Here is a 56,372-nt window from a genome sequence, read left to right as displayed (position 1 = left end):
CGGGGCCGTCAAGTAAATCGACCGAATGGAGTAAGTTCATGACCGCATCGCCATCCGCCCGAACCGCCCAGACGGGCACGTTGGAAAAGACCGGCAAGCCCAAACTCGCCTTCCGCCCGCTGCCGGTGCCGCAGGTCGACGTGCACGGCTTCTGGGGCGACCGCGCCGACGCGGTGGCCGCGCGTACCGCCGACATCCTCTACGACCGCTGCGTCGAGGCGCGCATGCTGGAGCAGATCGACCCGGACCGGCCTTCGCCCGGCCTCGTCATCCCGTTCCACTCGCCCTCTCCCGACGAAGCCGAACGCCAGGGCGCGGAATTCACCGGCTCGACGGTGACCACGCAGATGTTCTGGGATTCCGATCTCGGCAAGACGATAGAGACCGCTGCCTATTCGCTCTACCGGCGCAAGAACCCCGAACTGGAGAAGAAGATCGATGCCGTCATCGACATGTACGGCAGGCTGCAGCAGCCGGATGGCTATCTCTCGAGCTGGTACCAGCGCATCCAGCCCGGCCTGCGCTGGACCAATTTGCGCGACTGCCATGAGCTCTATTGCGCCGGCCATCTGATCGAGGGCGCTGTCGCCTACTACCAGGCGACCGGCAAGCGCAAATTCCTGGATATCATGTGCCGCTATGCCGACCACATCGCGTCGGTGCTGGGGCCCGAGCCCGGCAAGAAGAAGGGCTATTGCGGCCATGAGGAAATCGAGCTGGCGCTGGTCAAGCTGGCGCGCGTGACCGGTGAGCAGAAATACATGGAGCTGGCGAAATACTTCATCGACCAGCGCGGGGTCGAGCCGCACTATTTCGACGAGGAAGCGCGTGCCCGCGGCGCCGACCCGAAGGCCTATCATTTCAAGACCTACGAATACAATCAGTCGCACAAGCCGGTGCGCGAGCAGGACAAGGTCGTCGGCCATGCGGTGCGGGCAATGTACCTCTATTCGGGCATGGCCGACATCGCCACCGAATATGGCGACGACACTCTGCGGACAGCGCTCGACCGGCTGTGGGACGATCTCACCAGCAAGAGCCTCTACATCACCGGCGGATTGGGGCCTTCGGCGCACAATGAGGGCTTCACCAGCGACTACGACCTGCCCAACGAGAGCGCCTATGCCGAGACCTGCGCTGCGGTCGGGCTGGTGTTCTGGGCCAGCCGCATGCTCGGCATGGGGCCGAACGCCCGCTATGCCGACATGATGGAACGCGCCCTCTACAATGGCTCGATCTCGGGCCTGTCGCTCGACGGCTCGCTGTTCTTCTACGAGAACCCGTTGGAAAGCCGGGGCGCCCACAACCGCTGGAAATGGCACCGCTGCCCCTGCTGCCCACCCAATATCGGGCGCATGGTCGCCTCCATCGGCAGCTATTTCTACAGCCTGGCCGACGATGCCATTGCCGTGCATCTCTATGGCGACTCGACCGCCCGCTTCGACATATCGGGCGTGCCGGTGAGCCTGACGCAGGCGAGCCGCTATCCCTGGGACGGCGCCGTCGGGATCACGCTCGAGCCGCAGGCGCCGGTGGAATTCACCCTTCACCTGCGCATCCCGGCCTGGAGTGCCAGTGCCGGGTTGACGGTGAACGGCGACGCGGTCAGCCTGGCGGATGTCACCAGCGACGGCTATGCCGCGATCCGGCGGATATGGAAAAAGGGCGACCAGGTCCGGCTCGATCTCGAAATGCCGATCGAACGGCTCTATGCCAACCCGCAGGTGCGGCAGGATGCCGGCCGCGTCGCGCTGTCGCGCGGTCCGCTGATCTACTGCGTCGAGGCGACCGACAATGACAGCCAGCTGCATCGCCTGACGCTGCCGAGGACGGCAAGCGTCGAAGCGCAACAGCGGCCGGAGCTTCTCGGCGGCGTGGTGACGCTTTCGGCCGTCGCCCGATCGGACGCCGGCGACGGTTGGCAAAGCGGGCTCTACAGGCCCGAGCCGCCGGCCACTGCAGAAACGCGCCTGACCGCCATTCCCTATTTCGCCTGGGACAATCGCGAGCCCGGCGAAATGCTGGTGTGGCTCAGGGACGGGTGAGAGAGCCTGTAGAGTTTCCAAGCAGGCGCCCAGCGCTCAGCCGGTCCTGTAGACCAGGCTGAGCCGTCCGCCCGGCATCGGCTCGACCTTGGTGAGTTCCAGGTTCTTCGCGCCTTCAGCCGGCGTCGGCGCGGCCAATCTCCTCGGCCACCAGCGCTTGGAGTTGCCAGAGATTGCGATCGCGGATGCCGCAGGCTTCGAGATGGCGGATGGTCTCGAAGAGGTATTCCGCACCCGACCCCCAATGGCCGACGGCCGTCGCCAGCGTCGCCGCGATCGCCTGCTTGTCGAGCTTGCCGGCATAGCGCGGGTTGGCGGGATCGACGACGAAGCCAAGCGCGCGGCTCATGCCCCCTGCTTGTCCTGACCTGCAGCCAGCGCGGCACGTTGACGGCCGGCAGGATGGTCATCTCGCGGCGCAGCAGCGCTTCGAGATTGGTCGCCACCGGCTCGGCGATCTCGAACACCATGCCCTGGCACTGGCCGCCACGGTCGAGCGCCATCATCAGGCCGGGGTTCTCGACCGTGCCCCGGAAGCGCTTGACGGTAAAACAAAACGACCGGTGCCAGCCGCTCGCCACCGCTCGCTCGCCGCCCCTCACCTCGCCGGCCGGCTTCCACAGCAGCGAGCCATAGGCAAACAGTTTCAGCGGCCCGGCTGGCGCGCCGGCCAACACCTCGTCGCGGATACGCGCATAGTCGGCATCGGTCATATAGGCCATGCCCGGCGTCGGCCCGGCATCCTCGACCACGCGCATGGTGCGAGCGACGAGTTCCTCGGTCAGTGACATCGGCGCCTTGCGCGTCGATGTGGCAGAAATGGGCTTGTTCATTCTCGTGCCTCAAGCATAGCCGCCATGTTGCTGAAGGCATCGAGATTCTCAAGGGGCTGGCCGGCCCGGTGCGGACTCAAAATCTGAACCGCCGCGCCCAACCGCCTGAAAGGATTCGTAAGTATCGGCTATCCCTGCCCAGATCTACGACACCAGCGGGCACCCTTCGATCGAGCGTCGCGAAACAGCGCGATCGGGTGGCTGAGCCGTCATGCCGGCGGCCGGTGCGGCAGCCAGGCGCGCACCTGCGGCTTGCTGGCCGACTGGATCGGCGGATCTGAGTGAGCGACAGGGAACAATGTTGCCGGCAAACCGTTCTGGTCTTCGCCGGAGGAAGCCATGAACGACGCGTCGGCAAAGCCCGCGGGCCCCGTCCTTTCATCGACGGAGCGCGTGAATACGCTGTCGCATTTTCACCGCGCCGAGATCGCGCGCATGGCGGGATGGCGGGATCGGCTCGACAGGACGACGAACTGGGCGATCACGGTGGTGGCGGCGCTGCTTTCGGTGTCGCTGTCCACTCCCAGTGCGCATCACGGCGTGCTGCTGTTCGCCATGCTGCTGATCCTGCTGCTGCTGTGGATCGAGGCGCGCCGCTATCGGTTCTTCGACTTCTACCGGTCTCGCGTGCGCCAGTTCGAGCGTCATTATTTCGCGCAGATCTTTTCGCCGCAGCCCGACTTTGCCTCCGACTGGCTGCTCATCGTCGGCGAAGGCCTGCGCGCGCCGAAGTTTCTGCTGTCGCAGCGCGCTGCGCTGGCGCGCCGCCTGCGGCGAAATTACATCTACCTGTTCCTGATCCTGCTGCTGGCCTGGGTGGTCAAGATATCGACCCCCAGCCTTCAGACCGCGGGCGTCAGGACCGGGTTTGTCGGTTCGCTTCGCGATGCCGTCGACAGTGCCGCCCTTGGCCCCATTCCCGGTGTGGCGATCGTGATCGTCGTGGCGGCTTTCTATGCCGCGCTGTTCGCCTTCGCCTTTTTTGCGTCCGACGACGACGGCGAACTTTCCTTCGGTGATGTCCATGTCTGAAGTCGACGTCCGACAACAGGCGGCTGCAACGCAAATGACGACCCGCGGGGTCGTGCTTGCGGCTTGATTGCCCCTGCCGAGGACCGGTTTTCGGAGTCTAGATGCCGAAGAACTGCCTGCCGATCATGTAGCCCAGCGCCGCCACGACCAGCGGAAACAGCGCCGGCGCGACCTTGCCGAGAACGGAGACTTGCTGGACCTGCGCCGGCGTGTGGAGCGCATTGCCGAGATTCTTGGTCATTGCTTGCCTCAGGTTCGAATGATTCATTAGCAAATAGTGAATTAACAGCATGGCCGCATTAACGGCTTGTAAAGAAAATAGATCGAATAGCGGACCATTGCCTTGCCCGCTACGCGCTGCCCGACGCCTGGCCACCAGTGAAAATCGATGCGCGGCGGGAACCGAATGGCTCGTCCCGTGTTGTGGCGCTCGGGGGCGTAATTGTTGTTCAAGATCTCATCAAGCGCCGGCAGTCGGTCGGCGCGCTTGTGGCTCGAAGGTCATGCCTGCGCCGCGACAGCGCTGGTCGAGAGAGGTTCCCGGTCGTCCAGGGATTCTGACCTGTTAGCGGAAACCGATCCAACGTCGAACCAGCGCCGACCGATCCATGAGACGCCATGCCAGAATCCAGCACAAAGACCGTAGGCGATCGCAGGCATGCCTTCCTCGCTGGCGGCGGCCATCTCGGCTGCCTGATCGCGGCGTTCGACTGGGCGTCGACCTCGATCGGCTCGATTGAAAGCTGGCCGCAAAGCCTGAAGACGGCGGTGTCGCTGATCCTGCGCTCGAAGGTGCCGATCGTCATGCTGTGGGGCGAGGACGGCGTCATGATCTACAATGACGGCTATTCGGAATTCGCCGGCGGCCGCCACCCGCGTTTGCTCGGCTCCAAGGTGCGTGAGGGTTGGCCCGAAGTGGCCGACTTCAACGACAACATCATGAAGGTCTGCCTGGCCGGCGGCACGCTTGCCTATCGCGAGCAGATGCTGACGCTCGACCGCACGGGAAAACCCGAGCAGGTCTGGCTCGATCTCGACTATTCGCCGGTCCCAGACGAAAGCGGCGAGCCGGCCGGCGTCATCGCCATCGTCATCGAGACGACGCAGAAGGTCGCCGCCGAGCGCTGGCGGGCGAGTGAACGCGACCGGCAGCGGCAGATGTTCGAACAGGCACCGGGCTTCATGGCCATGCTGTCCGGGCCCCAGCATGTCGTCGACCTGACAAACGCGGCCTACATGCAGCTGGTCGGCCACCGCGACATCATCGGCATGCCGATCCGCGAGGCCTTGCCCGAGGTCGAAGGGCAAGGTTTTTTCGAGCTGCTTGACCAGGTTTTCACCTCCGGCGAGGCCTTCGTCGGCTACGCGCTGAAGGCCGAACTGCAGCGCACGCCTGGGGCCCAGACCGAAGAGCGCTTCATCGACCTCGTCTATCAGCCGGTGCGCAATCCGGCGGGCGAGGTCTTCGGCATCTTCGTGCAAGGTGTCGACGTCACCGACCGGCTGGTTGCCGAACAGGCGCTGCGCCAGAGCGAGATGCAGTTCCGCACCTTCGCCGAAGCGATGCCCAACCATGTCTGGACCGCCTCCCCCGAAGGCTTGCTCGACTGGTTCAATCCGCGCGTCTACGACTATTCCGGTGCTGCGGCCGGCGAACTCGACGGCCAGGCCTGGGCCGCGATCGTCCATCCCGACGATATCGGTTCGGCCGCGCAAAAATGGCAGCAAGCGCTGGCGGCGGGCGTCTTCTACGAGACCGAGTTCCGCCTGCGCCGGCGAGACGGTGCTTATCGCTGGTTCATTGCGCGCGCCGTTCCGATCCGCGATGCCGATGGCGTGATCCTGCGCTGGATCGGCACCAACACCGATATCGACGACCAGAAGCAGGCGGCGCAGGCCCTGCTGCAGAGCGAGCGCCGCCTGCAACTGTCGCAAAATGCCGCCGGTATCGCGGCGCTGGAGCTCGATATCGCCAGCGGAACCGTGGTCGGCTCCGAGGGCTTCTGGGGACTCTGGGGGCTATCGCCCCGCGATAGCGTTCATATCAGCGTGCTGGAAAACATCGTCATTCCGGAGGACAAGGACGTTCGCTCCAACCCGGAGACGCGCAGGCAGGGCACCGCGGTGCCAGCCGTCGAATACCGCATCCGGCGGCCCGACAATGGCGAATTGCGCTGGCTGTCGCGCCATATCGACTTCGTCCATGACGAGACCGGCAAGCCGGTCAAGATGTTCGGCGTCATGCAGGACGTCACCGACCGGCGCGAGGCGCAGGCGAGACAAGAGCTGCTGACCCATGAGCTGGAGCACCGCATCAAGAACATCCTGGCCATGGTCTCCGCCATCGCCTCGCAGACCTTGCGCAACACCGACATCGAGACCGCCAGCGCCACCTTCAACGAGAGGCTGCGGGCACTGGCCAACGCCCATGACATTCTCAACAAGACCCGTTGGACCAGCGCCTCCATCCGCGAGGTGGTCGACAACACCATCGCCGCCTTCCCGGTCGCCCGGATCTCGGTTTCAGGCCCGGCCCTGCCGATCAATCCGAAGATGGCGCTGACGCTCGCGCTCGCCGTCAACGAGCTCGCCACCAACGCGCTGAAATATGGCGCGCTGTCGACATCCGACGGCCAGGTGTCGATAGAATGGTCGCTGCAGCCGTCGTCCGAGACAGCCGAGGAAACGCGGCTGATCTGGCGCTGGCGCGAGCGCGGCGGGCCGCCGGTGACACCGCCCGCCCGGCGCGGCTTCGGCCGTTTCCTGATCGAGCGTGTGCTTGGCACCGATTTCGGCGGCGCCGTGCAGATCGACTACCACGTCGACGGAGTTGAATGTGTCTTGAATGCACCCGCGCCCCGGTTGCCGACAGCGCGCTACTGACTACATAGGGCGTATCATGACACTTCAGAACCCTGCCACCATCCTCATCGTCGAAGACGAAGCGTTCCTGCTGTTTGCCATCGCCGATGAATTGCGCGAGGCGGGGTTCGACGTGCTGGAGGCCACCAACGCCGACCAGGCGATCCGGCTTTTGGAGACACGGCAGGATATCGCCATCCTGTTCACCGATATCGACATGCCGGGTTCGATGGACGGCTTGCGCCTGTCGGCCGCCGTGCGCGACCGCTGGCCGCCGATCAAGATCATCATCACCTCGGGCAAGCGCCGGCCGGCGCAGGATGCGATGCCGAGCGGCGGCGTCTTCCTGCCCAAGCCCTATGCCCCGGAGACGGTCGCCGCCACCATCCAGGGGCTGCTGGCCTAGAACCTTGGGGCGCTATCCGCCGAGATAGAGCTGACCCACTACCCTCTGCGGAAACAACTTGAAGAAACGCTTCGCTGCCCATAGCATGCCTTCCCCTGGCGAAATCTGATCAGGAGGTCAGTGGGATCGGTCGGGTTTTTTAAGCCAGTGCAAAGTAGGGAGGATAATTATGGCTTCCGAAGTACAGGCAAACAATGGCGTTAACGTCGAGGCGCTGCTCGGCGCACGCGAAGCTCTTACCAACGCCCCGGAGGCTGCGCAGTTCAAGTGGCGCGCGGCCTGCGAATGGAAGGATGGCACCCACAGCCACTCGACGGTCGAGAGCTTTTACGGTCTCGGCCAGGACCAGCATCGCAAGACCACCTTCACATTCGATGCCGACCATCCGGAGGTCTTCGCTTCCTTGGATCAGGGCGCCACGCCTGTCGAATACGTGCTGGTCGGGCTCGCGAGTTGCCTGACCGCCGGCATCGCCGCGGTTGCCCAGAACCGGAACATCCAGTTGAAGTCGGTGAAGGCGACCATCGAAGGCGACATGGATATTGCGGGCATACTCGGCATCGACAGCGACGTCCGCAACGGCTTCAGCGGCATCACGGTGAAGTACAACATCGACGCCGACGCCAAGCGTGAGGACATCGAGGCTCTCGTCGCTCAGTCGCAGAAGCGGTCGGCGGTCTATGACATTGTCACCAATCCGACGAACGTCACGGTCGTAGTGAATTGAAAGGCGCTTCGAGCCGTAGACTCTCCCGATGAGAGGGCGCGATTAGTTCCGTCACCACAGTGATCGTCGGTGCAGGGCACGCGGGGCTCGCGATGAGCCGCTGCCTCGCGGAGCGATCGATCGACCATGTGCTGCTGGAGCGCGGCGAGATCGCTCATACCTGGCGCACCGAGCGATGGGATTCGCTGCGGTTGCTCACCCCGAACTGGCAGAGCCGGCTGCCGGGTTTCCGCTATGACGGCGACGACCCCGACGGCTACCGCACGATGCCCGAGGTGATCGATTTCCTCGGGAACTATGCCAAGGCGATCTCGGCTCCGGTCAGAACCCACACGACCGTCACCTCGGTTCGCAGCGACGGGGCGGGATATCTCGTGCGCACGGACCGCGGCGAGTGGCGGTGCCGGACGGTGGTGCTGGCGTCGGGCGCGTGCAACATCGCGCGCCTGCCCGATTTGGCCGCCCGCGTGCCGCCGTCGGTCTCCATGCTGACGGCACAGTCCTACCGCAATCCGGGTCAGGTCGCCGACGGTGGCGTGATGGTGGTGGGCGCGTCGTCGAGCGGCACCCAGATCGCACAGGAGCTGCAGCGTTCAGGGCGTCAAGTGACCCTGTCGGTGGGCGAGCACATCCGGGCGCCCCGCGTCTATCGCGGCAAGGACCTGGAATGGTGGATGGATGCCGCCGGCGTGCTCGACGAGCGTTACGACGAGGTGGACGACATCAGGCGGGCGCGACGGGTTCCTTCGCTGCAGCTTGCCGGCACGCCCGACCGCACCACCCTCGACCTCAATGCGCTCGACGACCTCGGCGTCCGGCTCATCGGCCGTCTCGCCGGCATCACCGAAGACGGCAAGGCCCAGTTTGCGGGGTCGTTGCGCAACATGTGTGCACTTTCCGATCTCAAGATGACCCGGCTGCTCGACCTCATCGACGAATGGGCGCGCGCCAACGGCCTGGGCGCTACGGTCGAGCCGCCGGATCGCCTGCCGCCGACCCGTGTCGAGGACAACCCGCCGCTCGGCCTCGACCTCGCCGGAGGCGCGATCAGGACGATCATCTGGGCCACCGGCTACCGGCCGGACTACTCCTGGCTGGAGCTGCCGGTCCTCGACCGCAAGGGCCACGTCCGTCACGACGGCGGTGTAGCGGAACATCCGGGCCTGTACCTGATGGGGACGCAGTTTCTGCGCCGCCGCAAGTCTGCGCTGATCGACGGCGCCGGCGACGACGCGCGTGATCTCAGCGATCATCTGGCATCGTATCTCGGGTAAAATTCAATCTGCTAGTGCATGTCCCCAAAAGTGGCCCCGGTTTTAGGGCAACGACATGCATAAAACAAAAAACTAAAGTGCGTCGCCTGAATCCGTTCAAACGCGACGCGCTTTAGCAGACTCAACGTCTGAGACCCCAGAGGGAACAGGTTGGTTGCCGCGACAACCCCGAATTCTGCGCCCCCGCAATCATATTCCCAAGTGCAGCTTCGGCTTCCAGAAGGGGCGGAACAACTCGATCTTGGGACAGCGGTTCATCACCACTTTCAAGCCGGCATCCTCCGCCAGCTGGGCGGCAGCGTCATCGCGCACCCCAATCTGACCCCACAGAACCTTGGCATTGATTGCGATGGCCTCCTGTGCAACTTCCAACAGATCTTCGGGGCGGCGAAAAACCTCGACCATATCCACCGGCCGGTCGATGGCCGCCAGTGACGCGTACACCTTGAGCCCTCGAATCTCATCCAGCCCGGGACTGGGGTTGACCGGGATCATGTCGTAGCCGATTTCGTGCAGCACCCTGAGTACACCATAGGAAAACTTGGTTTTGTCGGGGCTGGCCCCCACCATCGCGATGGTTTTGACCGATTTCAGAATGTCTTGCAGATAAGCCTCCGAATAGGGCTCATCATGATTCATATGGGTCATTTCTTTGCTTCCAACGGGGTCGCAATATCGGCTTTCAATTCATGAGCGGCCAGCGGGTCAAGAAAGGGGTTGCGATAGAGCTTGTCGTGGCTCTCGACGCCGACCTCCAGCGTGCAGTCGCTCATAGGTCGGGCGACGCAGAGGATTATATAGCCATTGTTGATCTGGCGGTTGTTCAGCGCCCGCTGCGCCTTTTGATCGACTTTGCCGCTGATTATTTTGGCCGCACAGCTTATGCAGCCGCCATACTTGCACCCATACGGCAGATCCACGCCCTGCTCGCGCAAGCTTTGCAAGAGGGGCTTGCGGTGATCGACGTCAAAGGCCGCACCGCCTTGATTGGCGAGAGTGATGGTGAAGCTGGTCATACCCAGATGTCACTCGTGCAATCACCGCCGGGATAACGGGTTTCGTGGCAGCGGCTTGGTCCGTTTGGTTCCTTACCAAAATCAACGACGAATAGCGGATCGATTTCCATGCCGCCGTTTTCCGTATCGCAATTGACCATCAGCATGCATCCGCCATTGGTGCGGATTTCCGGATAGAACTGATTATCCCAGGTCGAGAACAGTGAAGTCGTCACATAAAGGCGCTTGCCGTCGAGGCTGAGCTGTATCATCTGCGGCCCGCCCGTCACTTTCACGCCATTGACCTCAGGCGCACGGCCGAGAAGTCCGCCCATCCACACTTGTCCCGTAAGCTTGGCATTGTGAGGGTCCGAGATGTCGTACTGACGGATGTCGCCATGCAACCAGTTGCACAGATAGAGGTATCTATCGTCCATACTGAGCAGAATGACTGAGATCACGCCCGGTATCGGGATCGGCCATTCGGGGTGCGGCTCATTGTCGACATCGACAATTTTTTCCCATTGCCAATCGCCCGCCGCATCCTTCCACCAATGGATGATATTTGCCGAAAGGGCCGCGCCGACGAAGCCGTGACTGCTGTCGGGATTATGATGGAATCGCACTTCCAGTGGGATCAAGCCATCTTCACCGAGATAGAATGTCTGCTTTGGCTCCTTCTTTTCAAAATCCCAGAAATGGATCTCCCGGCCATATTTCAGATGGCCAACCTCTTCCAGGTCAAAACCAGGCATGAAGGTATTGGGCGCGGCCCACTCCGAGCTGACCATCACGTTGTGTCGCGGCTGGTACCAGAAATCATAACCAAACTTGATGCTGCCCATGGAGTTTTCCCAACGGCCGACAATCTCGAACTCCTTGCTGAGCTGCAAATAGCCGCCGGGGGCATTGCCTTGAGCGTCGCCAAGCATGGAAACGATGATGTCCGAGCCGAGGCAATGCACCGTGTGCGGTGCCGACAAGTTGGTCCTGGCTTTGATTTCAGCGCCATCTATGACCTTGAACAGTGTCGGATTGCGGGGATCGGTACCGCAATCGACAATATGCAGGTTGGACGAGCGCACACCCGGCACAATCAGATATTTCCGCTCCATGCCCGCATCGCCATGGCACGACGAACAGGCATTCCAGCCCGAGTGATGAAGCTCATCGCCAATACCCGGCATTTGCAGACGTGAAATCACCTGGCTGTAGGTCGAACTCTCCGGGTCGACATCAATGGTACACAGATAGTCCGGCTTCTGAATGCCCGTGCCAGTGTAGATGGCAATCGTATAGAGCAGCTTTTCGCGAGGTGCCCTCATCGCCTCGGCTGGAGAAGCATAGCCCGGTCCACAGCAATGATTGGTCATGGGTACTTCCCCAATTTGAACAGATCACTGGCCAGCCCCAACGGGGTCAAGCTGGAATGTTAGTGCATGCTTGGCATTGGCGCTACAGCCGGAGGCGCTCGAAGGTCCGCCTCTGGCCTTCCGAGCCTCGAAGCCGCCATTCCGCTGTCGGCCCAAATGCTACCGGGCGGCAATGCGCCAATCGCGGTCGTTCGTGGCGCAATCCGAAGCGGACATTCCATTTTGCTGGCTCGCAGGCGGGCAAAGCCAGAGCGCCATGTCGTGGAGCGCCGCTCTGCCGAACTTGTACGCCATCCTCGCGCGTGATACCGTTACTGATGCGTGGACTGTTGACACTTCTCGTGTTGGCGTTTGCCGCGACCAATGCAGCGGCGGGCGATGTACTGTTCGACGCCATAGCTGCCGGCGACAAAGTGGGTGTCGAGCAAGCTCTCGCCAGTGGTGCCGACGTTGACAGCCGGGCACGCGACCAAGCAACCCTTCTCATCGCTGCTGCGCTCGACGACCAGCCCGCAATTGCGGAATTGCTGGTGAGCAAGGGCGCCGACGTCATGGCCCGGAACTCAGGCGGCTTCACCCCGCTTCATGCGGCGGCCTTCTCGGGCAGCCTGCCGATCGCCAAGCTGCTGCTGGAAAAAGGCGCCGTGCTCGAAGATGCCGCCAACAAGGCGGGTGCTACGCCGTTGTTGGTGGCCGGCGAGGAAAACCACGTTGAACTGGCCGAATTCCTTATTGCGAAAGGTGCCGACGTGAACCACCCCGAGGGTCATGGCTACATGCCGATAACGCGCGCATTCTGGAAGGGCAACACGGATATCATACGACTGTTCAAACGCCATGGTGCTACCTGCCAAGCCAAAATCCTTGGCGAGGCGAACGCGGCGAAGTGCGCCGAGATCCACGATTGATGGAGGATACAGATGAGCACGATGATCAAGTCACGACTGGTTCGAAATTTGGGAGCGGCTGCCCTGGTCGCGGTAGCTGCGGTCGTCGGCGCGGGATCGGCCTGGGCCGACGATTCGGTAAACACCGGCTATTTCGGCGGTGTGGCGATCATGGGCTACGACACGGTCGCCTATTTCACCGACGGCAAGGCAGTGAAGGGCTCCGAGAACATCTCCTACAACTGGTTGGGAACACCCTGGCATTTCGCCAGCAAGAAACATCAGGAAATGTTCATGAGCGACCCGGTCAGGTACGCTCCTCAATATGGCGGCTACTGCGCCGGCGAAGTCGTGGGCGGAGGGGTAACGGTCAACGTCGATCCTGAAGCATTCAAGATTATCGACGGCAAGCTCTACCTGATCTACGACGTCGGCAATGCGGATGATTTCGCCGCGCATGCGGATGAATGGATACCGAAAGCCGATGCCAACTGGCCGAAGGTCGCGGCCAATTTGGAGTTCGACAAGTATCACTGAGACGCGCGCGCGCGTCTACTGAACCACCGTGAAGTGAAACACCTTGCTTGTATTGGCATAGGAGTAGCCTTTGCCGGCTGCGTCGTTGCGCCTGTAGACGTGACCGCAGTCGGGGCGCCCGAACAGGTTCTCGCTCTGCTCGCACAAGAGATCGCCATCGACATAGACGGTCTCGGTGACCAGCCGCGTCGTCGAGCGGAAAGCCGCCTTGCCGTCGCTCCCGATCTGAAGGAAGGCTGTTTGGAGACCGGGTTCGATCTGGCCTTGCAGTGTATGGCCAATGACGAGGGACGCGATCTCAGCACCCTTCAACTGGTCGGCTTCGTCCGGGGTAAAGCCGAAGCGCCATTGGGGTAGGCCTGCTTGGCGCAGTGCGTTGACGAGGATCGCCAGATCCTGCGGGTTCCGGAAATGTGCGTGAGTCATCTGCCACCCAGCCAAGGAGTCCACGTAGCTGGACCCCGCTACGAGGCGGAGCCCATCGGCGATTGCGGCTTTCGCATCCGGTAAACGGCCGCCGCGGACATACGCCGCAGCGAGCGTAAACCGAAAGTTGCCAACCGTGGGCGCATCGTCGCGTGTGCGTTCGAGAGTCTCGATCGCTTTCTCGACATTCCCTTGGAGAAGAAAAACCAGCCCAGCAGCTTCCCGGTTGATGGGTGAAAGATTGGGATCGAGCCTGAGCGCCGTCTCGACCGCTGCGGCTGCCTCGGCATGATTGCCGGCGTATGACTGAACATATCCAAGGGCTGCTTGCGCCTCTGCATCGCCCGGACCGATTGAAACAGCCTTCTTGGCAGAGGCAATCGCATCTTCGTAGCGGCGATTCACGACTTGCATGATACCGAGAATTGCATAGGGCGATGAAAGGTCCGGTTCGAGTTGCAGCGCACGGCTTGCCTTCTCATAGGCGCGCTTGCGCGCGGGCGCGCTCTGCATGACGTCGTTGAAGGCCTCGCGCCAGACATAGACGGTCGTGCGCGCGTCGGCCGCGAAGGCTTCGGCAAAAGCGGGGTCGAGTTCCTCCGCCTTGTCGTAGAGCGTGAGCGCCTCCCGCAACCCGGCCAGCAGGACGCTGCGTGACGCCGTCTCGGCTTGTAGATAGTAATCGTAGGCCTCGAGATTGTTCGTCGGCGGGCGCGCCATTCGTTCGCTCTCCACTGCCGAAGGTTGCATGCCGAGCGCCTTGGCGATCTCCCGGCTCATCTCGTCCTGGACACTGAACACACCAGCCATGCCGCGGTCGAACCGGTTGGCCCACAGATTGTCGCCCGTTGCCGTATCGATGAGCTGGGCATTGAGGCGGATCTGCTCGCCGGTGCGGCGGACGCTCCCCTCGACGACGAAGCGGACGCCAAGGTCGCGCGCGACGTCCGCCAGCGCTGCAGGCTTGTCCTTGTAGGCGAACACCGAGTTACGCGCGATGACGTCCAGACCGGAAAGCTTGGTGAGGTCGGTGATCAGATCCTCGGTGATGCCGTCAGCGAAATAGTCCTGGCCTGGATCGCCGCCGAGGTTTGCAAACGGCAGCACGGCAACCGATGGCCGCGATGGCACCGAGAACTTCTGCCACGCAAAAATGCCGGCAATCGCGGCAATCGCCAGGGCGGCGGCGCCTGCCAGGATCATGACGCGCAGGCCCGGCCGGTGGGGCGCGGCCGTGACCTTTCCCGAGGCCGCGGGATCGAGCAAGAGGCGATAGGCGCGAACCGGATCGGCGATGTTCTTGAGGCGCTGCTCTCCCAGACTGGCAAAGCCGACGTCCACCTTGTGGACGGCATGATCGAATGCGGTTCCGGAGATGCAGATTCCGCCTGGCTCGGCCATGGCCTCCAGGCGCGCGGCAATGTTCACGCCATCGCCATAGATGTCATCGCCCTCGACAATGACGTCGCCGAGATTGACGCCGATGCGAAACCGGATCTGCCGGGCATCAGTTGTGCCCTTGTTGCGCTCCGCCATTCGGCGCTGGATCACGGCAGCGCACTGGACGGCATCGACGACGCTGGCGAACTCGACGAGCGCGCCGTCGCCCATGAGCTTGATAATGCGGCCGTGGAATTCCTTGATCGCGGGGTCGATCAGTTCGCGACGGCAACCCTTCAAGCGTTCGAGCGTGCCTACCTCGTCCTCGCCCATGAGGTGGCTGTAGCCAACCACATCGGCAGCAAGTATCGCGGTAAGCCTTCGCTCCATACCTGCCTGCGCCCTCCCCGGTCGATCAAGCGGCTTCGCTGCAGCCTAATCTAGTCCCGCGCCGGACGCGAGCGTGCGCGACCGACGCGCGCATCTACTGAACCACCGCGAAGTGGAACACCTTGCTTGAGTTGACGAAGGAATAGCCGCCGCCTCCATCGTCGCGGCGTTTGTAGACAGGTCCGCAGTCGGGGCGCCCGAACATATTCTCGCTCAGCTCGCACAAGAGGTCGCCATTGACGTAGACGGTCTCGGTGACCAGCCGCGTCGTCGAGCGGAAGGCCGCCTTGCCATCGCTCCCGATCTGAAGGAAGGCTGTTTGGAGACCGGGTTCTAGCTGGCCCTGCAGCGTATGGCCCAGCACCAGCGAAGCGATTTCCCCGCCCTTCAAGCGGTTGTGCTCGTCGCCGGTGAAGCCGAACGGCCATTCGGGCAAGCCCGCCTGCTGCAAAGCGTCGATGATGAGAGCGAAATCCCGGGGATTACGGTATTGGGCACCGTTGACCCGGTATGCGGACAATGAATCGAACCCCGGTGTCGACATGGCACCTAGTCCCTCGGCGACCGCCGCCCTCGCATCCTTCAGGCGGCCGGCGCGGGCGTAAGCGGCACCGAGGGTAATTCTGAAATCTCCGACTGACGGCGCATCGTCGTGCGTGCGTTCGAGCGCCTCGATCGCCTTGTCGTTGCTACCTTGAATGAGAAAGACCAGACCGGCAATTTGCCGGTTGATGGGTGAAAGATTGGGATCGAGCCTGAGCGCCGTCTCGACCGCTGCGGCTGCCTCGGCATGATTGCCGGCGAACAGTTGCACGTATCCTAGAGCTATTTGCGTCTCCGCATCGCCGGGGCCGAGTGCGACGGCTCGCTCGGCCGAAGCGATGGCTTCCTCGTAGCGGCGATCCACGACCTGCATGATGCCAAGAATCGCATAAGGCGACGAAAGGTCCGGGTCGAGCTGCAGCGCACGGCTTGCCTTCTCATAGGCGCGCTTGCGCGCGGGCGCGCTCTGCATGATGTCGTTGAACGATTCGCGCCAGATATAGACGGTCGTGCTTGCATCGGCCGCGAAGGCTTCGGCGAAAGCGGGGTCGAGTTCCTCCGCCTTGTCGTAGAGCGTGAGCGCCTGCCGCAGCCCGTCGCGCCGGCCGGTTCGTGCTGTCTGCTCGGCCCGAAGGTAGAAGTCGTAGGCTTCGAGGTTTTCGGTCGGCGGGCGCGCCATGCGCTCGCTTTCCGCTGCCGAAGGTTGCATGCCAAGCGCCTTGGCGATCTCCGCGCTCATCTCGTCCTGAACACTGAACACGCCGGCCATGCCGCGGTCGAACCGGTTGGCCCACAGATTGTCGCCCGTTGCCGTATCGATGAGCTGGGCATTGAGGCGGATCTGCTCACCAGTGCGGCGGACGCTCCCCTCGACGACGAAGCGGACGCCAAGGTCGCGCGCGACGTCCGCCAGCGCTGCAGGCTTGTCCTTGTAGGCGAACACCGAGTTGCGCGCGATGACGTCCAGACCGGAAAGCTTGGTGAGGTCGGTGATCAGGTCTTCGGTGATGCCGTCAGCGAAATAGTCCTGGCCTGGATCGCCGCCGAGGTTTGCAAACGGCAGCACGGCAACCGATGGCCGCGATGGCACCGAGAACTTCTGCCACGCAAAAATGCCGGCAATCGCGGCAATCGCCAGGGCGGCGGCGCCTGCCAGGATCATGACGCGCAGGCCCGGCCGGTGGGGCGCGGCCGTGACCTTTCCCGAGGCCGCGGGATCGAGCAAGAGGCGATAGGCGCGAACCGGATCGGCGATGTTCTTGAGGCGCTGCTCTCCCAGACTGGCAAAGCCGACGTCCACCTTGTGGACGGCATGATCGAATGCGGTTCCGGAGATGCAGATTCCGCCTGGCTCGGCCATGGCCTCCAGGCGCGCGGCAATGTTCACGCCATCGCCATAGATGTCATCGCCCTCAACGATGACGTCGCCGAGATTGACGCCGATGCGAAACCGGATCTGCCGGGCATCAGCGGTGCCCTTGTTGCGCTCCGCCATCCGGCGCTGGATCACGGCAGCGCACTGGACGGCATCGACGACGCTGGCGAACTCGACGAGCGCGCCGTCGCCCATGAGCTTGATAATGCGGCCGTGGAATTCCTTGATCGCGGGGTCGACCAGTTCGCGACGGCAACCCTTCAAGCGTTCGAGCGTGCCTACCTCGTCCTCGCCCATGAGGTGGCTGTAGCCAACCACATCGGCAGCAAGTATCGCGGTAAGCCTTCGCTCCATACCTGCCTGCGCCCTCCCCGGTCGATCAAGCGGCTTCGCTGCAGCCTAATCTAGTCCCGCGTCGGACGCGAGCCTGCACGACCGCTATCCAGAGGGATGTCGGGTTACTCAGTAGGTGCAACGCGCCGATCCTTCCATCCGCGAGTTCTGAACGGAATCCTCTTCGACAAGATGTCCGCTTAGGTCAACAGCGCCGGCTTGGCTGAGTGTCTGCTTTGGAGGCGCCGAAATGCAGTGGGAGCGACCGACTCGCAAAAGCTATTCCTGCACCGCGCCGCTTGGGGACTTCAGCTTGGACCGGCTCGATCACATGTAGCTGCCGTCTTGAGCGCTTCGGCGCGGTGAGCCCTGTCTAACGCTCCGATCCGTCGAACCGACGCGAAGAACCGTGGATAGTCGCCCGAACACAAGTCGAACAAGCGGAGAAACGTCGCCACCTGATCGCCGTAAACGGAAGTCGCGGCGAGTTTCGCGTTGTTAATCGGAGCATTGAACCAGACATCATATCCCCGGTATCCACCCCAGCGCCTGTCGCGCATCTCGCGGTAGCGCATCCGCAGCCGTTCGATCGCGGCTTTCTTTGCGGCCCGCTTCTGGTCCAAGGTACCCGCGTCGTCATAGACATGCGCTAGCTCGTCCCGGGTGTGCGACAGCAGCGCAAGAAATTCGGTCTTGCGCTTTCGACCGGCTTCGTAACGGCGCAATCCGGCGATATCACCAGCCGCGCGCAGCCATTTCCTCACGCCGGTTGTTTCGACGGCGACAGCGAACGCCTCGTTGAATGCGGAATCGTCGTTCACATAGACGCGCTGGTGGGCCAGTTCATGGAAAACCAGCCCTGCAAGATACGTTTTATCTTGGCTGAGCATCGTGCTTAGCAGCGGGTCACTTGACCAGCCAAGCGTGGAATATGCAGTGATGCCCGTCACATAGACGTCCAGGCCCTGGCTTTGAAGTTCGACAGCGGCTTCAATCGCAGACCTTTTGGAGAAGTATCCTCGGTACGGAACGCATCCGAACACCGGAAAGCACCATGTTCGTGGCGTCAGCGAGAATTCCGGCGCGGCGAAGATGGCCCATGTCACCGAGTCCCGACCAACGTCAACATAGCTGCGGTAGCTATTGTTGTCCGGCAGCGCCAGTTCATCTGTCGCGAACTGCCGTATGGCGCTCGCCGATACCATTCGAGCGCGTAGTGCCTCAGGGGTCGAAGGATCCTCGATCAGCTCTCCGACATCCTGGCGCGCCGTCATGATCTCCACATGACCCTTCAGGGATTGCGCGTAGTAGGAAATGCTGGTGCAGCCAGTCACGCCGGACATCACGATCATCGCAGCAGCCGAACGAAAAAATCCACGCATCACGGTTTGCCCACAGCACTGCTCACACGTCCGGATAGGGCAAATGTCGCAACTACGCCCGGTCCCAAACAGTCGCACCAAATTTGTTTGAGGTCCGGGATGGGGTTTAGGTCAGACGTTCGTCCTCGGCAAGGTCAGCACAATGTGGTCACTCGCTGCGCTTCACTCACGGAATATCAAACGTGACAGCGGCGGATGACCGTGACGAGGTCCAGAACGTGCCTGCAATTCGGTCGCGCGTCGTAACCCCGATGTCCAACTAAGAAATGGACAGGATCTCGATTTCGCGCTGCCCTAGCTGGACAACGTCGCCAACGGTTTTGCCAATCAGCGCGATGGCAACCGGCGAACCATGCGATATGGAAGCTTCAGACGGGTTGGCCTCATCCTCGCCGACGATGCGGAAGGTCTGAGTGCGGCCATCGTCACGCTCGAAGGTAACGGTGTGACCGAAGGCGATCACTTCATTGGACGTCGGCGCCGACATAAGCTGAGCCGTACGGACGCGTTCAGAATAATAGCGCATATCGCGAACCGGAACCGCCGACTGCCGTCGCCTCTCGTTGACATCTTCCAGCACGTTAGCGGCTTCGAGAGCCTGCTGAGCGCGAGCCAATTCATCCTGCAGCATCTTGAGGCCCGTCTCGGTGACGAGGTTGATCCGATTGGAGATAGGGCGCGCCGGCAGGATGGTTTCCGATGCTGCCTCGGCGCTTTCCTCCTTGGCAAATGCTACACTCAATTGGTTGGGACTCCGTGTCGAACACTGTTAGTAGTCGGATAACCTACAGCCGACAACAAAGTTGCAACAATTTGACGACTGGCTTCGGCAGAAACGGAATGTCCACAAAGGGTTGCTCAGGACCCGGCCCGGACAGCGTGCCGGCGCCGCCCACCACCGTCATCATCAGCAGCATCCAGTCGAGGTCGAACACCGGCCCGACATGGAAGGCTACCTGACCTTGATCACGACCTTGCCCTTGGCACGTCCTGTTTCGACGTAGGAGAGGGCCTCATTGGTCGCTTCAAACGGAAAGACCCGATCGACAACCGGGCGGATTGCTCCGGATTCGATGAGCGAGGTGATCCTGCTCAGCTGATCGCCTTGCGCTTCCATGAAAAGGAACGAAAACTTCACGCCACGGCGCCTGGCTCTGGTCCGGATACCGCGGCTCAACAGGCGCAATAACAACCTCAGCACCAGGTTCAGTCCCTGCTTCCTGGCAAATTCCGGATCCGGTGGACCGGAGATGGAGATCAGCTTGCCACCCGGCTTCAGCACATTCAGCGATTTTTCTAGCGTCTTGGCGTCCTGGCTGTTCAAGACGACATCGTAGCCAGACAGGACTTTCTCGAAGTCGTCTTTCCTGTAGTCGACGACGACATCGGCGCCGAGACCCTTGACCAGATCGGCACTCGCTGCACCAGCGGTCGTGGCAACGGTCGCGCCGAGGTGCTTTGCCAGTTGAATGGCGAATGTCCCCACGCCGCCGGAGCCGGCCTGGATGAAGACCTTCTGTCCCTTCTTCAGGTCTGCCCTTTCAATGAGCGCCTGCCAGGCGGTCAGGCCGACCAGGGGGATCGAGGCCGCCTCCTCCATGCTGAGGTTTTTGGGCTTCAGGGCCACGTCGGCCTCGTCCATGGCGATGAACTTGGCGAACGTCCCGACCCGGCCATCGCGCGGCCGCGCATAGACATCGTCGCCGAGTTTGAACTTGCGGACTTTGAGTCCCACCCGGACAACCGTCCCCGCCACGTCGTGGCCCAGGATGAAGGGCCGGCGATAGGGCAGGATGAGCTTGAACTCTCCGGTCCTGACCTTGGAATCGAGGAGGTTCACTCCAGCGGCATGGATTTCGACCAGGACATCATTGTCCTGGAGTTCCGGCTCCGGCATCTCGGCCAGCCGCAGGATGCCCTTCTTGTTATACTTGTCGACAACGAATGCTTTCATGCTCGTGACTTTCTGAAATTGTTTCTTGGGCGCTAGGCCTCGACGAAAGAAAGGGCTTTCGGGACGAAATCGGCGTAATTCTGGAAGATCCCGCCATGCCCGGCATCCGGATAGATCACCAGTTGCGCCCCCGGGATACGTCGGGCGAGATCGTAGGTATTGGCGCTCGGCACCATCCTGTCCTGATCGCCATTCGCAACCAGCACAGGAATGTTGATAGCGCCCAGATCTTGCGGCGCCTGCAGTCCATAGGCCCTGATCGCCTTGAGTTGCGCACCGAACGCGCTCAGCGATATCGGCTTGTCCCGGTTGGTCCGGCGCTCCTTCAGCCGTTCCAGAAATGCTCTCGCGGCGCGGCGCCCATTCGGCGTCGTTGTGAAGAAGAGATAGTATTTCGCATCCCGAAAAGTCAGCGCGCCCTTGATCATGTCCATAATCGTCAGCGGCGTCACCTTGTCGATGCCCTGGCCGCCCGCCGGCCCGGTGCCGGACAGGATGAGTTTGCGGACAAGCCTGGGCTCGCTCAGCACAATCTCCTGCGCCACGAAGCCACCGAGTGAAAAGCCGAAGAGATCGACTTCTTCGAAGCCCAACGCCCGGATAAAGGCGACGGCATCGCGCGCCATCCCGGAGATGGTTGACGGCGTTTTGCCAGCCGAAGCACCGATGCCGCGATTGTCGAAGGCAATCACCCACCGGGTCGCAGCGAGGCCATCGACGATGCGTGGATCAAAATTGTCCAGCTGGGCGCCCAGATGGTTGAGCAGGATCACCGGCACGCCCGTCCTGGGTCCGAGTTCCCGGTAAACAAATGCCGTACCGCCGACATCGACAGAGAGGGTGGGCGCGTCCTGGAACGATACCCGTGAATGGGGCGACGGATTGAATGTACGTGTCATGTTTGACACCTCCGCGCTATGGCGTCTGACCAACTGTGTTGTGGTTGCCAGTCTCATATGCGTGAACTCCTTCGCCTGCTTGTGTTCAAGCCGGCAGGCGGAACTGCTTGCGCAAGCTCTTGTCGAATATCCCCGCGGGGGCAAAGCGGCGCAGCAGGCTGACCTGCCGCGCGGCCTTGCCAGCGGTGTAGCGCCGGCGCGGACGGGCATCGGTCGCCGCCTTGACGACCACCTTCGCCACCACCTCCGGCCGATCGGCTGTCGGCATCACCTCGCTCAGCAGCGCCTTGAGCCCGGCCCGAGCCCGATCGTATTCCTTCAGCAGCGAATCCGGCTCGATGCCGTTCTGGTCGAAGACGGTACGCACGAATGCAGGCTCGATGACCGAGACGCGAATGTTGAACGCACGAACCTCGTAGTCGAGCGATTCCGAATAGCCCTCGAGTGCGTGCTTGACCGCCGAGTAATGCGCTGAGTATGGGGCGGGCACCAATCCCAGTATCGAGCCGATGTTGATGATGTGCCCTTCGCCCCGCCGCCGCATCGACGGCAACACCGCGTTGGTCATGCGGATGACACCGAACAGATTGACGTCGAACAGCGCCTGCACCTGTGCGACCGAGGATTCCTCGGCGCCACCAAGCAGACCGACGCCGGCATTGTTGACCAAGAGGTCGATCCGGCCGGTCCGCGACAGGACCGTCGAAACGAGTGCAGCGACGGCCTCGCCGTCGGTCACGTCGCAAGCCAGCATGGTCACGCCGTCCGGCTCGTTGCCGGCCTTGCGGCGGCTCGTCCCGAAGACAGTGAACCCCGCCCGCGCCAGGGCCTCGGCGCTGGCGCGGCCGATGCCCGAGGAGGCTCCGGTCACGACAGCGGTTTTTCCAGAATTGATATTCATTTCGTGCTCCAAACGCAGGAGGGCTAGCTTTTTCGCCCCGGTTGAATTACACTCATAATAACAAATTACGACCATAATGCAATAGCAGAAAGGAATGCAGCCATGCGCTACGAAAAGGGCCGAAAGGACGCGTCACGCGGCCGGATCTTGGAGGTCGCCGCGGACCGTTTTCGCAGCGACGGCATCGCTGCGTCCGGACTGGCAACCATCATGAGCGACGCCGGGCTTACCAACGGCGCCTTCTATCCGCACTTTCAATCCAAGGCTGAGCTTGTCCGCGAAAGCGTGGCGGCGGCCATGGAGCTTCAGTCGCAGCAACTGGCGGAAGCACTGGCCTCCGGCGGCCCGGAGATGGGCATAGAGGTGTATCTGTCAGCTGAGCACCGGGACAATCCGGAAAAGGGTTGCGCGTCCGCCGCGCTGCTGCCGGAACTCGCGCGTCAGCCATCTGAAACCCGCGAAGTCTATGCCGACCACTTGCTGACTTTGGTGCGCCAGCTGGCTGAAGCCCTTCCGCGGGCCAAGGATCCGGAAGGCGCGGCGCTGGGTGTCTTTGCAACGCTCATCGGCGCGCTGCAACTGGCCCGCGCAATGGAAGGAACGGAATTGTCGGATCGCATCCTCGCGGCGGGGAAAGATGCGGCGCGGACGCTGATTGAGCCGCGTTAGAGCAATTCCAGGAAAAGTGTGTAACGGTCTTCCGTCCGGAATTGCGTCAAACAAAGAGATAGAGCGGTTCTGCGTTTCCGTGAAACGATGAACCGCTCTAGCCCCGCCCTTGCCGCCCCCTCACCGCAAATCCGCGCGAAGGTCGCGCACGCAAAGAGACGGCTCCATCATTGCAGGCTGGGCGAAAGCGCGATGATAATCGGATGGTCACTGAGCGTAATTTCGACCGAACGCACATCGCTCAGTGTTCCGACAGGCTCAACGCCAATTGTTGGATCGTAGGTTCTTACCAACGCGCGCGTCTCGCCAAAATGGACCGTCACGCGATCTTGACCGCTCAACCGTTCGCCCCACACAATAAGTTGGAACGTGCCGTCGCTGTGCTGCAGGAGTAGATCGTGAACGGTCTCGGGTTGGTCTGCGATCGTGAAGTCGAGTTGGCCGGGTCTGGCGAGGATACCTTTGTCCGCCAAAATCGTCGTAAGGTTGTGAAGGTAGATCGCAGCCAGGCGGCGTGAATAATCAGCCTTGTAGAAGCCGAAAGATTGATTGCCGTCTTCGTCGCTACGGTCCCGCAACAGATAGACCGATGTATAGGCGTAGCCGCGCTTGAACTGCGCGAGGTACAAGCTCATCAAATTCAAGCCGTGCATTTGCTCCGTGACCGGACCTCCGATCGTGGTCCCGGTCTCGGTCGTGACACGCGGCAGCGTGTTGAGTTGCTCTTGGGTGTAGCCCCGAAACCCTCTCGCCCACGTGACACCGAAGTTGCCGAATAGCCCGTCCACTTTGGCTGCGGCGGTCGGATCGGCAGCGTGCCATGTCTTGTTGTCCGCCGGATACGGAGAATGCGAGTGATAGATGTAGTTGTGCACATTGGCGTAGTCGGCATACGTCGTGCCGTCCGGCATCTTGGTTTGGGCGCCGGGTGGGATCGTAAGGAACTGAAGGCCGACATTGTCTCGCTGCGCGCCGGGTTCGGAGATCGACCAGACAGGATACTTCGCAAGTACCGGATCACTTTTGACCGCCTGATAGAGATCGCGCTGAAGCTTTGCGACCGCCATCCATGAAGGCTCCCCACCGCCGCCTTTCTCGCCCTGATAGGTGACACCCCAGGTGTTCGGCTCGTTGTTGCCCTCGAACGCGAGTAGCGCGCCGGCTTCAGCAAGCACCTTACCCGTTTCGACCAGCTTCTTCACATCCGTCCCACCACTGACCAATCCCCAACTCAGACGCACGCCGGTTTCGCGATGCAGTTCCAGAAAGGTTTGGATGGTTGTGGGGCCCTTGTCGCTCAGACCTTCTATTCCCGCCCTTACCCATCGAAAGCCGCAATAGCGGACCATTTCGACAGTCCTAGCCAAAGGCTGGCCTCGATCGGGGAATGTGGTAACGACGCCGATGCTATTGAGAAAGTCGTTCGTCGCAACGGCGGTTTTGGGCGCTGCAAATGAATGGCGAGGTGATATCGACACCACAGCCAGCGCCACCCATGCGCCGACGAGGGAGCGAAGCATTTTGGACGGGTTGATCATCACCTGGGACTTCAAGCCTCCTCTAACCCGCATGTCGCCACGGCGCATCGCCTGCCTTGGCGAGCCGATCAATTCTCACCGGCCGCGCACTCGGAAACCTAAACAGAGTACCGCTGATGATGTCGCTCCGTCGATTTGTCGCCTGTAGGATCTCATACCGGTTCCGGGTGAAGCCGCACATATCGCAATTTGGATGAATCATCGACAAATGGGGCGCAAAGCGTCGGACTTGACCCGGAGCGGTATGGAGCTTGTTCAATACGTCGCGCGGGGCCTCTCAGATCTGCAAGAAGGCGGGCAACATCGCCCGGTTGATTTGCATGGGCACGACCGGCCGGTCGAGGTCCTAAAGATCGAGAACGACCATCATGCCGCGGACTTCGGCCATTTCGAGCAGCAGATCCTGCAGGCTTTCGTCCAGTGCGGCACCGGTCAGCGCCAAAAGCTCGGCAACGCTCTCTCTCATCGATATGACGGCGGCGCCGGTCTTCTCGGAAAGCAATCGCCCGATGGCCGTGCGGATCAGATCGTCCTGATCAGACATCGTGTCACCTCCCACAGCTCCACAGCCTTCTCCCTGCTCCCCATGCCTCACCCGCGCTTTTTACGACAGGGCCTCGTTTCCCTTACGGTATGATTTTTTGAAGTGGCGTCCGCCGCTGTGCTCAAGCCTGCAACGCATCTGAAAGCGGCCGACCGTCTTCAGGATTTCAAACGATCCATTCCCCAATCTCGCCACCTGCACAAAAGTAGCGACCAAAACCGGTGCTGGCCAAGAGGCTCCCTCGGTACGGCATTCGCGTCGTGGTTGTAGCGCACAGCTTGGCTTCTGTCATGCAAGCCAGCCAATGCCGCGGCGCAGCACAGGTAAAATCACTGCGCACCATTTTAAATCTTGACGCGTGTCAATTTTTTATAAAACATGCGGAAATGCTGGCAGGCATCGGCCAGCGCTCTGGGAGGAGCAATGCCTGACGAAAGAGGACCCGAACCGGGACCGCAACCTTCCCATCCGGAGGCCGGCATCGGCTTGTCGGCAGCTCCCTACGCCAGGCGTTGGGGTCGCTTGCGTCCTCTCAGCCATTTCATTCGCCGAACAACGAACCTGATGCAGGTCGTCAAAGTAATCAGGAGGAGGAAAAACATGCGCACGTTCAATTGCCTGAAACTCAGCACAGGCCTGCTTGGCGCAGGCATGATTGCTACCATCATCTCAGCGCCCGTCCACGCCGAGGACGCGGCGAAAGTCGCCGCCATCGTCAAAGGCCTCGACAACCCATTCTTCCAGACCATGCAGAAGGGCATCGAAGAGCAGGGCAAGGCCAGCGGCGTCAATGTCAGCGTCCAGGCCGCCGCCAACATGGGTGACGCCACCGGCCAGGCCGACCGCCTGACCGCCATGGCCATGCAGGATTTCGATTGCTACCTGGTCAATCCGATCAGCGTCTCCAACCTCGTCCAGGCGCTGGTGCCGGTCGCCCAGAAGAAGAAGCCGATCGTCAACATCGACAGCACCATCGACCCCGAGCAGGCCAAGGCCGCCGGTTTTGCCGTTTCGACCTATATCGGCACCGACAACGTCGCCGCCGGCGCGCTGGCCGGGGAGGAGATGTTGAAGCTGGTGCCGAAGGGCTCCAAGGTCGCTCTCATTGCCGGCATCGTCGGCGATGTCGGCAGCAACGCCCGCATCAAGGGCTTCAAGCAGGCCGTCGAAGGCAAGCTCGAAGTGGTGGTGATGGTCAGCGCCGACTGGGATCGCGAAAAGGCGTTGACCGCCGCCACCGATATCCTCGCCGCCCATCCCGATCTCGCCGGCTTCTTCGCCGCCAACGACATCATGGCGCTCGGCGTCGAACGCGCCGTGCAGACCTCGGGCAAGGACGTCAAGGTGATCGGCCTCGACGGCATCGTCGACGCGCTGAAATCGATCGCCGCCGGCGAACTCTCCGCCACCGTCGCCCAGTACCCCTATGTCGTCGGCGCCATGGGCGTCGAAGCCTGCGCGGTGGCTGCCAAGGGCAAGGAACTGCCCGCCAACGTGCCGGCACCGGTGCTGCTGATCAACAAGGACAATGCGGAAGCGTCCTTGAAGAACTTCCCGCGCCCCGGCGGCGACTATCCCGATCCCTTCCGCGAGATGCTGAAGTGAGCTTGCCTTCGGACAACGCACCCGCCGCCCATTCGGCGGGCGCGGCGGAGGAGAGCCGCCCCTCCCTGTCGGCTCTCCTCCTTGATCCTTCCTTCTGGGCAGACTGGGCGTCCGTCGTCGGCCTGGTCGGCCTCGTCATCGTCTTCGGCATTGCCCAGCCGGTCTTTCTCAGCGTCGCCAATCTGCAGGCACTGCTGCTGGCGGCGGCTATCCTGGTCGTGCTGTCGATCGGCCAGACCTTCGTCGTCGCGACGTCAGGCATCGACCTGTCGCTGGCGGCCGCCGTCATGCTCGGCGCCATCATTCTCGGCCTCGTCAATGCCGCCGGCTACGGCATCTTCATCGCTTGCGTGCTCGCCGTCGCCGCCACCAGCGCCGTCGGCTTCCTCAACGGCCTGATCATCACCGCCGGCAAGATCCCCGATTTCGTGGTGACGCTCGGCACGCTGTCGGGCATCACCGGCCTTGGTCTCATATTGTCAGGCGGCGAGCCGACCATGGTCGGCTCGACCTTCCTGCTGCGCCTGGCGTCGGGTTCCTTCGGACCGTTCGGCTATCCGGTCTGGGTGGCGATCGCGGCCGTCATCGTGGCCCATATCGCGCTCTACCACACCCGCTTCGGCGTCCATCTGCTGGCGACCGGCGGCCAGACCGAAAGCGCCGGCGCGCTCGGCATTCACACCGACCGGGTCAAGATCGCCGCCTATACGATTTCCGGTTTCTGCGCCGGCATCGCATCGCTGCTTCTGGTCGCGCGCATCGGTTCGGCCGAGCCGCTGATCAACACCAGCCTGCTCCTGAACTCGGTGGCGGCGGTGGTGCTGGGCGGCGTCAGCCTGTTCGGCGGCCGCGCCAGCATTCTCGGCCCGGCCATCGGCGCGCTGATGCTCACCGCGCTCGTCAACGGCCTGACCCTGCTCAACGTGTCGGCCTTCTACCAACCGCTTGCCGTGGGCGCCATCGTGGTGCTGGCGGCGCTGATCATGCGGTACCAGAAATGAGCGCTGCCAATCACATCCCCGCCGCCGATGCGATCATCGCCTGCGAAGGGCTGAGCAAGCATTTCGGCGGCATCCGCGCCTTCACCGACGTCGCCTTCCAGGCCCGCCGCGGCGAGGTCACCGCCGTCATCGGCGACAATGGCGCCGGCAAGTCGACACTGATCCGCAGCCTGGTCGGCGTCCATCAGCCGGATGCCGGCAGCCTGTTCTTCGATGGCCGGGCGCGGCCCTTCGCCAATCCCGACGAGGCGCGCAAGGCCGGCATCGAGACCGTGCACCAGAACCTGGCGCTGATCGACGAACTGACGGTCGCGCAGAACCTGTTCCTCAACCGCGAGATCGTGCGCCGCATCGGCCCCTTCGCCCTCCTCGACCGCAAGGCGATGAAACGCGAGGCCCGCTCCATGCTGTCGCGGCTGTCGATTAACGTGCCGTCGATCAACCAGCGGGTGAGGCGCCTGTCAGGCGGCCAGCGGCAGGCGATCTCGATCTGCCGCGCCGTCGGCTCCGGCGCCAAGCTGGTGGTGATGGACGAGCCGACGGCCGCACTCGGCGTGCAGGAAACGGCCAATGTCGAGGCGCTGATCCGGCGCCTGCGCGATCAGTCGGTCAGCGTCATCCTGGTCAGCCACAATTTCGATCAGGTCCGCCGCCTGTCCGACCAGATCTGGGTGATGCGAGCGGGAAAGATGGCAGCGACCGTGCGCGCCTCGGAAACATCAGGCAACGAACTCGTCGCGCTGGTCACCGGCGCGGTGTGAAAACAAACAAGTTGGCTGAAGTTGAAAAGGAGTGTGCCGTGGCGGTGATCCGTGTCGGGCTTGTCGGTCTTGGAGAAGTCGCGCAGTCGATCCATTTGCCGGTGCTGGGCGATCAGCGAGACCGCTGGACAATCGCCGGCGTGCACGACGTGTCGCCAAGCCTGGTGGCGTTGTGCACATCGCAGTACCCGACGGCAAAAACCTACGAGACGGCCGAGGCGCTGATCAACTCGCCCAACATCGACGCGGTCTTCGTGCTGTCGTCCGACGACACCCACAGCCGCTTCGTGCGTGCCGCGATCAAGGCCAACAAGCACATCCTGCTGGAAAAGCCCGCCTGCCTTACGGTGCGCGAGATTGACGACGTGCTGGCGTTGATGCCGGGCTACGACAAGACGCTTTTTGTCGGCTACATGCGCCGCTACGCGCCGGCCTATCTGGCGGCCAGGGATGAACTGCCCGCCTTCGCCGACATCACCCATGTCCGCATCTTCGACCTGATCTCGGAAGGCCGGCATTTCCTCAGGAAAAGCCAGAACGTCCTTTACCCCCAGGACATCGATCCTGCCCTGCTGGCGCGTGGCACGAAGGAACGCGATGCGCTGATCCGCGAAGTCGTCGGCGCCGACGCGCCCGCCGATCTGGTGCGCGCCTATCGCGGGCTGACGGCACTGTCGTCGCACCACATTTCGGCGATGCGCGGGCTGCTCGGCGAGCCGGCGCGCGTGCTCGCCGCGCACCGCACCAATGGCGGCGCCAACACCAGCATCACCTTCGACTACGGCCATTTCGCTTGTCTGTATGACGCGGTGGTCGACGATCTCGGCCTGTTCGACGCCATGATCGAGGTGCGCTCCAACACCAGGCGGGTGCGCATCATCTACGACACGCCCTATATCCGCAGCCTGCCGACGCGGCTGGAGGTGACCGACGCCGGCCCGCTCGGCCCGGTGACCAGGACCATCGGTCCGCTCTATGGCGACGCCTTCTCCAACGAGTTGGAGATTTTCCACCGCCACATCAGCGAAGGCACCAGGCCGCTGACCGACCTCGCCGATTCACGCCGCGACCTGGCGCTGATGGCCGATATCATCGAGCGCATGAAGGAGAGCGGCCGGCATTGAGCCTGTTTCGAAACTCGCTCTGGTGAGTCATATGGTGGTTGTTTCGGGGTCGCGGAGCGACGAGCACAGCGGACATTTGGGTCCGTGAGCACCGGAAGCGCAGAAAACGCCATCAGATATCAGCCAGAGTAGAGTTTCTACTTCCCGCAATGGTGATCGTTGATCTTGTTCAATGCATTCGCGTCGGGCCCGACGCGATGGTAGGAGCACGCTCCGGCCGCCGTGGTGAACAGCTGCTGATCATAGTAACGCTGGCCGCCGAACAGGACGTCGATGAGATCGTCATCGGCGGGAACGTAGCGTTCGGACTGGGCCTTGTGGTGGTGATGTCGGTCGCCAGCGAACGCCGAAGCGCAAATGGTTGAGCCCATCGCGAAAGCGAGAGCCAAGATCGCAACGCATTTCGTGGTCATCGGCAACCTCCTGGCCATTCGGAATCACACCATACATCCAAAATCGCCAGTCGGACAAAGGTTCCCAAAGGGAGCGGTTTCGCGAGCCCGGCAGACGCGGTATCGCGGCTATGCCAAATGCCGCCAAAGACTGCCGTCAAGCGCGTTTGGCTCTTGCCCAAGCCTGCGGCCGCGGTCATCCATGACGCTGAGCCGACAGCCTTGGAACCAGCGATGACCGATGCCAGCCTCCACATCGTCGAAGCGACGATCGACCAGTTGCGCCGCGCGCTCGACGACGGCACGGCGACCAGCGTCGAACTGGTCGGAGCGTATCTCAGGCGCATCGCGCATTTCGACCGGCACGGGATCAGCCTCAACGCCGTCCCGGTGCTTAATCTTGCGATGTTCGAGGAGGCCGCCGCCTCCGACCAGCGGCGCCGCAACGGCGCCGTGCTCGGGCCGCTCGACGGCATCCCCTACACCGCCAAGGACAGCTACAAGGTCGCCGGGCTGACGGTGGCTGCCGGCTCCCCGGCTTTCGAACATCTCGTCGCCAACGAGGATGCCTTCACCATCGCACGACTGCGCGCCGGCGGCGCCGTGCTGATCGGCCTCACCAACATGCCGCCGATGGCCAATGGCGGCATGCAGCGCGGCGTCTATGGCCGCGCCGAAAGCCCCTACAATGCCGACTACCTGACCGCCGCCTTTGCGTCGGGCTCGTCGAACGGCTCCGGTACGGCGACATCAGCCAGCTTCTGCGCCTTCGGGCTTGGCGAGGAAACCTGGTCGTCCGGCCGCGCGCCGGCCACCAACAACGCGCTGGTCGCCTACACGCCGTCGCGCGGCGTCATTTCGGTGCGTGGCAACTGGCCGCTGGTGCCGACCATGGATGTCGCGGTGCCGCATACGCGCAACGTGCCCGACCTGCTCGAACTGCTCGACGTGATCGTCGCCGTCGACCCTGAGACACGAGGCGATTTCTGGCGCGTGCAGCCCTGGGTCGCGCTGCCGAAAAGCTCCGACGTGCGGCCGCCGCGCTACACGGACCTCGAGCTTGCGGGGTCGCTGAAAGGCATGCGGCTCGGCGTGCCCAAAATGTATATCGGCCGCGACACGGGGGCCGATGCGCCCATCGAAACCCGCGCTTCAGTGCTTGCCTTGTGGGAACAGGCGGCGGCCGATCTGAGGCGGCTTGGCGCCGAGGTGGTGGAGGTCGATTTCCCCGTCGTCTCCAACTATGAGCGCGACCGGCCCGGCGCGCGCAGCATGGTCGAGCGCGGGCTGGTGCCAGAAGAATTCGCCGACCGCGAAATCTGGGATCTCTGCATCTGGGCGTGGGATGATTTCCTGCGCGCCAACGCCGACCCGGCGCTGCCCGATCTCGTCTCGGTCGATGGCGGAAAAATCTTTCCGCAGCCGCCGGGCACGCTGCCCGACCGCTATGAGGGCGGCTTTGACCTCTCGGAATATGTCGAGCGGGCGCGATCCGGCGTCACACCGGCCGCGGATATCCCGACGCTCGCGGACGGCCTGAAAGGGCTGGAAGCGACAAGGCGGATCGATTTCGAGGACTGGCTGGACGCGCAAGGCATCGACGCCGTGGTGCTGCCCGCCGCCGCCGATGTCGGGCCGGCCGATGCCGACATCAACGAGGCGTCCGCCGCCCTTGCCTGGCGCAACGGCACCTGGGTCGCCAACGGCAATCTGGTCTGGCGCCATCTCGGCATCCCGACCGTCACCGTGCCGATGGGGACGATGGCCGACATCGGCATGCCGGTCGGCCTCACCTTCGCCGGCAAGGCCTATGACGACGAAAGGCTGTTGCGCATGGCCGGCGATTTCGAACGCTCCACCCAGCGCCGCAGCCGCCCGCCGCGCACGCCTGAACTGGCCGACGATGTTTTTTCAAGCCTCTCCGGCCAAGCCGGGAACAGCACGGCGCCCGCGCTCACCATCGCGCTTGCCGCCGAGACGCGGCCGTCCGCCGATCAGCACGAGATCACCATCACGCTCGACCTGCCCGGCGAGGCGAACGGAGCGGGCAGCGTCAAGGTGCACGTCAACGGAAAGGCCGTCGCGCTGCAGCGAAGCGGCGCCCGCCTCAGCGGACGTGTGCTCGTCCCGGCCGCCGAACACCAGCGCTTCCACAGCATCTGGCGCGGCTCGTACGGCTCGATCGTGACAGCCGTGGTGCGGCTGGAGGATGGCCGCACCGCCGGCGCCTATGCGGTCACCGGCGGCATCGGGTGACTGGTGAAGTAGCGCACCCACTGTAGAGTTCCTTCGCGCCCCCCTCTGTCCTGCCGGACATCTCCCCCACGAGTGGGGAGATTAGCCGTCACCGCGGCCTTGGCCAATCTTCGACGTGATAGGAAGAGAGCCTGCGCCAAAACTGCCAATCTCCCCACTCGTGGGGGAGATGTCCGGCAGGACAGAGGGGGGCGCCATAGAGCGCCACCGCAGGAGTAGAGTTTCCAACCGCTCTCTCAATCCGTCCTGATCCAGACCCCCTTGGTGTTGAGATATTCGTCGAGATGCTCGGCACCGCCCTCGCGGCCGTAGCCGCTCATCTTGTAGCCGCCGAAGGGCACCGCCGGATCGATCGCGTGATAGGTGTTGACCCAGACCGAACCGGCGCGCAGGCGGTTTGCCAGTTGGTGCGCCTTGCCGACGTCGCGGGTGAAGACGCCGGCGCCCAGTCCATAGGGCGTGTCGTTGCCGCGCCGCACCACCTCGTCCAGCGTGTCGAACGGCAGCGCCGAGATCACCGGGCCGAAGATCTCTTCCCGGGCGATGCGCATGTCGTCGGTCACGCCCGAGAACACACTCGGCGCGATGAAGTTGCCCGCACCGAGCCCGCCTTCGGTGATGCGGTTGCCGCCGGTGACCAGGCGGGCGCCCTGCCTGGTGCCGTCCTCTATGAAGGCGGTGACGCGTTCGAGCTGCCTGGGCGAAATCAGCGGCCCGATCTCGGTTTCGGGATCCGCGCCGTCGCCGATCCTGAGTTTTGCCGCATAGGCCGAGACCCGCTCGACGAATTCCTCGTAGATCGGCCGCTCGACGAACAGCCGCGAGCCGGCAATGCAGATCTGGCCGGAATTGGCAAACACCGACATCGCCGCTATTGGCACGGCGCGCTCGAGATCGGCATCGGTGCAGATGATGACCGGCGACTTGCCGCCGAGTTCCAGCGACACGCGCTTCATGTTGCCGGCCGAGGCGCGCAGGATGCTCTGGCCGGTCACTGTGGAGCCGGTGAAGACAATTTTGTCGACGTCCATATGGGCGGCGAGCGGCGCGCCGGCTTCCGTGCCGGTGCCGGTGACGACATTGACGACGCCCCGAGGCACGCCGGCTTCCATCATCAGCGCGCCGATCAAGAGCGGCGTCAGCGGCGCTTCCTCGGAGGGTTTGAGCACGATGGTGCAGCCGGCCGCCAACGCCGGGCCGATCTTCCAGATCGAGGCGGCTGTCGGCGCGTTCCAGGGAATGATGGCGCCGACCACGCCGACCGGCTCCTTGCGCGTGTAGGAGACGATGTCGCCCGGCAGCGAATTGCCGATCGTGTGGCCATGGATCGACGTCGCCATGCCTGCATAGAAGCGCAGCATGCCGAGCACCCGGTTCTTGTTGGCGAGCGTGCGCACGATCGGCATGCCCATGTCCGTCGTGTCGGAGAGCGCGATCTCCTCCCAGTGCAGCTCCATCAGGTCGGCGATCCTGAGCAGCAGCATCTGGCGCTCATAGGGCTTGAACCGGCTCCACGGCCCATCGAAGGCGCGCCGGGCGGCGGCCACCGCGAGGTCGATATCGCTGGAATCGGACAACGGCACGGTGCCGATCACGGCGCCGGTAGCGGGGTTTCGCGTCTCGAAAGTGCGGCCGCTGCGCGCGTCGCACCAGGCGCCATCGATCAGCATCTTGCGGTGCCGGCCATCGATCGGCGTGTGCAGGGGCAGGCCTTTAACCGACACCGTCATGTTCCTGTCCTCCTTCCGCAACCTACCTAGCGGGCGGCCCAGACAAGGCCGCGCTCGACAATCAGCGCCATCTCCGGAACCGCGAACTCGTCGGCATTGTGTCCGAGCGCACTGTAAAAGACCTTTCCAGCCCCGTAGCGACGCTTCCAGACAACCGGCATGACGACACCGCCTATCCCGGGGAAATGCGCGTCCGTGAAGGTGGTCGTGGCCAGCACCTCATTGCCCGGATCGACATGCATGTAATATTGCTCCGATCGATAGGCGAAATCACTGATGCCGCTTGTGATCGGATCATCCGGTCTGGTGACGGCGACCGTGTAGTCGATGATGTCGCCGGGATGGGCGACCCATTGGCCGCCGGTCATGAACTGATAATCGGTTTCGCTGCGGAAGCTGTCGCACATCGTGCCGTGAAAGCCACCGAGCCCGCTGCCCTGGCGAACGGCGAGAACCAGGTTCTGAAGTTCGGCCTTTTCGATCGTCGACATCGTGATCACGGGCACGATGAGATCGAAGGACGCAAGCTTCAGATCGGCGAACATCGCCGTGCCCTCGCCGAGCGTGACGTCGAAACCGTTGCGTTCAAGCAGGGCGCGCACGATCTTCGCGCTCTGCTCCGGTGTGTGTCCTTGCCAGCCGCCCCAGGCAATCAAGGCTTTCTTCGGCATCTTGTCTCTCCCTGCATTATCCGCCTTGATCGATCCGAGTTCAGCGCCAGCCCAGCGCCGGAGCGACATGGGTCAGGATCGCCTCGATGACATGCGCGTTGTAGTCGACGCCGAGCTGGTTGGGCACCGTGAGCAGCAGCGTGTCGGCCTCGGCGATCGCCTCGTCCTGCGCCAATTCCTTGACGAGCACATCCGGCTCGGCCGCATAGCTGCGCCCGAAGATCGCCCTGGTATTTTCCTCGATGAAGCCGATCTGGTCGCTGCTCTGGTTGCCGCGCCCGAAATAGGCGCGGTCGCGATCGTCGACCAGCGCGAAGATGCTGCGGCTGACCGAGACGCGCGGTTCGCGCTGATGCCCGGCCGCCTTCCAGGCCTCGCGGTAGATGCGGATCTGCTCGGCCTGCTGGACGTGAAACGGCTTGCCGCTCTCGTCGAATTTGAGCGTCGAGCTCTGCAGGTTCATGCCAAGCTTCGCTGCCCATTCCGAAGTGGCGTTGGTGGCAGCACCCCACCAGATACGCTCGCGCAAGCCCTCGGAATGCGGCTCCAGGCGCAGCAGGCCGGGCGGGTTGGGGAACATCGGCCGTGGATTGGGCTGTGCGAACCCCTCGCCCCGCAGCGTATCGAGGAAGACCTCGGCGTGATGGCGCGCCATATCGGCGTCGCTCTGTCCTTCCTGCGGCACGTAGCCGAAGTAGCGCCAGCCATCGATCACCTGCTCGGGCGAGCCGCGGCTGATGCCAAGCTGCAGCCGGCCGCCGGCAATGATGTCGGCAGCACCGGCGTCCTCGGCCATGTAGAGCGGATTCTCGTAGCGCATGTCGATGACCGCTGTGCCGATCTCGATGCGGCTGGTCCTGGCGCCGACAGCCGCCAGCAGCGGGAACGGCGTAGCGAGCTGGCGGGCGAAATGATGGACGCGGAAATAGGCGCCGTCCGCGCCCAGTTGCTCGGCCGCGACGGCGAGGTCGATGGACTGCAGCAGTGCGTCCGATGCCGACCGCGTCTGTGATTGCGATGAGGGCGTCCAGTGCCCGAATGACAGGAAACCGATTTTCTTCATGCCATGCGATATATGGAAGTGGCGGATGGATTGCAAAGCGGTTCGCCCTGGCAGCAGCCTCCCCGCCATCGCGGCGGATCGATGCTTTGCGGAGGGAGAAGCCGATGCTGAAAAGGACCCGCATCATCGAGATCGAGGCGCTTGTCCCGGCGCCCTTCGCCGCCATGTTGCTGGGCGTCGGCCGGCGACGCCGGTCGCATCAAATAATCCTGATCCGCGCGTGGCACGATGGCGCTCTCATTGCGAAACCGGCTAGAAGTGGTAGCTACCATTGCGTATAATTAAATCAACTTGATTTGTTTTCTGCGGAAAGTTTGTTGGTAATGCGCACATGACCCCTAGGAAAGCCATCGCTGGCACCAATCTCGAACAGGCCAAGTCACACAATCGCCGCGTGGTGATCGAAGCGATCCGGACCAACGGCGCATTGTCGCGGGCAGCGATCGCTCGCCTGACGGCGCTGAGCACGCAGACCATCTCCAACATTGTCGAGGAACTCGAGCGGGAAGAGCTGCTTCGCGCGCAAGCCACGCTGAAGGGCGCGCGCGGCCAGCCGGCGGTCCCCTATTCGATCAATCCCGACGGCGGCTATTCGATCGGCCTGCAGCTCGACCATCAGCTGGCGGTGGGTGTCATCACTGATCTCTCCGGCACGGTTCGCGCCCGCATCGAGCGCCCGGTCGACCGGCCGACGCCGGCGCAGGCGATGCCCTTGCTGGCCGCGATAGCCGGCGACCTGATGCGCAAGTTTCGTTTCGACCGCAACCGCCTGCTTGGCATCGGCATGGCGATGCCGGGCCCGTTCGACGTCGAGGGCATGACCTCGGTTGGACCGACCGCGCTGCCCGGCTGGCAGGATTTCCCCGTCGCCGAGGAATTGCAGCGGCTGACCGGCATTCCGGTGACGGTCGAGAACGACGCCACTGCCGCCGCCATCGGCGAGCGGCTCTATGGCGTTGCCCGCAACCTCGGCAGTTTCGTCTATTTGTTCATCGGCACTGGCCTTGGCGCCGGCCTCTTCCTTGACGGCCATCTCTACAAGGGCAGCCGCCACAATGCCGGCGAGATCGGCCACACGATCGTCAAGCCCGGCGGCCTCGAATGCGGCTGCGGCAAGCGTGGCTGCCTCGAACGCTATGTCTCGTTGCGCGCCGCCTATGAGTGCCTGAAAATCCCCGACCCCGATCATGCCTCGCCGGAATTGCTCCAGGCATTGCTGGCCAATGGGGACAGCCTGGAAGCATGGGTCGCCCAGGCAATCGATCCGCTGCGCCAGGCCATCAACATGCTCGAACTGGCGCTCGATCCCGAAACCGTGGTCCTTGGCGGCTTCATGCCGGTCGGCGTCATCGAGCTTCTGGCGAGCCGGCTCGACCCCTTGTATCTCTCGGTCAGCTCGACCAGCGCCCGCACCGTGCCGCGGGTCCTTGTCGGCGCTGCCGGCAAGGACACTTCGGTCCTTGGTGCCGCCGCGCTGCCGATCTTCTCCGAGACCAACCCGCAATTCGACGTTCTGCAGAAGCCGCATGCCGGCTAGAGCATGATCCCGAAAAAGTGGGAACCGCTTTTCGGAAAAGGATCATGCTCAAACAAGAAGATTCGCCCCGTAGAGCACCGGCATGAGCCCGGCCAGCGCCTTGAACCTTTCCCAGGATTTCCGCTCCGGCCGCGTCCAGCCGGTTTCCGCTAGCGCCGAGATGCGGGGAAACACCAGCCGGTCGAAGACAGCGCGGTCGGTCATCGGCTCCGACCAGATGCAGGCCTGCACGCCGAGCAGTTTCGTCTTCTGATCGTCCGTCCAGCCCTCGACGGGATCGAAGCCATACAGCTTCTCCGGGTCGGACCAGCCGGCCCAGGCCGCACCCGGTTCCGACCATGCCGGGCTGTTGGCCATGTCGAGGTAGTAGACCTGCCCGGGGCAGACCACCATCGCATAGCCTTCGCCCGCAAGGGCGGCCGAGGCTTCCACCGTCCGCCAGCCGCACAGGTAGCTTTTCTGCTTGTCGATGACGTTGCCATGCGCCGCCTCCTGCCAGCCGCCGGTGATGCAGCCGCGAGATGCAAGGAACGATTGTATGCGCTGGAGAAATTCGGCCTGCAGCACCGCCGCGCCGGAGCCGTCGATCTCATCGGCGCCGTGCGTGTTGGTGACCACGTTGAGGCGCTTGGCATGCGCGGCCGCCAGCCCCTCGCCGCCAACCTCCGTGAGCCGCGCCAGCGCCTGCAGCGAGCCGGACCAGGCGCCCAGCGGCACCTCGTCGGCGCCGATATGGATGGTCTTGAACGGAAACAGCTCGATCAGTTCGTCGAGGATTTTTTCCAGCACATGGTAGGTTTCCGGCCGCGCCGGATTGATGCAATTGTTGGGAAACCCCTGCACCGAGAAATACTCGCCGCCTTCGCCGGGGTCGCGCAGTTCCGGGATCGCCTGCAGCATCGCGTAACAATGCCCGGGCACGTCGATCTCCGGCACGACCTCGATGCCGAGCTGGCCGGCCAGTTGAACGACCTCGCGCACCGCCGCCTTGGTGTAGTAGCCGCCGCTCGGCTCGGGGCCCGAGCCCAGCAAGGGCGGCACCGGCAGCCCATGGCCGCGCCACGCGCCGACCTGGGTCAGTTCCGGATAGGCTGATATCTCGACCCGCCACGCCTCGTCGTCAGACAGATGCCAGTGGAAGCGGTTGAGCTTGTTCCAGGCAAGGATCCGCAGGAAGGTCTTGATCTCGGCCGTTGCGTAAAACTGCCGGGCAACGTCGAGATGCGTGCCGCGCCAGCCGAGCGCCGGCTGATCGCGGATTTCGCCTTCAGTCGGGAAAACAAACGTCTCGGGGTGCGATCGCGCCCCGCGCAGGATCTGGCCGAGCGTCACCAGCCCGTAGAACAGTCCGGTTTTCGTCCCCGCCGAAACCGCGACGCCATCGGCTGAAAAGCCGATCGCATAGGCCTCCGGGCCAAACCCGTCCGCGATGCCGAGCTCGACCGGCAAACCGCCTTCGGCCTCGTTGCGTACGATGCCCTCGACAGTGAACAGGCTGTCGACCAGGGTACCGAATGCACCGGCGGCATCGGCGGCCGCAGCACCGTTCGGCCGAAGTGCCAGGCCTTGTGGAACCGCGCGCCGGCTGGAGACCGCGACGGTTTGCGGCCACGGGATGATCGAGACCGGCACGGGCGCCCGCGCGGGCACCGGATAGATTTCGGCGCCGCGCTTCAACACCGCATTGTCGCCAATCGCTTTGGTCGGAACCGACGCAACAGGGGCTACGGTGCCATCGGCAAGCACGAGGTAGGCAGCCGTGGCGCCGTCGGTCCAGTGCCGCAGCGGATAGCTCAGCCCATGCGCGGTGATGGGCCATGCCTCATTCGGCTCCAGCACGAAACCGTCCGGCGGCGCGAATTCGGAATGGTTGGACAGCCGCTCCGCCAGCCTGCCGCCTTCGACAGTGACGGCCGGATCGATGCGGGCCGGGCCGCTAACGCACAGCGCAAATCCTTCGATCGCCTTCGACGACAAATTGGTGAGCGTCAGTGAATAGGCGAGTTTTTCACTGGCGGTGGCCGGCGCCCAGGTGGTTTCCAGCCGGAATGCGGATTTGGATGTCATGATGAACTTTCAGATGGGAAATCAATCGAGGTTTTTAAGCAGGCCGGCATAAACGCCGGGTTCGGAATCCGGGATCTGCCTGGCGCCGACGGTGCGCTCGTAGAATTCGGACGGGCCGACATCGCCGATGATGGCGTAGCCATAGCCCATGACACGCATGTCGAGCAGCGTGGCCAGCAGCAGCGCGTGGCCGATGCCGGCACCGCGCGCGGCCTCGTCGACGCCGGTCGGGCCAAAAAAGCCACGCGCGATCGCATCGTAGACGGCAAAACCGACCAGCTTGCTGTCGCGTGTCGCCAGGAAGCACGAGACCGGCTGGCGCGAGAACGCCACTGTCGTCTCGCTCGACCAGCCCGGGCTGAATGTCTGCCGCACCCAGCCGGTCACCAGTTCGAGTTCCGGCGCCAGCGCCCGGCGGATGGTGACGGCGGCGCCCCGAATGCGCGCATCGAGTTCGGGATCGGGAGCAAGCAGCGAAAGATTGACGAGATAGTCCATGGAAACCCTGTGATGTCAGTTCAGGAAACGGCGCCCAGCGCGCGGACGAAATGGTTGGGGCCGACCTGATCGACCTTGGCGCAGGATGGCCGGCTCAACCGTCGCACCTCCTCGGCGTGGCCGAGAAAGCGCGCGCTGTCGCCGGCCACGAACGGCCTGTCGGGGTCCGGCACAGCCGAAAGCAGCAGTTGTGTATAGGGATGGCGGGCATTGCCGATCACCGAGAGTGTATCGCCCCACTCGACCATCTGGCCGGCGAACATGACGATCACCTCCTCCGCGACATGGGCAGCGGTGGCGATGTCATGCGTGATGTAGAGCAACGCCAGCTGCCGCTCCTGCTTGATGCGCGCCAGGAGTTCGAGGATGCCGAGGCGGATCGAGACATCGAGCATCGAGGTCGGCTCGTCGGCGACCAGCACGTCGGGCTGCACGGCGAGCGCACGCGCGATGTTGACGCGCTGGCGCTGGCCTCCCGACAGTTCATGCGGAAACTTGTGCGCGGTCAGTGCCGGCTCCAGCCCGACCCAGTTAAGCAGATCGGCGACGCCACGCACCTGCTCCGCCTTGCTTTTGGCGTGGCCATGCAGCGCCAGCGGTCGCGCCAGATGATGCTGCACCGAAAACACCGGGTTGAGCGAGGCGAACGGATCCTGGAACACCATCTGCACCGCGCGGCGGTAGGCCTTTTCCTCGGCGGCCGTGCCGGTCTGCGTGATGTTGCGGCCGCGGTAGAGCATCTCGCCGCCGGTCGGGGTGTCCATGCGCGAAATGATGCGGGCGCAGGTGGTCTTGCCGCAGCCGGATTCGCCGACCAGCGCCAGCGCATGGCCGCCCTTCAGCGACAGCGAGACACCGCGCAACGCCTGCACCGAGCCGAAGCTGCGCTCGATGCCGTCCAGCCTGACGATCGGCTCGGCCGCGATGGTTGCCGGAGGAACAGTCGTCACGGCATTCATGCGATCGCGTCCTTCACCGCGGGGTGGCCGGGCAGTTGTGGGATCGCGCCCCAGAGCTTTCGCGTATAATCGTGCGCAGGCGCGCGGCTGACCTGCCTGACATCGCCGACCTCGACCAGTTCGCCCTTCAGCATCACCCCGATGCGGTGGCAGAGCTGCGCCATCAAATGCAGGTCATGGGTGATGAACAGCACCGAGAAACCATAGCCGCGCTGCAGGTCGATGACCTGCTCGAGGATTTCGCGCTGTACGACCACGTCGAGCGCCGTCGTCGGCTCGTCCATGATGATCAGCTCCGGCTTCAGCGCCAGGCAGATGGCGATGACGATGCGCTGGCGCATGCCGCCTGAGAACTGGTGCGGATAGTCGGTCAGCCGGCTGGCTGGAATGCCGACCAGCTTGAACATCTCTTCGGCACGCGCCCGCGATTTTTCGCGCGACGAGCCGGTATGCCGGCGCAGCACGTCGTGGAACTGCGCCTCGACCCGCATCAGCGGGTTGAGCGAGTTCATCGCGCTCTGGAACACCATGCCGATCCGCCGCCAGCGTACCTCCTGCAGCCGGCTTTCCGGCAGTTTCAAAAGATCCTGGCCGTCGAGCAGGATCTCGCCGCCCGCCACCCAGGCAGGCGCCTTGGCGAGGCGCGTGATGGCGTAAGCGATCGTGCTCTTGCCGCAGCCGGATTCGCCGGCAAGCCCGAACAATTCGCCACGGCCGATGTCGAAGGACACGTTCTTGACCGCGCGAAAGGCACCCTTGTCGAGCAGATAGTCGACGCTGAGGTCGCGGAGTTGCAGCAGCGCCTCGCTCACCGTGCCGCCTCCAGTTCACGCTTGCGCAGCCGGCTGAGGCGCAGCCAGCGGCTGAGCGCCGGGCCGGAGCGCAGCTGCGGATTGGCGATCTCGTCGAAGGTGAAATTCAGCAGAGCGAGGCCAAGGCCGACCAGGGCGATGCCGGCCGCCGGCGCGCTGATGTCCCACCACGCACCGACGATGATTGCGGACGAATTCTGCGCATTGTAGAGCATCGTCCCCCAGGTGACGTTGAGCGGATCGCCGAAGCCGAGATATTCGAGCGTCGTCTGCGCGACGATGGCGTAGATGATCGAGCCGACGATGTTGATGCCGATCAGCGGCACCAGATTGGGCAGGATCTCGACGAAGATGATGCGCCATGAGGGCTCGCCGACCATGCGCGCCGCGGTGACGAACTCGCGATTGCGGAGCGCCATCGTCTGCGAGCGTGTCATGCGCGCGCCCCACGGCCACGAGGTCAGCGCGATGATCATCATGATGGCGACCGGCCCGACCGTGCCGGCGAAGGATGCGAGCAGGATCAAAAGCGGAATGTTGGGGATGACCAGCACCGCATTGGTGATCAGGTCCAGCGTCGCGTCGGTACGGCCGCCAAAATAGCCGGCGACCAGCCCGATGATGGTGCCAAGCGCGGTGATGAAGAGGCCGGTGGCGAAGCCGACGGCCAGCGACGGGCGCGCGCCCCAGACGAATTGCGCATAGACGTCGCGGCCCATCTTGGTGGTGCCGAAATAATGCCCGACGGTTGGCGGCTGGTGCGAGCGGCCGACGCGCTCGCCCGGATCGGTCGGCGCCAGGATCGGCGCCAGCAGCGCCATCAGGCACAGCGCCGTGACGATGATCAGGCCGGCGACGGCCTTCTTCTGCCGCCACAGGAGTTGCCAACCGAAGTTCATGCCCGTTCCTCCCGGATGCGCGGATCGACGACACCATAGAGGATGTCGACCAGCAGATTGGCGCCGAGCGTCGCCATCGTCATCAGCAGCAGCTGGCCCTGGATGACCGGATAGTCGCGCGCGACGCTGGCGGTGAACAGTGTCAGCCCGAGGCCGGGATAGTTGAAGACGATCTCGGTGACGATCGAGCCGCCGAAGACGGCGCCCAGCATCAGCGCGAGATTGGTCAGCACCGGCAGCATGGCGTTTCGCGCCGCGTATGAAAACATCACCGCGGTCTCGCCGAGCCCCTTGGCGCGGCCCATGGTGACATAGTCCTCGCCGAGCACCGATATCATCGAGGAGCGCATCGTCGTCTGGAATTCACCGATCAGATAGGGCGACAGCGTCAGCACCGGCATCACCGCGTGCCAGAAGACACTGCCGAAAAAGGTGAAGTTCAGGCCCGGATCGAGATCGGGATTGTAGGCGTAGCCGACCGGAAACCAGCGCAGCGTCACGCCAAAGGTGAACAGGGTCGCCAGCCCGATGATGACTGGTGGAATTGCGATCAGCACGACAGAAAACGGCGAGACGAACGCATCGAAGCGTCCGCCTCGCCGCCAGGCTGCCACTGCGCCGAGGGAGACTCCGACGCAGAGGGAAAAGATGATCGCCGTGGTGACCAGGAAGGCGGTCCAGCCGGCCGAACGGGCGAGGACCTGGGTGACGGTCTGCGGATAGTATTTCACCGATACGCCGAGATCGAAGCGGGCGAGACCGGTGATGTAGTCGACGAACTGGCCGAGGATCGGCTGTTCGACGGCGCCGAAGCGGGCCTTGATCGCCTCGATCGCCGCCGGTGTCGCGCGCGGCCCGAGCTGCGCGATCATGCCGTCGACCGGGCTTCCCGGCATCAGCCGGGGAACGGTGAAATTCATCACGATGGCAAACAGGAAGGCGACGAAATAGACCCCAAGCCGTCGAAGAGGAATCCGCATCGGCTATTCCTTGTGCTCGGTTGCCTTCTCCGTTCGGCGGAGAAGCTGTCGCAGAAGGCGACGGGCGAAGAAGCGGCTGCAGTCGTTTGTCCATGTCCGGCGTCTGGCCTCGCGGCGACCGCCACCGAAGCCAGACACACGGACCCTTCTCCCCTCACGGGGAGAAGGGCGTACCGATAGGCCTATTGTACCGGCTTCAGGCGCAGCAGATGCATCAACCGCATGCGGTTGTTGTCATGGTCCTCCGGGTTCATCACCGGTTCGTCCTTGGTCACCCAGCCGGTGAAGCGCTTGGTCGAATACTGGTACCAGGTCGGTCCGTTGAACACCGGCACGACCGGGAAATTGTCGGCGATGATCACCTGCACCTGGTCGAACAGCTTCTTGCGCTCCTCGTCGGTGGTTGCCTTGCGGTAGGCGTCGAACACCTTGTCCAGTTCCGGATTGGAGTAGCGCGACGGCGCACTGGTGATGCGCCCGGCAAAGGCCGTCGACAGCGACTGGTAGTAGCCGCGGAACGGCGTCGGACCGTCGGCGCGCGAGTTCATCACCGCATCGAACGAGCCGTCGAGAATCTGCTTTTGCCACTGCTCGTATTCCGGCGTCGCCACCGAGGCGTTGATGCCGGCCTTGCGCAGGCCTTCGGTGGCGATCTGCACGGCGTCGATCCAGTCGGTCCAGCCATTGGGAACGATGATCGAGAAGGCGATCGGCTGGCCCTTCGGCGTGGTGCGCATGCCGTCGGCGCCCTTCTTGTAGCCGGCGTCGTCAAGCACCTTGTTGGCCTTGTCGACGTCGTAGGTCATCCACACATCCTTGTCGCCTTCGGCCGCCTTGTTGCGCCAGGCGTCGAAGCGCGGCGGCAGGCCGCTGGCGTGCAGATTGACCACCGGATAGCCAAACCCGGCAATGTCGACCATCGCGGTGCGGTCCATGACCAGGCTGAAGGCGTGGCGGAAGTTGATGTCGTTGAAGGCTTCGGCCAGCGCGGGATTGGCGGTCTTGAAGTTCATCTGGAAGGCGATGGTTTCCGCCGGCGGCTGCCAGTAGCCATTGTGGTCCTTGTCGAGCGCGACATAGGTCTTGTCGATCTCGGGCAGGAACGAGCCGATCCAGTCCATCGAGCCATCCGGCAGCAATGCCAGCATCTGGTCGTTGCCGGAGATCTGCGGCAGCTTCAGGCAGTCGACATGCAGCGAGGCGGCGTCCCAGTAGTTCGGGTTGCGGCACTGCTCGTAGACCTGCGGCGTGAAGCGGCGGATCTCGGTCATCGGACCCGAGCCGACCGGCTTCTCGTTCTTGAAGGCGAGCGGATCGGCGACATCCTTCCAGATGTGCTCGGGCACGACAGGGAAATCGGCCATCGATTCCGGGAAATGGGTGTCGACGTCTTTCAAAGTGATCTTCACTTCGGTCGGCGAAGGCGCTTCGACCGAGGCAACGCTGCCGCCGACGCCGACAATGTCGACCGCAGGGTTCTTCAGCATCAGCTCGAGCGTGAATTTCATGTCGGCCGAAGTCAGCGGCTGACCGTCCGACCATTTGACGCCGTCGCGCAGCGTGTAGGTGATCGACTTCAGATCGTCGGAGAATTTGTAGCCCGTCGCCAGCCTGAAGATCGGCTTGCCGCTGTCATAGTCGTTGAAGATGACCAGCGGCTCGTAGACGAAATCCATCGTGCTCTGGCGGCGCCCGCCAAGGTCGAACGGGTTGAAGTTCTGCACCCAGCTCGTCTGCTCCTCGATGTGCATGGCGAGCACCGATTCGGCGGACGCAGGCCGTGCACCGAAGGAGAAGGTCGTGGCGATGGTCGCGGCGACGAACGCCGTGCCAATGAACAGCCGCCGGCGTGAAATGGCCGTCGACGGGTCTTGCGGATAACGCATATGCGGGTCTGGCAGCCTGGCAGTCATACTTCATCTCCCATTGTTGATCGGCATTTCCGCCTCTTCGGGCGGGTAACGTAAATCAATTTGATTTAATCCTAGGGGGTAAAGGGGGCCAGCGTCAACGGCCCTGTTTGGCCGTCCCCCATAAAGCGTGCCGCCCCGCCATCGGGCTGGCCGCGAAGATGGAAGGATTTTGTCGACGGAAGGATCGCGATCGCAATGCCGGGGATCGCATCGAGCCCTATCCTGGGCGCTCAGCGCACCCGGCTTCGCAAGGGTCTCGACGGTTCTGACAGTATGACTTTCCGCTCCGCCATCGCCCCGTGATGGCGGAAAAAGATCAGGACCTACACATCGCTATTTTCGAAGGCACCTATGCCTTGTGCGATGAGGTTGGTCGCCATCACCAGGGAAACGATTGCCGCGGAATTGAAGACGACGACCCACCATTTGCCGCCGGTCAGGAAGCCGTAGCCGTCGGCGACGGCCAGCCCCCAGTCGGCGGAAGGCGGCTGGATGCCAAGCCCGAGAAAGCTCAGCGTGGCGATCGAAAAGAACGCGTATCCCAGCCGGGTGACGAGCTCGATCAGGATCATCTCCCTGATGTTGGGCAGTATCTCCAGGAACATGATGGCGAGCGCACCCTCCCCGCCAAGCCGGGCGGCGCTGACATAGTCGCGCTCTTTCTGCTCGCGCACAGCGGCGCGGACGGTCCGCGCCACCAGCGGCGCGTAGGCGATGGCGATCACCAGAATGACGGTCAGGTTCGATGGCCCGATCGCCACAAGCGTCATGGTGACGAGGACGATGAACGGGAACGCCATCAGCGTGTCGAGCAGCCGCGCCCCGATGGCATCGACGAGGCCGTCGAAATAGCCGAGCACCAGGCCGATGATGCTGCCGGTGGCAACGCCGGCAAGCGTGGCGAGCGGCGCAACCAGCAGGATGTCGCGCGACCCGACGACGATGCGGGACAGCACGTCGCGGCCGAGCTGGTCGGTGCCGAACCAGTGCAGCGCATCGGGCGGCGTCAGCATCGCCAGAAAATCCTCGGCATAGGGATCGTAGGGAACGAAGAGATTGCCGAACAGCGCGCAGGCGACCCAGAACAGCAGCACCAGCGAACCGACCACGACCGACGGGGGCAGTCGGGCAAAACCACTGCCGATCCTGCGCACTGCCGGTAGGCCGACCGCGGCGCGTCGCGGGGCGGGAAACTCCGCCAGATCCGTCATGACGATGCCCGGCGGCGTTGCCGCGGATCGAGCAGGGCCAGCACGAGGTCGCCTGCCGCCGCCGAAAGGACGAATATCGCCGCCATCATCAGGACGCCGGCCTCAAGCATCGGGAAATCGCGTGCCTTGGCTGCGTTCAGCACCAGATTGCCAAGGCCCTGGATGCCGAACAGCGCTTCGATCACCACCAGCCCGCCAAGCATGTATCCGGTCTGGGTCGCAAGCACCGCGACGGTCGGCGTCAGCGCATTGCGCAGCAAGTGCCGAAAAATGATCTCGCGCCGCTCGAGCCCTTTCAGGACGGCGGTGCGTGTGTAGTCGGCGGCCATCGCCTCGATCACGCCCGCCCGCGTCATCCGGGCGATATACCCGGCAAGGTTCAGCACCAGCGGCAGCGCCGGCAGGATCAGATAATAGCCATTCGTCCAGAAGCCCGCGCCATCGGGCGCGACGCCTGAGATCGGGAACCAGTTCAGCCACAGTCCAAAAACGATGAGCAGCATCAGGCCGGACACGAAGTCCGGAACGATGCCGAAGGACACACCCGCCATCACGATCAGCCGGTCGATCAAACGGCCGGCATTGAGACCGGCGATGACGCCGGCGCCGACCCCCAGCGGAACGAGGAAAACCAGGATGATCCCGGCAAGCGCCGCGGAGCGCTTGAGGCTTTCCAGCACCAAGAGCGCCACCGGCGCGCGCATCGACAGCGAGGTACCGAAATCACCCGTGAGCGCGTTGCTGAACCAGCGCCAGTACTGGACGAGAACCGGCTGGTCGGCGCCCAGCCGCTTGTTCAGTTCCGCCACCGCCTGCGCGTCGGCAAAGGGCCCGAGCATGACGCGGCCGACATCGCCGGGCAGAACCTGCCCGGCAAAGAAGACCAGGATACTGACCAGCCACAACGTCAGCACAAGTGTGCCCACGCGCGCCGACAGAGTGCGGCCGGTCACCATCGCATCTTGCCGCCTCGCCTGGACCCTGCCCCATCCCGATGCGATCGGGACAGGGGTCTGTTTCGGTATTCCGGCATCATGCCTGGACGAAGGTAACGCGGTCGAGCAGCAGATGCGAAATCGCGGTGAAGCGCACGCCCTCGACCTTGTTGCCGGTGATGCGGCTGTACTGCGAGAAGTAGCTGATGATCACTGGCGTCTCGTCGAGCAAAAGGTTTTGGATCTTGCCGGCGGCAAGACGCTGCGCCTGGAGGTCACGCGCCTTGGAATAGTCGAGCAGCAGGGCATCATAGGACGGGTTGTTGAAATGGGCTGCGTTCCAGGCTCCCGAACTCTTCAGCGTGGCGTTGAGGAAGATGTCGGGTGTGCCGCGGTGGCCGAAATCGGTGATACCGAGAACCGAATCCAGCCAGGGCGAGCTGCCGAAGGTCGCCGAGCCGTAATAGGCGTCCTGCGGCAGAACGTTGAGCTTGACGTCGATGCCGGCCTTCTTGGCGAAGTTCTGGATCAGCACGGCATAGTCGGGAATGTCATAGGCACGCTCGGTGGTCAGCGTCACCTCGAAGCCGTTCGGCACGCCCGCCTCGCCGAGCAGCCGCTTGGCCTCGGCGATGTCCTGCTTGCGCTGCGGCACCGACGGATCGGCCGAGGGGAAGATCGGCGCGAACGGGGTGTCGTTGCCGGCGATGGCACGGCCCTTCAGCAGCCCTTTTACAATCGCCTCGCGGTCAAGGGTGAGCGCCAGCGCGCGGCGGATGCGCTTGTCGGTGAACGGCGCCTGGTCGGTGCGCAGATGCACCTCGTCATGCGAGCTCGCCTGCACGCTGAGCAGCTTGAAGTTGGGATTGCCCTCGATCGCCAGTTCAAGCCGCGTCGTGCTCGGGATGACATCGAGCTGGCCGGCCTGCAGCGCCAGCACCTGGGCCTGCTCGTCGTCAAAGAACTTGATCTCGACGCGGTCAGGCAGCGCCTTGTCGCCCCAATACTCGGTGTTTCGCACGAAGCTGGCGCCTTGCTTGGGACGGAAGGATTCGAGCTTGAACGGGCCGGTGCCGTTGAAAGTCTTCTCGAAATCGCCGGCATAGTCGGCCGGCAGGATGACGGCATTGTAGACGTCGGAGGAGACATAGAAGGGGAAGTTGCTGTTCGGACCGTCGAGGTCGAAGGCGACCGTTTCATCGTCGACCAGCTTGGCGCCACCCTTGGACAGGATGCCCTTGTAGGCCGACAGTGCCGACGAGCCGCTGGCCGGATCGACAAGCCGCTCGAAGCTCGCCACCACGTCCTTGGCGGTAACCGCGCGGCCATCGTGGAATTTCACCCCTTGCCGCAATTTGAAGGTCCAGCGGCTGGCCGTCTCGTCGGCCTCCCAGGACAGAGCGAGCTTCGGCTGCAGCCCGTCCTTCGGATCGTCGAGGATCAGATATTCGCCGACCTGGCTGATCACACCGATGCTGGCCGGATCGGTGACCGAGACGGGATCGATCGCCTTGGTCGGCTGACCGAGGCCGACGCGGACCGTGCCGCCGCCGCCAGCGGCCGCGGCGCGCGCGCCTCCAAGCCCCTGCGAGGCGGCAAAGCCGGTGAGGCCGAGCAGTGCAGCATATTTCAGGAGATCGCGGCGCTTGAGAAAGCCGCCCTGATATTCGTCGACGGCGACATTCCAGATGTCCCCCGACAGATTGCGAAGTGCGTCGATGTCGTTGCGTCCAGTCATGTTGAAACCCCTGTCTGAAATGAAGATTGAAAGAATGCTCTAGGCGACGGGTTCGCCGTCGAGATGGATGCGGTCCACGGCCTGCGGATAGAAGGCGACGAGGCCCTTGATCTTGGGCATCTCGGCGATCGGGTCGCGGTAGCTCCAGGCGATGTCCGGGCGCACCGAGCCGTCGCTCAACAGGCCGGACCAGTAAGAAGCGATGCCCTTGTAGGGACATCGCGTCGTTGTGGCAGACGCCGTCAGCCGCTCCAGATTGATGTCATCCGGATGCAAGTAGAAGCGCGTCGGAAGATGCGTCTCGAACAGCAGCACCGGACGGTGGCTGTCGGCGATCGGTTCGCCGTCGAACCAGACCTGCACATGGCTCGAGCTTTGCAGCACATCGATGCGCGCATAGGGATCGCGGGCATGGACGAAGACCTCCTCGTCCTCCTCGAACCACTGGTCGACAAGCTTCCAGCTGAAGGCGATGCGCCCGGCCAGCGGCGACAGGTTTTCACCCGGCGGCGACACGAACGACCAGGCCGCGTTGGCGCTCCGCCTGTCGCCGGTATCGATATCCCAATAGGCGGTTTCACCACCGACCGCGTGCGGCTCGCGATGCAGTGACGGTTTCAGCACCGAGGCGTCGACCGACGCCACCGGGAAGAAGTAGATCGGCAGGAAATGATTGGAGCGCAGCACCAGCACATTGCGGCTGTCGGCGATGGTGCGGCCGCCGAACTTGACCCGCACACGCTTGGGGCTGTGCAGGACATTGATGAGCTGAGGAGCGGTCGCTTCGCGCGGCTGCAGTCTTGGTGCGGCGGTCATCATCGTTCTCCGGGGTCAGGACACAGCGCGCGCATCGTCGCGCTGCTCGGCGAAGCGGTTGGCGGGCCGCGCCAGGCCGAAGCGGTCGCGCAGCGTTCCCGGTGCGTATTCGGTCGGGAACACGCCGCGGCGCTGCAGCTCCGGCACCACCTGTTCGGCGAAATTCACCCAGTCCTCGGGCAGTAGCGGGAACATCAGGTTGAAGCCGTCGGCAGCACCCGAGACGAACCAGTCCTGCAACTGGTCGGCGATCTGTTTCGGCGTGCCGGCGACGGTCGGCACCGAGCCGCTGTTGGCGAGCTTGCGGGCAATCTCGCGCAGGCTGAGATTCTGCTTCGACCACTGCTTGACCCGGTTGAGCGACGTGCGCCCGCCATTGAAGGTGCTTTCGTCCGGCAGCGGCGGCAGCGGCCCGTCCGGCGGATAGACGGAGAGATCGATGCCGCTCCAGCTGGACAGGAGGTCGATGCCGACCTGGTCGGGAAGCAAGGTCTGCAGATACTCCTGCTTTTCCCGGCCTTCCGCCTCGGAGGCAGCGACGATCGGCAGGATGCCGGGCAGGATCTTGAAGCTCTCCGGCCGCCTGCCGTGGCGGGCAAGGCGCTCGTTGATATCCTGACGATACTTGATGCCGTCTTCCTTGGTGCTGTAGATGGCGAAGTGCGCATCGGCCTGGGCCGTGGCGAAGTTCTTGCCGTCCTCGGACGAGCCGGCCTGGACGATCAGCGGATGGCCCTGCGGCGGCCGCGAGACATTGAGCGGCCCGCGCACCTTGAAGTGCTTTCCCTTGTGATCGATGGGATGGACCTTATCGGGGTCGGCGTAATAGCCCGACGCCTTGTCGATCAGCAGCGCCTCGTCTTCCCAGCTGTCCCACAGCGCCTTGACGATATCGAGGAATTCGGCCGCGCGCTCGTAGCGGAACGCATGTTCGATATTGCCGTCACGGCCGAAATTGCGCGCCTCCTCGTCCATGGCCGAGGTGACGACGTTCCACGACGCCCTGCCCTTGCTGATATGGTCGAGTGAGGCGAACATGCGCGCCACATTGTAGGGCTCGCTGTAGGAGCTCGACGCGGTGGTGATCAGACCGATATGCTTGGTGACGCCGGCCAGCGCCGACAGCAGCGTCAGCGGTTCGAGGCGGGCATTGGCGTAGTGAGCGACGCCGCTCTTGACCGAATCCCAGATCGACACGTGGTCGGCGACGAAGATCGTGTCGATCCTGGCGCGCTCGGCCGCCTGCACGAGATCGCGGTAGAACTCGAAGTCCAGCACCTCCCGGCCCGGCGCCCGAGGATGGCGCCACGACATCCGGTGATCGCCCTGCGGGTTGAAGAAAAAAGCGCTGAGGATCATGTGATCTCGAGCCATGCCGGCCTCCTTCCAAATCTGCTCCGGGGACCGTCGCGCTGCATCGACAGGCGGCGACAATCTCTCCTGGGCGATGAAAGGTAGATTGCGTTCCAGCTTAATTCGAGTAATTTTATAGAGATTATGTATTGCGAAAGCGGAAGCGATTGCCCCCGATGGCGGCGCTCGAAGAAAGTGGTTTCAAGCTGCCAATGTCCTCCTCGGTTTTGAACGTCGATCAGCTGTCCGTCGCCTATGACGGGCGCAACGGATCGCATCCCGCCGTCAGCGGCGTGTCGCTGCACATAGGCGAAGGCGAAGCGCTTGGCCTGGTCGGCGAGTCCGGATCGGGCAAAAGCTCGGTCGCGCTCGCCATATTGCGCTATCTGCCGAAGAACGCCCGCATCGCGGCGTCAGCGCTGGAACTCCAGGGCCGCGAAATCCGCGATCTTTCCGCCGAGCAGCTGCGCCAGCTGCGGGGCAATCATATCGCGGCCGTCTATCAGCACCCGGGTGCTGCCCTCAACCCAAGCATGACGATCGGCCGGCAGATCACCGAGACGATCATGCGGCATCGCCCGGTTCGCCACGACGAGGCCCGTGCGCGCGCCGCCGAACTGCTCGGGCGGGTCCGGGTGAGTCATCCCGAGCGGGTACTGGGGCTCTATCCGCACGAATTGTCCGGCGGCATGCAGCAGCGCGCCAACATCGCCATTGCCATTGCGCTCGACCCGTCGCTGCTGGTGCTGGATGAGCCGACGACGGCGCTCGATGCCAGCGTCCAGTCCGAGATCATCGCCATCCTCTCCGACCTGCGCAAGGATCACAAAACCAGCGTGCTGTTGATCAGCCACGACATCAACATGATCCGCCGGTCCTGCGATCGGGTGGCGGTGATGCAGTCGGGAACGGTGGTCGAAAGCGGCGCTGCCGGCGAGGTCTTCGACAACCCAACTCATGCCTACACAAAGGCGCTCATCGCCTCGATCCCGGCCCTCAACTACACCAAGCGGGACGGCAGACTGGCGGAGACGGACGGACCCGGTCTGGCAGCGGCAGCCAATGACGAAGACGCCGGCGCGCGGAAAGAGCGCCGGATCGCGATCGCCTGCAAGGGCATCAGCCATGCCTTCGGCAGCCAGCCAGTGCTCAGCGATATCGATCTCGACATAGGCCAGGGCGAAACCTTCGGGCTGATCGGCGAATCCGGTTCCGGCAAGTCGACCTTGGCGAGGATCGTCACCGGCCTGCAGACACCAGACGCCGGATCGGTCGAGCTGTTCGGCAGGACGGTCGCGCCGCGCGTCGAGAAGAGAAACCTTGCCGAACGGCGCGACGTGCAGATGGTTTTCCAGTCGCCCGACCGCACCCTCAACCCGCGCCAGCGCATCGGCAGGATCCTCGGCCGTCCGCTGCGGCGGCTCGCCGGCCTGCGCCGCAGCGAGGTGAGAGCCCGCGTCAGCGACCTTTTGCAGTCGGTCCGCCTCGCCGGCACGACGGCCGAGCAGAAGTCGCGATCGCTGTCCGGCGGCCAGCGGCAGCGGGCGGCCATCGCACGGGCCTTCGCCGGCGTGCCGAAAGTCGTCGTGCTCGACGAACCCACCTCGGCGCTCGACGTCTCCGTCCAGGCGACCGTCCTCAACCTGCTCAACGACCTGCAGCGCGACAAGGACACGACCTATCTGTTCATCAGCCACGACCTCAGGGTCGTGCGCTATATGGCCGACAGGATCGGCGTGCTCTATCGCGGCCGTCTGGTCGAAACCGGTTCATCCGACCAGATCTTCCAGGGCCCCAATCACCCCTATACGCAACTGCTCCTGGCGGCGTCCTCCGATGAGGCCGCGCCGAAACTGTCCGCTCCGGTCGAGATCGAGGCCACCGACATCCCGAACAAGGGATGCTCCTTCGCCGACCGCTGCCCCCTGGTCCTGCCCGACTGCAGAAAGGCCGAACCGCCCGCCAGGCAGGTCGCGGCCGGCCACCGGATCGCCTGCTGGCGGCAAGGTCCGTAAACGGACCATCGGCGTCGAACACCGCAACGGCGCGTTTCCTCTCAGGCACAGTGCGCTGCCGTCATTGGCTCTTGAATGGCCAAGCCGGACCCGCGTAACATCGCGTCATCTGAACTGAGTCTGCTTCATTCATCCGGGCTAAGCTCCGGATTGGTCTGGATATTTCCCTTGCATACGCAAGCAACCAGCGGCGCGGAGAAGCGCGGCAAATCGTTTGCCCATGTGGCGGAAGCCTCCTGGGGCAAGGGCCTCAGCACCTTGCTCCGTATCGTGCGCATGACGCTGCGCCATCCCTGGCAGGTCGCGATCACCCTGGTCTCGACCTTCATCGCCGCGACGCTGCAGCTTTTCATTCCCCGCCTGCTGGGACGCGCCATCGACCAGGCGCAGGGCGTCATGGCCGCGGGAGCCGGTGCCGCGGCAGAGCACGCGCTGTGGAACACGGCGCTCACACTGCTCGTCGTCAGCATCCTGCGCGGCCTGTTCACCATGGCGCAGAACTATTTTGGCGAGGCCGTCGGCCACCGGACCGGCTATGAACTGCGCCTGGCCTTCTACGAGAAGATCCAGCGCCTGAGCTTCTCCTTCCACGACCGGGTCCACACCGGCGATCTGATCACGCTCGGCCTGCTCGATCTCGACGGCGTGCGCATGTTCTTTTCCACCGGCATCCTGCGCGTCGTCCTGCTCGGCGTGCTGATCGGCGTCGGCGCCTATCTCCTGATCAGCACCGATCTGGTGCTCGGGCTGTTGAGCCTGAGTTTCGTGCCGTTCGTCGCCTGGCGCTCCTCGGTCACCCAGCTGGCGCTGCGCAGCACCTGGCTGACTTTGCAGCAGCGATTGTCGGTGCTGAGCCGGGTGATGGATGAAAATCTCGGCGGCATCCGTGTCGTGCGCGCCTTTGCGGCGCAGCGGCACGAGCTGGAAAAATTCGACCGTGCCAAGCAGGACGCGCTCGACCTCGCCAACCAGCGCGTCGACATCCGCGTCGGCAACACCAGCGCCATGAACTTCTCGTTCCTGGCCGCCATGGGCCTGGTGCTGTGGTTCGGCGGCCAGAAGGTGATTGCGGGTCAGATCAGCGTCGGCACGCTGGCCCAGTTCCTCACCTTCATGACCATCCTGCAGATGCCGGTGCGCCAGCTCGGCCTGATGGTCAACTCGTTCGCGCGCGCCTCGACCTGCGGCACGCGACTGTTCGAACTGCTCGACGCCGAACTCGACATCGAGGACGCGCCCGGCGCCAGGGACCTCGTCGTCACCGATGGCGTGCTGCGCTTCGACAATGTCGGCTTCCGCTATGCGGGCGCGGGCGGCCGGCCGACGCTGTCGGGCATCTCTTTCGAGGCGAGGTCCGGCGAAACCATCGGCATTGTCGGCCCGCCGGGCAGCGGCAAGTCGACCATCGCGCATCTGATCCCGCGCTTCTACGACGTCACGTCAGGCACCATCACCATCGACGGACAGGACATCAGCAAGGTCACGCTGCAATCGCTGCGCAAGGCCGTCGGCGTCGTGCAGCAGGACGCGTTCCTGTTCACCACCTCGATCGAGAACAACATCGCCTACGGCAATCCCTGGGCGCGCGAGACCCGCATCGGGCAGGCAGCCGAATTCGCCCAGCTGCACAACTACATCATCGGGCTTCCCGCCGGCTACACCACGGTCGTTGGCGAGCGCGGCGCGTCACTTTCCGGCGGCCAGCGGCAGCGCCTGACCATCGCGCGCAGCCTGATGCTGCGGCCATCGGTGCTGGTCTTCGACGATTCGACCGCAGCCATCGACGCCGGCACCGAGCAGCGGATCCGGGCGGCGATGAAGCGCTTCGCCAAGGACCGCGTGACGCTGATCATCTCGCACAGGCTGAGCTCGCTGATGCATGCCGACCAGATCCTGTTCGTGGAGAACGGCCTGATCGTCGAGCGCGGCACGCATGAGGAGCTGCTGGCGCTCGGTGGCCGCTATCGCGCGCTCTACGACCTGCAGCTGCGGCCGGACGATGAGCGGCCCGTCGCGGCAGCAATTCCAGGAAAAGTGGAAACCGGTTTTCCGTCCGGAATTGCGTCAAAACCAAAGAGATAGAGCCGCGTTATGTCGACACAAAGCGACGACGAGAAGGAAGACACCAGCGGACGGCCGACAAAGGCTGTCGTCGGCTCGCACCGCGACGAGGAAGAGGTTTTCGGCAAAGCCTACGACCCGCGCATCGTGCGACGCATCTGGAGCTTCGTGAAGCCGTATCAGGGCCGGATTTTCATCTCGGTCGCCGCCGTGCTGGTGTTCACGCTGACGCAGCTGGCGATCCCGCTGGTCATCCGCTACGCCATCGACCACGGCATGGCGGCTGGCAGGCTCGACCACTCGGTGATGATCTCTGCAATCGGCGCTTTCACGTTGATCATCCTCGTCAACTATGCCGCCAGCCATGTGCAGGAAAGCGTCGTCGGCAAGGTCGCCGAGAACGTGCTGTCGGACCTGCGCCGCGCCATGTTCAGCCATCTGCAGCGGGTCTCGCTGAGCTTCATGGACAAGACCGAGGTCGGCCGGCTGATGTCGCGCCTGCAGGGCGACGTCAATTCGATGCAGGAATTCCTCGAGACGTCGGTGATGTCGGTGGGCGACATCGTGCTGTTGTTCGGCATCGTCAGCGTGCTGCTCTGGCTCGATTTCCGGCTCGGTCTGCTGACGCTGTCGACCATGCCGGTGCTGTTCATCGTACGCCTGTTCTGGC

General features: G+C 63.5%; 50 protein-coding genes and 2 pseudogenes (2 of these 52 only partly in view). 20 read left to right on the top strand and 32 right to left on the bottom strand.

The annotated features are described in order from the left end of the window. Both ACFSOZ_RS13800 and ACFSOZ_RS13795 read left to right on the top strand, forming a co-directional pair. Positions 1 to 16 carry the 3' portion of a carbohydrate ABC transporter permease gene (locus ACFSOZ_RS13800; protein ID WP_379098621.1) on the top strand. 842 nt of this gene lie to the left of the window's left edge, so the window shows 16 of its 858 coding nt (coding positions 843–858); its start codon lies beyond the left edge, outside the window; its stop codon occupies positions 14 to 16. Positions 17 to 38: 22 nt separating this feature from the next. Continuing rightward, positions 39 to 2,045, top strand: a complete 2,007-nt coding sequence (locus ACFSOZ_RS13795) for a glycoside hydrolase family 127 protein (protein ID WP_379098618.1) — start codon at positions 39 to 41, stop codon at positions 2,043 to 2,045. A gap of 115 nt (positions 2,046 to 2,160) precedes the next feature. On the opposite strand, the gene ACFSOZ_RS13790 is transcribed toward ACFSOZ_RS13795, so the two are convergent. Together ACFSOZ_RS13790 and ACFSOZ_RS13785 are read right to left on the bottom strand one after the other, a co-directional pair. After that, complete coding sequence (locus ACFSOZ_RS13790; protein WP_379098615.1) at positions 2,161 to 2,394, bottom strand: gamma-glutamylcyclotransferase; 234 nt, start codon at positions 2,392 to 2,394, stop codon at positions 2,161 to 2,163. Between the two features lie 118 nt (positions 2,395 to 2,512). Next, a pseudogene (locus ACFSOZ_RS13785) lies at positions 2,513 to 2,758 on the bottom strand (gamma-glutamylcyclotransferase); the annotation flags it as partial. A 459-nt stretch (positions 2,759 to 3,217) separates the two neighbouring features. On the opposite strand from ACFSOZ_RS13785, the gene ACFSOZ_RS13780 reads away from it, so the two are divergent. Beyond that, a complete protein-coding gene (locus ACFSOZ_RS13780) occupies positions 3,218 to 3,910 on the top strand; it encodes a DUF2270 domain-containing protein (protein WP_379098612.1) in 693 nt (230 codons plus the stop codon). A 97-nt stretch (positions 3,911 to 4,007) separates the two neighbouring features. Here ACFSOZ_RS13780 and ACFSOZ_RS13775 read toward each other — a convergent pair whose 3' ends face one another. Next, entirely contained in the window at positions 4,008 to 4,151 is a 144-nt protein-coding gene (locus tag ACFSOZ_RS13775; protein WP_379098609.1) for a hypothetical protein, read from the bottom strand. A 377-nt stretch (positions 4,152 to 4,528) separates the two neighbouring features. On the opposite strand from ACFSOZ_RS13775, the gene ACFSOZ_RS13770 reads away from it, so the two are divergent. The 4 genes from ACFSOZ_RS13770 (at position 4,529) to ACFSOZ_RS13755 (ending at position 9,179) form a co-directional block, all read left to right on the top strand. Beyond that, positions 4,529 to 6,793, top strand: a complete 2,265-nt coding sequence (locus ACFSOZ_RS13770) for a PAS domain S-box protein (protein WP_379098606.1) — start codon at positions 4,529 to 4,531, stop codon at positions 6,791 to 6,793. A 16-nt stretch (positions 6,794 to 6,809) separates the two neighbouring features. Next, the gene (locus tag ACFSOZ_RS13765) at positions 6,810 to 7,178 is read left to right on the top strand and encodes a response regulator (RefSeq protein ID WP_379098603.1); all 369 of its coding nucleotides are present in this window, start codon (positions 6,810 to 6,812) and stop codon (positions 7,176 to 7,178) included. 169 nt (positions 7,179 to 7,347) lie between these two features. Beyond that, positions 7,348 to 7,905 carry an OsmC family protein gene (locus ACFSOZ_RS13760; RefSeq protein ID WP_379098600.1) on the top strand — a complete coding sequence of 186 codons (558 nt, stop codon included), beginning with the start codon at positions 7,348 to 7,350 and terminating at the stop codon, positions 7,903 to 7,905. A gap of 59 nt (positions 7,906 to 7,964) precedes the next feature. Then, entirely contained in the window at positions 7,965 to 9,179 is a 1,215-nt protein-coding gene (locus ACFSOZ_RS13755; RefSeq protein WP_379098595.1) for an NAD(P)-binding domain-containing protein, read from the top strand. Between the two features lie 189 nt (positions 9,180 to 9,368). On the opposite strand, the gene ACFSOZ_RS13750 is transcribed toward ACFSOZ_RS13755, so the two are convergent. From ACFSOZ_RS13750 to ACFSOZ_RS13740, 3 genes are read right to left on the bottom strand one after another with little or no spacing between them, the layout of a single operon-like run. Beyond that, positions 9,369 to 9,818 carry a CoA-binding protein gene (locus ACFSOZ_RS13750; protein WP_379098824.1) on the bottom strand — a complete coding sequence of 150 codons (450 nt, stop codon included), beginning with the start codon at positions 9,816 to 9,818 and terminating at the stop codon, positions 9,369 to 9,371. Between the two features lie 5 nt (positions 9,819 to 9,823). Then, entirely contained in the window at positions 9,824 to 10,195 is a 372-nt protein-coding gene (locus ACFSOZ_RS13745) for a 2Fe-2S iron-sulfur cluster-binding protein (RefSeq protein WP_379098592.1), read from the bottom strand. Then, complete coding sequence (locus tag ACFSOZ_RS13740) at positions 10,192 to 11,547, bottom strand: selenium-binding family protein (RefSeq protein WP_379098589.1); 1,356 nt, start codon at positions 11,545 to 11,547, stop codon at positions 10,192 to 10,194. The genes ACFSOZ_RS13745 and ACFSOZ_RS13740 overlap by 4 nt, the downstream gene beginning before the upstream one ends. 317 nt (positions 11,548 to 11,864) lie before the next feature. On the opposite strand from ACFSOZ_RS13740, the gene ACFSOZ_RS13735 reads away from it, so the two are divergent. Together ACFSOZ_RS13735 and ACFSOZ_RS13730 are read left to right on the top strand one after the other, a co-directional pair. Next, a complete protein-coding gene (locus ACFSOZ_RS13735; RefSeq protein WP_379098586.1) occupies positions 11,865 to 12,455 on the top strand; it encodes an ankyrin repeat domain-containing protein in 591 nt (196 codons plus the stop codon). Between the two features lie 12 nt (positions 12,456 to 12,467). Then, complete coding sequence (locus tag ACFSOZ_RS13730) at positions 12,468 to 12,971, top strand: YHS domain-containing (seleno)protein (protein ID WP_379098583.1); 504 nt, start codon at positions 12,468 to 12,470, stop codon at positions 12,969 to 12,971. Positions 12,972 to 12,986: 15 nt separating this feature from the next. On the opposite strand, the gene ACFSOZ_RS13725 is transcribed toward ACFSOZ_RS13730, so the two are convergent. The 8 genes from ACFSOZ_RS13725 to ACFSOZ_RS13690 form a co-directional block, all read right to left on the bottom strand. After that, on the bottom strand, positions 12,987 to 15,167 hold the full coding sequence (locus ACFSOZ_RS13725; RefSeq protein WP_379098580.1) for an adenylate/guanylate cyclase domain-containing protein: 2,181 nt from the start codon (positions 15,165 to 15,167) through the stop codon (positions 12,987 to 12,989). A 94-nt stretch (positions 15,168 to 15,261) separates the two neighbouring features. Continuing rightward, positions 15,262 to 17,439: a tetratricopeptide repeat protein gene (locus tag ACFSOZ_RS13720; RefSeq protein ID WP_379098577.1), complete on the bottom strand. Its 2,178-nt coding sequence runs from the start codon at positions 17,437 to 17,439 to the stop codon at positions 15,262 to 15,264. Positions 17,440 to 17,726: 287 nt separating this feature from the next. After that, complete coding sequence (locus tag ACFSOZ_RS13715) at positions 17,727 to 18,800, bottom strand: aminopeptidase (RefSeq protein ID WP_379098574.1); 1,074 nt, start codon at positions 18,798 to 18,800, stop codon at positions 17,727 to 17,729. Between the two features lie 259 nt (positions 18,801 to 19,059). After that, a complete protein-coding gene (gene greA / locus ACFSOZ_RS13710) occupies positions 19,060 to 19,542 on the bottom strand; it encodes a transcription elongation factor GreA (RefSeq protein WP_379098571.1) in 483 nt (160 codons plus the stop codon). A gap of 43 nt (positions 19,543 to 19,585) precedes the next feature. Then, on the bottom strand, positions 19,586 to 19,735 hold the full coding sequence (locus ACFSOZ_RS13705) for a hypothetical protein (RefSeq protein WP_379098568.1): 150 nt from the start codon (positions 19,733 to 19,735) through the stop codon (positions 19,586 to 19,588). A gap of 17 nt (positions 19,736 to 19,752) precedes the next feature. Next, positions 19,753 to 20,754 (bottom strand): NADP-dependent oxidoreductase, encoded by a 1,002-nt coding sequence (locus tag ACFSOZ_RS13700; protein WP_379098562.1) that lies wholly within the window; start codon positions 20,752 to 20,754, stop codon positions 19,753 to 19,755. A gap of 32 nt (positions 20,755 to 20,786) precedes the next feature. Next, the gene (locus ACFSOZ_RS13695; protein WP_379098822.1) at positions 20,787 to 21,653 is read right to left on the bottom strand and encodes an alpha/beta fold hydrolase; all 867 of its coding nucleotides are present in this window, start codon (positions 21,651 to 21,653) and stop codon (positions 20,787 to 20,789) included. An 85-nt stretch (positions 21,654 to 21,738) separates the two neighbouring features. After that, a complete protein-coding gene (locus ACFSOZ_RS13690) occupies positions 21,739 to 22,554 on the bottom strand; it encodes an oxidoreductase (protein ID WP_379098556.1) in 816 nt (271 codons plus the stop codon). Between the two features lie 102 nt (positions 22,555 to 22,656). On the opposite strand from ACFSOZ_RS13690, the gene ACFSOZ_RS13685 reads away from it, so the two are divergent. After that, positions 22,657 to 23,223 carry a TetR/AcrR family transcriptional regulator gene (locus ACFSOZ_RS13685; RefSeq protein WP_379098551.1) on the top strand — a complete coding sequence of 189 codons (567 nt, stop codon included), beginning with the start codon at positions 22,657 to 22,659 and terminating at the stop codon, positions 23,221 to 23,223. Between the two features lie 167 nt (positions 23,224 to 23,390). On the opposite strand, the gene ACFSOZ_RS13680 is transcribed toward ACFSOZ_RS13685, so the two are convergent. Both ACFSOZ_RS13680 and ACFSOZ_RS13675 read right to left on the bottom strand, forming a co-directional pair. Continuing rightward, positions 23,391 to 24,776 carry a glycosyl hydrolase gene (locus ACFSOZ_RS13680; RefSeq protein ID WP_379098548.1) on the bottom strand — a complete coding sequence of 462 codons (1,386 nt, stop codon included), beginning with the start codon at positions 24,774 to 24,776 and terminating at the stop codon, positions 23,391 to 23,393. A 331-nt stretch (positions 24,777 to 25,107) separates the two neighbouring features. Further along, complete coding sequence (locus tag ACFSOZ_RS13675) at positions 25,108 to 25,305, bottom strand: hypothetical protein (protein ID WP_379098545.1); 198 nt, start codon at positions 25,303 to 25,305, stop codon at positions 25,108 to 25,110. A gap of 600 nt (positions 25,306 to 25,905) precedes the next feature. On the opposite strand from ACFSOZ_RS13675, the gene ACFSOZ_RS13670 reads away from it, so the two are divergent. Genes ACFSOZ_RS13670 through ACFSOZ_RS13655 form a run of 4 tightly spaced genes read left to right on the top strand, consistent with a single transcriptional unit; the run spans position 25,906 to position 29,796 of the window. Continuing rightward, entirely contained in the window at positions 25,906 to 26,910 is a 1,005-nt protein-coding gene (locus ACFSOZ_RS13670) for a sugar ABC transporter substrate-binding protein (RefSeq protein ID WP_379098543.1), read from the top strand. Beyond that, on the top strand, positions 26,907 to 27,911 hold the full coding sequence (locus ACFSOZ_RS13665) for an ABC transporter permease (protein WP_379098540.1): 1,005 nt from the start codon (positions 26,907 to 26,909) through the stop codon (positions 27,909 to 27,911). The genes ACFSOZ_RS13670 and ACFSOZ_RS13665 overlap by 4 nt, the downstream gene beginning before the upstream one ends. Continuing rightward, the gene (locus ACFSOZ_RS13660; protein WP_379098537.1) at positions 27,908 to 28,672 is read left to right on the top strand and encodes an ATP-binding cassette domain-containing protein; all 765 of its coding nucleotides are present in this window, start codon (positions 27,908 to 27,910) and stop codon (positions 28,670 to 28,672) included. Before ACFSOZ_RS13665 ends, ACFSOZ_RS13660 begins: the two co-directional genes overlap by 4 nt. Positions 28,673 to 28,710: 38 nt before the next feature. Next, positions 28,711 to 29,796 (top strand): Gfo/Idh/MocA family protein, encoded by a 1,086-nt coding sequence (locus tag ACFSOZ_RS13655; protein ID WP_379098819.1) that lies wholly within the window; start codon positions 28,711 to 28,713, stop codon positions 29,794 to 29,796. Between the two features lie 137 nt (positions 29,797 to 29,933). On the opposite strand, the gene ACFSOZ_RS13650 is transcribed toward ACFSOZ_RS13655, so the two are convergent. Next, entirely contained in the window at positions 29,934 to 30,209 is a 276-nt protein-coding gene (locus ACFSOZ_RS13650; RefSeq protein WP_379098534.1) for a hypothetical protein, read from the bottom strand. 213 nt (positions 30,210 to 30,422) lie between these two features. Here ACFSOZ_RS13650 and ACFSOZ_RS13645 point away from each other — a divergent pair, with 213 nt between their 5' ends. After that, positions 30,423 to 32,444 (top strand): amidase, encoded by a 2,022-nt coding sequence (locus ACFSOZ_RS13645; protein ID WP_379098531.1) that lies wholly within the window; start codon positions 30,423 to 30,425, stop codon positions 32,442 to 32,444. Between the two features lie 35 nt (positions 32,445 to 32,479). Continuing rightward, positions 32,480 to 32,637 (top strand): annotated as a pseudogene (locus ACFSOZ_RS13640) (ABC transporter ATP-binding protein); the annotation flags it as partial. A gap of 43 nt (positions 32,638 to 32,680) precedes the next feature. Here ACFSOZ_RS13640 and ACFSOZ_RS13635 read toward each other — a convergent pair. From ACFSOZ_RS13635 to ACFSOZ_RS13625, 3 genes are read right to left on the bottom strand one after another with little or no spacing between them, the layout of a single operon-like run. Then, the gene (locus ACFSOZ_RS13635; RefSeq protein ID WP_379098528.1) at positions 32,681 to 34,174 is read right to left on the bottom strand and encodes an aldehyde dehydrogenase family protein; all 1,494 of its coding nucleotides are present in this window, start codon (positions 34,172 to 34,174) and stop codon (positions 32,681 to 32,683) included. Positions 34,175 to 34,200: 26 nt separating this feature from the next. Then, a complete protein-coding gene (locus ACFSOZ_RS13630) occupies positions 34,201 to 34,845 on the bottom strand; it encodes a ThuA domain-containing protein (protein WP_379098525.1) in 645 nt (214 codons plus the stop codon). Between the two features lie 40 nt (positions 34,846 to 34,885). Next, positions 34,886 to 35,908 (bottom strand): LLM class flavin-dependent oxidoreductase, encoded by a 1,023-nt coding sequence (locus ACFSOZ_RS13625; RefSeq protein ID WP_379098522.1) that lies wholly within the window; start codon positions 35,906 to 35,908, stop codon positions 34,886 to 34,888. 331 nt (positions 35,909 to 36,239) lie between these two features. Here ACFSOZ_RS13625 and ACFSOZ_RS13620 point away from each other — a divergent pair, with 331 nt between their 5' ends. Then, positions 36,240 to 37,445: an ROK family protein gene (locus ACFSOZ_RS13620; protein ID WP_379098519.1), complete on the top strand. Its 1,206-nt coding sequence runs from the start codon at positions 36,240 to 36,242 to the stop codon at positions 37,443 to 37,445. Positions 37,446 to 37,493: 48 nt separating this feature from the next. On the opposite strand, the gene ACFSOZ_RS13615 is transcribed toward ACFSOZ_RS13620, so the two are convergent. From ACFSOZ_RS13615 to ACFSOZ_RS13560, 12 genes are all read right to left on the bottom strand, one after another. Beyond that, entirely contained in the window at positions 37,494 to 39,512 is a 2,019-nt protein-coding gene (locus ACFSOZ_RS13615; RefSeq protein WP_379098516.1) for a beta-N-acetylhexosaminidase, read from the bottom strand. Between the two features lie 21 nt (positions 39,513 to 39,533). Beyond that, complete coding sequence (locus ACFSOZ_RS13610) at positions 39,534 to 40,010, bottom strand: GNAT family N-acetyltransferase (RefSeq protein WP_379098513.1); 477 nt, start codon at positions 40,008 to 40,010, stop codon at positions 39,534 to 39,536. Between the two features lie 20 nt (positions 40,011 to 40,030). Then, a complete protein-coding gene (locus ACFSOZ_RS13605; RefSeq protein ID WP_379098510.1) occupies positions 40,031 to 40,969 on the bottom strand; it encodes an ABC transporter ATP-binding protein in 939 nt (312 codons plus the stop codon). Beyond that, positions 40,966 to 41,781, bottom strand: a complete 816-nt coding sequence (locus ACFSOZ_RS13600; RefSeq protein ID WP_379098507.1) for an ABC transporter ATP-binding protein — start codon at positions 41,779 to 41,781, stop codon at positions 40,966 to 40,968. Before ACFSOZ_RS13600 ends, ACFSOZ_RS13605 begins: the two co-directional genes overlap by 4 nt. Continuing rightward, entirely contained in the window at positions 41,778 to 42,680 is a 903-nt protein-coding gene (locus tag ACFSOZ_RS13595) for an ABC transporter permease (RefSeq protein WP_379098504.1), read from the bottom strand. The genes ACFSOZ_RS13600 and ACFSOZ_RS13595 overlap by 4 nt, the downstream gene beginning before the upstream one ends. Continuing rightward, a complete protein-coding gene (locus tag ACFSOZ_RS13590) occupies positions 42,677 to 43,660 on the bottom strand; it encodes an ABC transporter permease (protein ID WP_095091099.1) in 984 nt (327 codons plus the stop codon). The genes ACFSOZ_RS13595 and ACFSOZ_RS13590 overlap by 4 nt, the downstream gene beginning before the upstream one ends. 182 nt (positions 43,661 to 43,842) lie before the next feature. After that, complete coding sequence (locus ACFSOZ_RS13585; protein WP_379098816.1) at positions 43,843 to 45,546, bottom strand: ABC transporter substrate-binding protein; 1,704 nt, start codon at positions 45,544 to 45,546, stop codon at positions 43,843 to 43,845. Positions 45,547 to 45,896: 350 nt separating this feature from the next. Continuing rightward, positions 45,897 to 46,784 carry an ABC transporter permease gene (locus ACFSOZ_RS13580; protein WP_379098501.1) on the bottom strand — a complete coding sequence of 296 codons (888 nt, stop codon included), beginning with the start codon at positions 46,782 to 46,784 and terminating at the stop codon, positions 45,897 to 45,899. Beyond that, the gene (locus tag ACFSOZ_RS13575; protein WP_379098498.1) at positions 46,781 to 47,740 is read right to left on the bottom strand and encodes an ABC transporter permease; all 960 of its coding nucleotides are present in this window, start codon (positions 47,738 to 47,740) and stop codon (positions 46,781 to 46,783) included. Before ACFSOZ_RS13575 ends, ACFSOZ_RS13580 begins: the two co-directional genes overlap by 4 nt. 76 nt (positions 47,741 to 47,816) lie before the next feature. Further along, a complete protein-coding gene (locus ACFSOZ_RS13570) occupies positions 47,817 to 49,457 on the bottom strand; it encodes an ABC transporter substrate-binding protein (RefSeq protein WP_379098496.1) in 1,641 nt (546 codons plus the stop codon). 39 nt (positions 49,458 to 49,496) lie between these two features. Beyond that, positions 49,497 to 50,273 carry a DUF427 domain-containing protein gene (locus ACFSOZ_RS13565; protein WP_379098493.1) on the bottom strand — a complete coding sequence of 259 codons (777 nt, stop codon included), beginning with the start codon at positions 50,271 to 50,273 and terminating at the stop codon, positions 49,497 to 49,499. A 15-nt stretch (positions 50,274 to 50,288) separates the two neighbouring features. Next, positions 50,289 to 51,647: an LLM class flavin-dependent oxidoreductase gene (locus tag ACFSOZ_RS13560; RefSeq protein WP_379098491.1), complete on the bottom strand. Its 1,359-nt coding sequence runs from the start codon at positions 51,645 to 51,647 to the stop codon at positions 50,289 to 50,291. A 155-nt stretch (positions 51,648 to 51,802) separates the two neighbouring features. Here ACFSOZ_RS13560 and ACFSOZ_RS13555 point away from each other — a divergent pair, with 155 nt between their 5' ends. The 3 genes from ACFSOZ_RS13555 to ACFSOZ_RS13545 all read left to right on the top strand — a co-directional run. Beyond that, complete coding sequence (locus ACFSOZ_RS13555; RefSeq protein WP_379098489.1) at positions 51,803 to 53,641, top strand: dipeptide ABC transporter ATP-binding protein; 1,839 nt, start codon at positions 51,803 to 51,805, stop codon at positions 53,639 to 53,641. A gap of 168 nt (positions 53,642 to 53,809) precedes the next feature. Next, on the top strand, positions 53,810 to 55,723 hold the full coding sequence (locus ACFSOZ_RS13550) for an ABC transporter ATP-binding protein (protein WP_379098486.1): 1,914 nt from the start codon (positions 53,810 to 53,812) through the stop codon (positions 55,721 to 55,723). A 9-nt stretch (positions 55,724 to 55,732) separates the two neighbouring features. Then, a protein-coding gene (locus ACFSOZ_RS13545) for an ABC transporter ATP-binding protein (RefSeq protein WP_379098483.1) crosses the window boundary here: on the top strand, positions 55,733 to 56,372 show its start. 1,253 nt of this gene lie beyond the right edge of the window; the window shows 640 of its 1,893 coding nt (coding positions 1–640); its start codon is at positions 55,733 to 55,735; the stop codon falls past the right edge of the window.

The organism is Mesorhizobium newzealandense (assembly GCF_042682145.1).
GTDB classification, from domain to species: domain Bacteria; phylum Pseudomonadota; class Alphaproteobacteria; order Rhizobiales; family Rhizobiaceae; genus Mesorhizobium; species Mesorhizobium newzealandense.
This window is presented reverse-complemented; position numbering and strand designations above follow the sequence as displayed.

Excerpts from the sequence above, each read along its gene's own strand:
- ACFSOZ_RS13560 (WP_379098491.1), bottom strand. The coding sequence starts at position 51,647 with ATGGCTCGAGATCACATGATCCTCAGCGCTTTTTTCTTCAACCCGCAG.
- ACFSOZ_RS13750 (WP_379098824.1), bottom strand. The coding sequence starts at position 9,818 with ATGAATCATGATGAGCCCTATTCGGAGGCTTATCTGCAAGACATTCTG.
- ACFSOZ_RS13735 (WP_379098586.1), top strand. The coding sequence starts at position 11,865 with ATGCGTGGACTGTTGACACTTCTCGTGTTGGCGTTTGCCGCGACCAAT.
- ACFSOZ_RS13675 (WP_379098545.1), bottom strand. The coding sequence starts at position 25,305 with ATGTCTGATCAGGACGATCTGATCCGCACGGCCATCGGGCGATTGCTT.
- ACFSOZ_RS13780 (WP_379098612.1), top strand. The coding sequence starts at position 3,218 with ATGAACGACGCGTCGGCAAAGCCCGCGGGCCCCGTCCTTTCATCGACG.
- ACFSOZ_RS13740 (WP_379098589.1), bottom strand. The coding sequence starts at position 11,547 with ATGACCAATCATTGCTGTGGACCGGGCTATGCTTCTCCAGCCGAGGCG.
- ACFSOZ_RS13745 (WP_379098592.1), bottom strand. The coding sequence starts at position 10,195 with ATGACCAGCTTCACCATCACTCTCGCCAATCAAGGCGGTGCGGCCTTT.
- ACFSOZ_RS13775 (WP_379098609.1), bottom strand. The coding sequence starts at position 4,151 with ATGACCAAGAATCTCGGCAATGCGCTCCACACGCCGGCGCAGGTCCAG.
- ACFSOZ_RS13585 (WP_379098816.1), bottom strand. The coding sequence starts at position 45,546 with ATGCGTTATCCGCAAGACCCGTCGACGGCCATTTCACGCCGGCGGCTG.
- ACFSOZ_RS13715 (WP_379098574.1), bottom strand. The coding sequence starts at position 18,800 with ATGCGTGGATTTTTTCGTTCGGCTGCTGCGATGATCGTGATGTCCGGC.
- ACFSOZ_RS13555 (WP_379098489.1), top strand. The coding sequence starts at position 51,803 with ATGGCGGCGCTCGAAGAAAGTGGTTTCAAGCTGCCAATGTCCTCCTCG.
- ACFSOZ_RS13615 (WP_379098516.1), bottom strand. The coding sequence starts at position 39,512 with ATGACATCCAAATCCGCATTCCGGCTGGAAACCACCTGGGCGCCGGCC.
- ACFSOZ_RS13635 (WP_379098528.1), bottom strand. The coding sequence starts at position 34,174 with ATGACGGTGTCGGTTAAAGGCCTGCCCCTGCACACGCCGATCGATGGC.
- ACFSOZ_RS13720 (WP_379098577.1), bottom strand. The coding sequence starts at position 17,439 with ATGGAGCGAAGGCTTACCGCGATACTTGCTGCCGATGTGGTTGGCTAC.
- ACFSOZ_RS13760 (WP_379098600.1), top strand. The coding sequence starts at position 7,348 with ATGGCTTCCGAAGTACAGGCAAACAATGGCGTTAACGTCGAGGCGCTG.
- ACFSOZ_RS13765 (WP_379098603.1), top strand. The coding sequence starts at position 6,810 with ATGACACTTCAGAACCCTGCCACCATCCTCATCGTCGAAGACGAAGCG.
- ACFSOZ_RS13620 (WP_379098519.1), top strand. The coding sequence starts at position 36,240 with ATGACCCCTAGGAAAGCCATCGCTGGCACCAATCTCGAACAGGCCAAG.
- ACFSOZ_RS13570 (WP_379098496.1), bottom strand. The coding sequence starts at position 49,457 with ATGACTGGACGCAACGACATCGACGCACTTCGCAATCTGTCGGGGGAC.
- ACFSOZ_RS13690 (WP_379098556.1), bottom strand. The coding sequence starts at position 22,554 with ATGAATATCAATTCTGGAAAAACCGCTGTCGTGACCGGAGCCTCCTCG.
- ACFSOZ_RS13645 (WP_379098531.1), top strand. The coding sequence starts at position 30,423 with ATGACCGATGCCAGCCTCCACATCGTCGAAGCGACGATCGACCAGTTG.
- ACFSOZ_RS13575 (WP_379098498.1), bottom strand. The coding sequence starts at position 47,740 with ATGGTGACCGGCCGCACTCTGTCGGCGCGCGTGGGCACACTTGTGCTG.
- ACFSOZ_RS13700 (WP_379098562.1), bottom strand. The coding sequence starts at position 20,754 with ATGAAAGCATTCGTTGTCGACAAGTATAACAAGAAGGGCATCCTGCGG.
- ACFSOZ_RS13695 (WP_379098822.1), bottom strand. The coding sequence starts at position 21,653 with ATGACACGTACATTCAATCCGTCGCCCCATTCACGGGTATCGTTCCAG.
- ACFSOZ_RS13590 (WP_095091099.1), bottom strand. The coding sequence starts at position 43,660 with ATGCGGATTCCTCTTCGACGGCTTGGGGTCTATTTCGTCGCCTTCCTG.
- ACFSOZ_RS13730 (WP_379098583.1), top strand. The coding sequence starts at position 12,468 with ATGAGCACGATGATCAAGTCACGACTGGTTCGAAATTTGGGAGCGGCT.
- ACFSOZ_RS13650 (WP_379098534.1), bottom strand. The coding sequence starts at position 30,209 with ATGACCACGAAATGCGTTGCGATCTTGGCTCTCGCTTTCGCGATGGGC.
- ACFSOZ_RS13605 (WP_379098510.1), bottom strand. The coding sequence starts at position 40,969 with ATGAATGCCGTGACGACTGTTCCTCCGGCAACCATCGCGGCCGAGCCG.
- ACFSOZ_RS13595 (WP_379098504.1), bottom strand. The coding sequence starts at position 42,680 with ATGAACTTCGGTTGGCAACTCCTGTGGCGGCAGAAGAAGGCCGTCGCC.
- ACFSOZ_RS13580 (WP_379098501.1), bottom strand. The coding sequence starts at position 46,784 with ATGACGGATCTGGCGGAGTTTCCCGCCCCGCGACGCGCCGCGGTCGGC.
- ACFSOZ_RS13685 (WP_379098551.1), top strand. The coding sequence starts at position 22,657 with ATGCGCTACGAAAAGGGCCGAAAGGACGCGTCACGCGGCCGGATCTTG.
- ACFSOZ_RS13630 (WP_379098525.1), bottom strand. The coding sequence starts at position 34,845 with ATGCCGAAGAAAGCCTTGATTGCCTGGGGCGGCTGGCAAGGACACACA.
- ACFSOZ_RS13770 (WP_379098606.1), top strand. The coding sequence starts at position 4,529 with ATGCCAGAATCCAGCACAAAGACCGTAGGCGATCGCAGGCATGCCTTC.
- ACFSOZ_RS13790 (WP_379098615.1), bottom strand. The coding sequence starts at position 2,394 with ATGAGCCGCGCGCTTGGCTTCGTCGTCGATCCCGCCAACCCGCGCTAT.
- ACFSOZ_RS13625 (WP_379098522.1), bottom strand. The coding sequence starts at position 35,908 with ATGAAGAAAATCGGTTTCCTGTCATTCGGGCACTGGACGCCCTCATCG.
- ACFSOZ_RS13610 (WP_379098513.1), bottom strand. The coding sequence starts at position 40,010 with ATGGACTATCTCGTCAATCTTTCGCTGCTTGCTCCCGATCCCGAACTC.
- ACFSOZ_RS13565 (WP_379098493.1), bottom strand. The coding sequence starts at position 50,273 with ATGACCGCCGCACCAAGACTGCAGCCGCGCGAAGCGACCGCTCCTCAG.
- ACFSOZ_RS13725 (WP_379098580.1), bottom strand. The coding sequence starts at position 15,167 with ATGGAGCGAAGGCTTACCGCGATACTTGCTGCCGATGTGGTTGGCTAC.
- ACFSOZ_RS13660 (WP_379098537.1), top strand. The coding sequence starts at position 27,908 with ATGAGCGCTGCCAATCACATCCCCGCCGCCGATGCGATCATCGCCTGC.
- ACFSOZ_RS13795 (WP_379098618.1), top strand. The coding sequence starts at position 39 with ATGACCGCATCGCCATCCGCCCGAACCGCCCAGACGGGCACGTTGGAA.
- ACFSOZ_RS13670 (WP_379098543.1), top strand. The coding sequence starts at position 25,906 with ATGCGCACGTTCAATTGCCTGAAACTCAGCACAGGCCTGCTTGGCGCA.